This window comes from Sphaerisporangium sp. NPDC088356, from assembly GCF_040685555.1.
GTDB lineage: Bacteria > Actinomycetota > Actinomycetes > Streptosporangiales > Streptosporangiaceae > Sphaerisporangium.
In genome coordinates this window covers 1-55,427 of record NZ_JBFBIK010000045.1, presented here as the reverse complement: position 1 = coordinate 55,427, position 55,427 = coordinate 1, and the positions used below count along the sequence as shown (strand labels likewise).

The 55,427-nt window shown below is 69.7% G+C and carries 46 protein-coding genes and 4 pseudogenes; 24 read left to right on the top strand and 26 right to left on the bottom strand.

What is annotated here, in order from left to right:
* Nucleotides 1-372: 372 nt before the first annotated feature.
* Nucleotides 373-783, bottom strand: coding sequence for a MarR family transcriptional regulator (locus tag AB0O34_RS18680; protein ID WP_363916785.1), 411 nt, complete (start codon nt 781-783; stop codon nt 373-375).
* A 323-nt stretch (nt 784-1,106) separates the two neighbouring features.
* Between AB0O34_RS18680 and AB0O34_RS18675 the strand changes: the two genes are divergently transcribed.
* Complete coding sequence (locus AB0O34_RS18675) at nt 1,107-2,447, top strand: PHB depolymerase family esterase (protein ID WP_363916783.1); 1,341 nt, start codon at nt 1,107-1,109, stop codon at nt 2,445-2,447.
* A gap of 267 nt (nt 2,448-2,714) precedes the next feature.
* On the opposite strand, the gene AB0O34_RS18670 is transcribed toward AB0O34_RS18675, so the two are convergent.
* The 7 genes from AB0O34_RS18670 to AB0O34_RS18640 form a co-directional block, all read right to left on the bottom strand.
* Nucleotides 2,715-3,776 (bottom strand): histone deacetylase family protein, encoded by a 1,062-nt coding sequence (locus AB0O34_RS18670; protein ID WP_363916781.1) that lies wholly within the window; start codon nt 3,774-3,776, stop codon nt 2,715-2,717.
* Between the two features lie 28 nt (nt 3,777-3,804).
* Complete coding sequence (locus tag AB0O34_RS18665; RefSeq protein WP_363916779.1) at nt 3,805-5,136, bottom strand: M20/M25/M40 family metallo-hydrolase; 1,332 nt, start codon at nt 5,134-5,136, stop codon at nt 3,805-3,807.
* The gene (locus AB0O34_RS18660; protein ID WP_363916777.1) at nt 5,137-6,105 is read right to left on the bottom strand and encodes an ABC transporter ATP-binding protein; all 969 of its coding nucleotides are present in this window, start codon (nt 6,103-6,105) and stop codon (nt 5,137-5,139) included.
* A 78-nt stretch (nt 6,106-6,183) separates the two neighbouring features.
* Nucleotides 6,184-7,161 (bottom strand): ABC transporter ATP-binding protein, encoded by a 978-nt coding sequence (locus AB0O34_RS18655; RefSeq protein ID WP_363916775.1) that lies wholly within the window; start codon nt 7,159-7,161, stop codon nt 6,184-6,186.
* Nucleotides 7,158-8,051, bottom strand: a complete 894-nt coding sequence (locus tag AB0O34_RS18650) for an ABC transporter permease (RefSeq protein WP_363916773.1) — start codon at nt 8,049-8,051, stop codon at nt 7,158-7,160. Before AB0O34_RS18650 ends, AB0O34_RS18655 begins: the two co-directional genes overlap by 4 nt.
* On the bottom strand, nt 8,048-9,037 hold the full coding sequence (locus tag AB0O34_RS18645) for an ABC transporter permease (protein WP_363916771.1): 990 nt from the start codon (nt 9,035-9,037) through the stop codon (nt 8,048-8,050). The genes AB0O34_RS18650 and AB0O34_RS18645 overlap by 4 nt, the downstream gene beginning before the upstream one ends.
* Before the next feature lie 2 nt (nt 9,038-9,039).
* The gene (locus tag AB0O34_RS18640; protein ID WP_363916769.1) at nt 9,040-10,899 is read right to left on the bottom strand and encodes an ABC transporter substrate-binding protein; all 1,860 of its coding nucleotides are present in this window, start codon (nt 10,897-10,899) and stop codon (nt 9,040-9,042) included.
* 178 nt (nt 10,900-11,077) lie between these two features.
* Here AB0O34_RS18640 and AB0O34_RS18635 point away from each other — a divergent pair, with 178 nt between their 5' ends.
* On the top strand, nt 11,078-13,102 hold the full coding sequence (locus AB0O34_RS18635) for a prolyl oligopeptidase family serine peptidase (protein ID WP_363916767.1): 2,025 nt from the start codon (nt 11,078-11,080) through the stop codon (nt 13,100-13,102).
* 35 nt (nt 13,103-13,137) lie between these two features.
* Here the strand turns inward: AB0O34_RS18635 and AB0O34_RS18630 are convergent, their stop codons facing one another.
* The gene (locus AB0O34_RS18630; protein WP_363916765.1) at nt 13,138-13,959 is read right to left on the bottom strand and encodes a 3-keto-5-aminohexanoate cleavage protein; all 822 of its coding nucleotides are present in this window, start codon (nt 13,957-13,959) and stop codon (nt 13,138-13,140) included.
* A gap of 186 nt (nt 13,960-14,145) precedes the next feature.
* Here AB0O34_RS18630 and AB0O34_RS18625 point away from each other — a divergent pair, with 186 nt between their 5' ends.
* The 4 genes from AB0O34_RS18625 to AB0O34_RS18610 are packed head-to-tail and all read left to right on the top strand — an operon-like array spanning nt 14,146 to nt 18,011.
* Nucleotides 14,146-15,243 (top strand): L-erythro-3,5-diaminohexanoate dehydrogenase, encoded by a 1,098-nt coding sequence (locus tag AB0O34_RS18625; RefSeq protein ID WP_363916763.1) that lies wholly within the window; start codon nt 14,146-14,148, stop codon nt 15,241-15,243.
* Entirely contained in the window at nt 15,240-16,778 is a 1,539-nt protein-coding gene (locus AB0O34_RS18620) for a lysine 5,6-aminomutase subunit alpha (protein ID WP_363916761.1), read from the top strand. Before AB0O34_RS18625 ends, AB0O34_RS18620 begins: the two co-directional genes overlap by 4 nt.
* A complete protein-coding gene (locus tag AB0O34_RS18615) occupies nt 16,775-17,560 on the top strand; it encodes an OAM dimerization domain-containing protein (protein ID WP_363916759.1) in 786 nt (261 codons plus the stop codon). The genes AB0O34_RS18620 and AB0O34_RS18615 overlap by 4 nt, the downstream gene beginning before the upstream one ends.
* On the top strand, nt 17,553-18,011 hold the full coding sequence (locus AB0O34_RS18610; RefSeq protein ID WP_363916757.1) for a hotdog domain-containing protein: 459 nt from the start codon (nt 17,553-17,555) through the stop codon (nt 18,009-18,011). The genes AB0O34_RS18615 and AB0O34_RS18610 overlap by 8 nt, the downstream gene beginning before the upstream one ends.
* Nucleotides 18,012-18,020: 9 nt before the next feature.
* On the opposite strand, the gene AB0O34_RS18605 is transcribed toward AB0O34_RS18610, so the two are convergent.
* The 6 genes from AB0O34_RS18605 to AB0O34_RS18580 all read right to left on the bottom strand — a co-directional run bounded on the left by AB0O34_RS18605 (nt 18,021) and on the right by AB0O34_RS18580 (nt 24,759).
* Complete coding sequence (locus tag AB0O34_RS18605; protein WP_363916755.1) at nt 18,021-20,057, bottom strand: hypothetical protein; 2,037 nt, start codon at nt 20,055-20,057, stop codon at nt 18,021-18,023.
* Nucleotides 20,058-20,257: 200 nt separating this feature from the next.
* Entirely contained in the window at nt 20,258-21,388 is a 1,131-nt protein-coding gene (locus AB0O34_RS18600; protein ID WP_363916753.1) for a serine hydrolase domain-containing protein, read from the bottom strand.
* Nucleotides 21,389-21,515: 127 nt separating this feature from the next.
* Nucleotides 21,516-21,821, bottom strand: coding sequence for a hypothetical protein (locus tag AB0O34_RS18595; protein ID WP_363916751.1), 306 nt, complete (start codon nt 21,819-21,821; stop codon nt 21,516-21,518).
* Nucleotides 21,821-22,867, bottom strand: coding sequence for an RNA polymerase subunit sigma-70 (locus AB0O34_RS18590; RefSeq protein ID WP_363916749.1), 1,047 nt, complete (start codon nt 22,865-22,867; stop codon nt 21,821-21,823). Before AB0O34_RS18590 ends, AB0O34_RS18595 begins: the two co-directional genes overlap by 1 nt.
* 121 nt (nt 22,868-22,988) lie before the next feature.
* On the bottom strand, nt 22,989-24,035 hold the full coding sequence (locus AB0O34_RS18585) for a nitronate monooxygenase (RefSeq protein WP_363916747.1): 1,047 nt from the start codon (nt 24,033-24,035) through the stop codon (nt 22,989-22,991).
* A gap of 88 nt (nt 24,036-24,123) precedes the next feature.
* A complete protein-coding gene (locus AB0O34_RS18580) occupies nt 24,124-24,759 on the bottom strand; it encodes a DUF305 domain-containing protein (protein ID WP_363916745.1) in 636 nt (211 codons plus the stop codon).
* A gap of 238 nt (nt 24,760-24,997) precedes the next feature.
* On the opposite strand from AB0O34_RS18580, the gene AB0O34_RS18575 reads away from it, so the two are divergent.
* From AB0O34_RS18575 to AB0O34_RS18555, 5 genes are all read left to right on the top strand, one after another.
* Complete coding sequence (locus tag AB0O34_RS18575) at nt 24,998-26,356, top strand: hypothetical protein (RefSeq protein WP_363916791.1); 1,359 nt, start codon at nt 24,998-25,000, stop codon at nt 26,354-26,356.
* Between the two features lie 293 nt (nt 26,357-26,649).
* Entirely contained in the window at nt 26,650-27,876 is a 1,227-nt protein-coding gene (locus AB0O34_RS18570) for an acyl-CoA dehydrogenase family protein (protein WP_363916743.1), read from the top strand.
* A gap of 446 nt (nt 27,877-28,322) precedes the next feature.
* The gene (locus tag AB0O34_RS18565) at nt 28,323-29,723 is read left to right on the top strand and encodes an acyltransferase (RefSeq protein WP_363916741.1); all 1,401 of its coding nucleotides are present in this window, start codon (nt 28,323-28,325) and stop codon (nt 29,721-29,723) included.
* 302 nt (nt 29,724-30,025) lie between these two features.
* Entirely contained in the window at nt 30,026-30,379 is a 354-nt protein-coding gene (locus AB0O34_RS18560) for a helix-turn-helix transcriptional regulator (RefSeq protein WP_363916739.1), read from the top strand.
* Nucleotides 30,380-30,451: 72 nt separating this feature from the next.
* Nucleotides 30,452-30,877, top strand: coding sequence for a hypothetical protein (locus AB0O34_RS18555; protein WP_363916737.1), 426 nt, complete (start codon nt 30,452-30,454; stop codon nt 30,875-30,877).
* A 159-nt stretch (nt 30,878-31,036) separates the two neighbouring features.
* Here the strand turns inward: AB0O34_RS18555 and AB0O34_RS18550 are convergent.
* Nucleotides 31,037-31,144 (bottom strand): annotated as a pseudogene (locus AB0O34_RS18550) (sigma factor); the annotation flags it as partial.
* A 260-nt stretch (nt 31,145-31,404) separates the two neighbouring features.
* Between AB0O34_RS18550 and AB0O34_RS18545 the strand changes: the two are divergent.
* The 3 genes and pseudogenes from AB0O34_RS18545 to AB0O34_RS18535 all read left to right on the top strand — a co-directional run.
* Nucleotides 31,405-31,698: pseudogene (locus AB0O34_RS18545) on the top strand (arsenical-resistance protein); the annotation flags it as partial.
* Entirely contained in the window at nt 31,691-32,089 is a 399-nt protein-coding gene (locus tag AB0O34_RS18540; RefSeq protein WP_363916735.1) for an arsenate reductase ArsC, read from the top strand. The pseudogene AB0O34_RS18545 and the gene AB0O34_RS18540, both read left to right, overlap by 8 nt.
* Before the next feature lie 505 nt (nt 32,090-32,594).
* Complete coding sequence (locus AB0O34_RS18535) at nt 32,595-32,873, top strand: metalloregulator ArsR/SmtB family transcription factor (RefSeq protein ID WP_363916733.1); 279 nt, start codon at nt 32,595-32,597, stop codon at nt 32,871-32,873.
* A gap of 444 nt (nt 32,874-33,317) precedes the next feature.
* On the opposite strand, the gene AB0O34_RS18530 is transcribed toward AB0O34_RS18535, so the two are convergent.
* The gene (locus tag AB0O34_RS18530; protein WP_363916731.1) at nt 33,318-33,893 is read right to left on the bottom strand and encodes a hypothetical protein; all 576 of its coding nucleotides are present in this window, start codon (nt 33,891-33,893) and stop codon (nt 33,318-33,320) included.
* 271 nt (nt 33,894-34,164) lie between these two features.
* A pseudogene (locus AB0O34_RS18525) lies at nt 34,165-34,476 on the bottom strand (aldo/keto reductase); the annotation flags it as partial.
* 114 nt (nt 34,477-34,590) lie between these two features.
* Between AB0O34_RS18525 and AB0O34_RS18520 the strand changes: the two are divergent.
* The gene (locus tag AB0O34_RS18520; protein ID WP_363916729.1) at nt 34,591-35,112 is read left to right on the top strand and encodes a phospholipase; all 522 of its coding nucleotides are present in this window, start codon (nt 34,591-34,593) and stop codon (nt 35,110-35,112) included.
* 177 nt (nt 35,113-35,289) lie between these two features.
* Here the strand turns inward: AB0O34_RS18520 and AB0O34_RS18515 are convergent, their stop codons facing one another.
* A complete protein-coding gene (locus AB0O34_RS18515) occupies nt 35,290-36,057 on the bottom strand; it encodes a polysaccharide deacetylase family protein (protein WP_363916727.1) in 768 nt (255 codons plus the stop codon).
* 744 nt (nt 36,058-36,801) lie between these two features.
* Here AB0O34_RS18515 and AB0O34_RS18510 point away from each other — a divergent pair.
* Together AB0O34_RS18510 and AB0O34_RS18505 are read left to right on the top strand one after the other, a co-directional pair.
* On the top strand, nt 36,802-38,337 hold the full coding sequence (locus tag AB0O34_RS18510; RefSeq protein WP_363916725.1) for a glycosyl hydrolase family 18 protein: 1,536 nt from the start codon (nt 36,802-36,804) through the stop codon (nt 38,335-38,337).
* A gap of 46 nt (nt 38,338-38,383) precedes the next feature.
* Nucleotides 38,384-38,992 (top strand): annotated as a pseudogene (locus tag AB0O34_RS18505) (glycoside hydrolase family 88 protein); the annotation flags it as partial.
* A gap of 192 nt (nt 38,993-39,184) precedes the next feature.
* Here AB0O34_RS18505 and AB0O34_RS18500 read toward each other — a convergent pair.
* The 4 genes from AB0O34_RS18500 to AB0O34_RS18485 all read right to left on the bottom strand — a co-directional run bounded on the left by AB0O34_RS18500 (nt 39,185) and on the right by AB0O34_RS18485 (nt 46,631).
* Complete coding sequence (locus AB0O34_RS18500) at nt 39,185-41,209, bottom strand: beta-1,3-glucanase family protein (RefSeq protein ID WP_363916723.1); 2,025 nt, start codon at nt 41,207-41,209, stop codon at nt 39,185-39,187.
* A gap of 134 nt (nt 41,210-41,343) precedes the next feature.
* Nucleotides 41,344-42,861, bottom strand: coding sequence for a ricin-type beta-trefoil lectin domain protein (locus AB0O34_RS18495; RefSeq protein ID WP_363916721.1), 1,518 nt, complete (start codon nt 42,859-42,861; stop codon nt 41,344-41,346).
* A gap of 292 nt (nt 42,862-43,153) precedes the next feature.
* On the bottom strand, nt 43,154-44,179 hold the full coding sequence (locus tag AB0O34_RS18490) for a substrate-binding domain-containing protein (protein ID WP_363916719.1): 1,026 nt from the start codon (nt 44,177-44,179) through the stop codon (nt 43,154-43,156).
* Nucleotides 44,163-46,631, bottom strand: coding sequence for a glycoside hydrolase family 3 N-terminal domain-containing protein (locus AB0O34_RS18485; protein ID WP_363916717.1), 2,469 nt, complete (start codon nt 46,629-46,631; stop codon nt 44,163-44,165). Before AB0O34_RS18485 ends, AB0O34_RS18490 begins: the two co-directional genes overlap by 17 nt.
* Before the next feature lie 355 nt (nt 46,632-46,986).
* On the opposite strand from AB0O34_RS18485, the gene AB0O34_RS18480 reads away from it, so the two are divergent.
* Genes AB0O34_RS18480 through AB0O34_RS18470 form a run of 3 tightly spaced genes read left to right on the top strand, consistent with a single transcriptional unit; the run spans nt 46,987 to nt 50,154 of the window.
* The gene (locus tag AB0O34_RS18480; RefSeq protein WP_363916715.1) at nt 46,987-48,339 is read left to right on the top strand and encodes an extracellular solute-binding protein; all 1,353 of its coding nucleotides are present in this window, start codon (nt 46,987-46,989) and stop codon (nt 48,337-48,339) included.
* A 2-nt stretch (nt 48,340-48,341) separates the two neighbouring features.
* On the top strand, nt 48,342-49,262 hold the full coding sequence (locus tag AB0O34_RS18475; protein ID WP_363916789.1) for a sugar ABC transporter permease: 921 nt from the start codon (nt 48,342-48,344) through the stop codon (nt 49,260-49,262).
* Nucleotide 49,263: 1 nt separating this feature from the next.
* The gene (locus AB0O34_RS18470) at nt 49,264-50,154 is read left to right on the top strand and encodes a carbohydrate ABC transporter permease (RefSeq protein WP_363916713.1); all 891 of its coding nucleotides are present in this window, start codon (nt 49,264-49,266) and stop codon (nt 50,152-50,154) included.
* Here the strand turns inward: AB0O34_RS18470 and AB0O34_RS18465 are convergent.
* Nucleotides 50,144-50,296 (bottom strand): SDR family oxidoreductase, encoded by a 153-nt coding sequence (locus AB0O34_RS18465; RefSeq protein WP_363916787.1) that lies wholly within the window; start codon nt 50,294-50,296, stop codon nt 50,144-50,146. The genes AB0O34_RS18470 and AB0O34_RS18465 overlap by 11 nt on opposite strands.
* 220 nt (nt 50,297-50,516) lie before the next feature.
* Between AB0O34_RS18465 and AB0O34_RS18460 the strand changes: the two genes are divergently transcribed.
* The 3 genes from AB0O34_RS18460 to AB0O34_RS18450 are packed head-to-tail and all read left to right on the top strand — an operon-like array spanning nt 50,517 to nt 52,607.
* The gene (locus AB0O34_RS18460; protein ID WP_363916711.1) at nt 50,517-51,134 is read left to right on the top strand and encodes a helix-turn-helix domain-containing protein; all 618 of its coding nucleotides are present in this window, start codon (nt 50,517-50,519) and stop codon (nt 51,132-51,134) included.
* Nucleotides 51,131-51,322, top strand: coding sequence for a ferredoxin (locus AB0O34_RS18455; RefSeq protein ID WP_363916709.1), 192 nt, complete (start codon nt 51,131-51,133; stop codon nt 51,320-51,322). Before AB0O34_RS18460 ends, AB0O34_RS18455 begins: the two co-directional genes overlap by 4 nt.
* Nucleotides 51,323-51,332: 10 nt before the next feature.
* The gene (locus tag AB0O34_RS18450) at nt 51,333-52,607 is read left to right on the top strand and encodes a cytochrome P450 (protein WP_363916707.1); all 1,275 of its coding nucleotides are present in this window, start codon (nt 51,333-51,335) and stop codon (nt 52,605-52,607) included.
* A gap of 108 nt (nt 52,608-52,715) precedes the next feature.
* On the opposite strand, the gene AB0O34_RS18445 is transcribed toward AB0O34_RS18450, so the two are convergent.
* Complete coding sequence (locus AB0O34_RS18445) at nt 52,716-53,243, bottom strand: N-acetyltransferase family protein (protein WP_363916705.1); 528 nt, start codon at nt 53,241-53,243, stop codon at nt 52,716-52,718.
* 10 nt (nt 53,244-53,253) lie between these two features.
* Nucleotides 53,254-53,589: a metalloregulator ArsR/SmtB family transcription factor gene (locus tag AB0O34_RS18440; protein ID WP_363916703.1), complete on the bottom strand. Its 336-nt coding sequence runs from the start codon at nt 53,587-53,589 to the stop codon at nt 53,254-53,256.
* 344 nt (nt 53,590-53,933) lie between these two features.
* Here AB0O34_RS18440 and AB0O34_RS18435 point away from each other — a divergent pair, with 344 nt between their 5' ends.
* Nucleotides 53,934-55,343 (top strand): FAD-dependent oxidoreductase, encoded by a 1,410-nt coding sequence (locus tag AB0O34_RS18435; RefSeq protein ID WP_363916701.1) that lies wholly within the window; start codon nt 53,934-53,936, stop codon nt 55,341-55,343.
* The last annotated feature ends 84 nt before the right edge of the window (nt 55,344-55,427 follow it).

The following is a 55,427-nucleotide window of genomic DNA, read 5'->3' as shown; positions in this document are numbered from 1 at the left end:
ACCAAACTCCAGCTCTACTCCTGCACCGGCGGCAACAACCAGAAATGGACCTGGACCCGATGACCCACACCCGGCAGACGCAGTCGCTGCCCATCAGCCACCACCAGTTGCGGTAACTCCCCGGCAAGACCAGAAGGCTCGGTGGCCGGAGGCAGTGGAGACCTCCGGCCACCAGGCCCTATACCGACTGCGCGGGCAATGACCGCCGGTCACCAGCTGCGGACTAAGTCCAGCATCATCGGGCTGCGCGGCGCGGTCGGCGGACACGCGGCCGGGCCGTGGAGAAGCACTAGGGGCGGCGCGTCGTGGATACACGGCTACAGGGGCGCGCCCACAGGGCCGTTCCGGCTACCGCCTGACCTGGAGACCACGTCAGAGGTGCATGTCCGCGTCGGGACGCAGGGCCCGGGCACACGTTGTCAGCCCCTCCACCAGCGTCTTGCCCATCGCGTCGTCGACCTCGGCGAGCATGGCCGTCTCGATGGCGTCGAGCAAGCGATCGCAGTGCTTCAGCAGGGACAGGCCCTTACGGGTGAGGTGGGCGCACAGCACCCGGCCGCCGTCCGGGTGCGGATCGCGACGGATCAGCTCACGCCGCTCCAGGTCGCGTATGACGAGGTGCATCGCCTGCGGCGTGACGAAGGCGATGCGGGCTAGTTCCGCCGATGACAATCCGTCGCGCATCCGCAGTTCGCTGAGCACCATGTAGGTGGGGGTGGTGACGCCGTGGCGGAAGAGCGCCTCGTCCAGGCGGGCCCGGATGCGACGCTCCAGCCGGTACACCAGGTAGCTCAGGCGTGGGGCAGGCGGAGCCGGCTGAGAATTCTGAACAGGTCGGCGGGCGCTCACCGGAAGACCATACCGTGCGGCCACCGAATGTAAGTTTCGCGACCGATATCAAGGCACTTGATAACAAGTGGCTTTATAACCAGCCCAAAGGCGCCGTCTCGGGGCCTGGTCGGCGGTCCGCTTCAGGCGTCACCTTGACGACCGATCACGGGCCACGTCTACTTTCAAGCGCCGAACCCGACCTGCGGCATTCCCCCGGCCCGGCGGCCCCGCGCCACCGCGCGGAGGACAAGCCCATACCCAGCAGAGGAGAGCGGATGAAACGATTGACCGCCTTACTCGCCACTGCCTGCGCAGCGCTGCTGTACGCGGCCGCCGCGCTGGTGTTCCCGCATTACGCCGCCGCGGCCACCATGACCGAGGTGACGAACTTCGGCGCCAACCCGGGCAACCTTCGCATGTACGTGTACGTGCCGAACAACGTGCAGCCGAACCCGGCAATCGTGCTCGCCATGCACCCGTGCGGTGGCTCGGGGCCGGGCTTCTACTCCTCCAGCGAGTTCGCGTCGCTGGCCGACAGGTACGGCTTCGTCGCGATCTTCCCGTCAGCGTCGAAGAAGGCCAACTGTTTCGACAACTGGTCGGACGCCTCGAAGGTGCGCGGCGGCCAGACCGACCCGGTGTCGCTCATGTCCATGGTCACCTACGTCGAGCAGCAGTACCACGGGGACCCGAGCAGGGTGTTCGCGACGGGCAGTTCCTCAGGCGCCATGATGACCAACGCCATGCTCGCCCTGTATCCGGAGGTGTTCAAGGCGGGCGCGGCGTTCATGGGAGTGCCGTTCACGTGCTTCCCCAACGAGGCCGCCTACCAGCCGGGTGGCAACTCCGCCCCGTGCGTCGGCAAGACCGCGCAGCAGTGGGGCGACCTGGTGCGCAACGCGAACCCGAGCTACCGGGGGCCGTGGCCGCGGATGCAACTGTGGCACGGCACCAGCGACACCGTCGTCGCCTATGCCGAACTGGAGGAGGAGGTCAAGCAGTGGACGAACGTGCACGGCCTGAACCAGACACCGACCAGTACCGCCACCCCGCAGGCCGGCTGGAACCTGCGCCGCTTCGCCGACGCGTCGGGATCGGTGAAGGTCGAGGCGTACAGCATCCAGGGTGCCGGCCACAGCCTGCCCACGAGTGGCATGGCGGCGGTCGCCATCCAGTTCTTCGGTCTCACCGGAGCCTCGCCGTCCCCGAGCCCGACCGTTTCCCCCTCTCCCACGCCCACCGTCACTCCATCCCCCACGCCCACCGTCACCCCGTCCCCCACCGTCACGCCGACGGCTTCACCGTGCAGGGTCGTCTACACCGCTAACAGCTGGAACAACGGGTTCACCGCGGACATCACGATCACCAACCGCGGTACGACGGCCATCAACGGCTGGACCGTGACGTGGACCTGGCCGGGCAACCAGCAGGTCGCCAACGCCTGGAACGCCACCGTGACCCAGTCCGGAGCGCAGGTCACCGCACGCAATGTGAGTTACAACGGCACCATCGCCCCCGGGGCCGGCACCAGCTTCGGCTTCCAGGCCTCCTACAGCGGTACGAACACGGCGCCCAGCCAGTTCACCGTCAACGGCAGTATCTGCGCCATCACGTAACGGCGAAACGGTCTCCGGTGACGGCTGCCGACAGCGCCGCCGCGCCCGGTTGGCGCGAGCTCACCTAAGGGGTCAGGGCTTGCGCCACACCGTTTCACGAGCCGTTGAACCCGAAGCTGACGTTGCCTCCCCGTCACGGAGGGACGCGAGTGCGATGGTCGCCGAGGAGGCCACTGCCGCGGACCGCGGGCCGTACCGCCTAGCGGTAGCCGGTCGAAGCAGCAGCCAACAGGTGTGCCTCCGGCTGTAGCGGCCCCGGGTCGTCCTTCAGCGGGTGGTGAGGCCGGTGAGGGTCTGGACGACCAGGGGCCCGAGGGTGGGCAGGTGGTAGCCGCCCTCCTGGACGGCCACCACGGGAAGGCCGAGCCGGCCGATCAGGTACCCCGTCCGGTGGTACCCGTCCGCGCTGACCCGGAGCGGGCTCTCGGGGTCGTCGGCCGCCGCGTCCACGCCGAGCGAGACCACGACCGCCTCCGCCCCGTACGACGCGACCGCCGCGCACAGCCGTTCGACCCCGGCGAACCAGGCCTCGTCGCCGGACCCGGGGGCCAGCGGGACGTTCACGGTCGTGCCCCGGCCCGCTCCCGCGCCCTCCTCGTCCGCGAAGCCGAGGTAGTGGGGGAACCACCCCGCCCCCGGATCGACGTGGACCGACCCGTAGAACACGTCGGGCCGTTCCCAGAACACGGCCTGGGTGCCGTTGCCGTGGTGCGCGTCCACGTCGATGATCGCGACCCGCTCGAACCCGTGGCCGCGCAGCGCCTGGGCCGCCACGGCGGCGTTGTTGAGGTAGCACGACCCGCCGTACCCGGCGGGCGCGGCGTGGTGTCCCGGCGGGCGGCAGAGCGCGTACACCGCCCGCGATGTCCCGGCGGCGACCAGGCCGGCCGCTGTGAGCGCCGCGTCCACCGCCGCCCGCGCGGCGGGCCACGTGCCGGGACCGACGAGGGTCATGGTGTCGTAGCACCACAGCCCCGCGCGGGCGTGCACGGCGGTGGGGGTACGCGAGGGCATCCCGGCGAGCATCGCCGAGGTCGGGAAGACGTACGGCACCACGCGATCCTGTCCCGGGTCCCGCGGGTACCCGGCCGTGGCCCACTGCTCCCACACGTCGCGCAGGTGGTCGATCATCCCGGGATCGTGGACGGCGCGGAGCGGGGCGTCGTCGTGGGGGACCGCCTCCACCAGCTCTGCCCCGGCCTCTGCCAGCGCGGCGGCGATCGACGTCGCGCGCTCGGGCACCTCGGTGCCGGGAGTCCTCACCCCGATCCAGATCTCGGCGCCCGGCACGTGCTCCAGGCAGGCCGGCGACCAGACGGCGGTGATCACTTCGAAGCCCCAGGTGGCCTCACCGCGATCACGCGGAGCCTTCCCCGGACGGCCCGGCCGTCCTGAAGAAGCGGTCGAGGACGCGGACGCCGAACTCCAGGGCGGAGACGGGCACGCGCTCGTCGATGCCGTGGAACATGCCGTAGTAGTCGAGGTCGGGCGGCAGCGCGAGCGGGGCGAAGCCGTAGGAGACGACGCCGAGCTCGTGGAAGGCCTTCGCGTCGGTGCCGCCGCTCATGACGTACGGCACGGGGATGGCGCCGGGGTCCTCGGCGACCAGCGAGGAGCACAGCGCGTCGAACGTCGGGCCGCCGGGGTCGGCCGCGGGGGCGTCCTCGAAGCAGACGAACTCGCGGGTGACCTTGGGGCCGAGCAGGCGGTCGACGGTCTCCAGGAACTCGTCCCGGAAGCCGGGCAGGAACCGGCCGTCCACCTGGGCCTCGGCGGACCCGGGGATCACGTTGACCTTGTAACCCGCGTTCAGCATGGTCGGATTGGCGGAGTTGCGCAGCACCGGCCTGAACAGGTCGCCCACCGCGCCGAGCCGTTCGGCCTCGGCGTCCAGCCGGTCGTGGTCGATGGTCTCGCCGAGGGCTGCGGCCAGGGCGTCGAGCATGCCCCGCACCCCGGGCGTGAGCCGCACCGGCCAGTGGTAGGACGCCAGGCGCGACATGGCGTGGCAGAGCTCGGCCACCGCGTTGTCGACCGGCGGCATCGAGCCGTGCCCGGCCACGCCGCTCGCGGTCAGCCGCATCCAGGCCATGCCCTGCTCGCCGACGGCCACTGGGTAGATCCGCCGGCCCTCGTGGTGCACGGTGTAGCCGCCGTCCTCGCTGATCGCCTCCCGGCAGCCCTCGAACAGCGCGGCGTGCTTCCTGGCCAGGAAGTACGAGCCGTACTCGCCGGTGGCCTCCTCGTCCGCGGTGAACGCCAGCACGACGTCCAGGTCAGGCCTGACCCCGGCGTCGGCCCACGACCGGACCAGCGCCAGCGTCATGGAGCAGGTGCCCTTCATGTCCACCGCGCCCCGGCCCCAGACGACGCCGTCGACGATCTCGCCGGAGAAGGGGTGGACGGCCCAGTCCGCGGCGTTCGCGGGCACGACGTCGAGGTGGCCGTGGACGAGGAACGGGTCGCGCGAGGGGGCCGCGCCCGGGACACGGGCGACGACGTTGGCCCTGCCGGGCGCCGACTCCAGGATCCGCGCCTCGATCCCGGCGCCGGCGAGGAGCCCGGCGACGTACTCGGCCGCGCCACGCTCACCGCGTCCCCGGTTGTCGCCCTCGTTGGTGGTGTCCAGCCGGATCAGGTCGGACAGGATCTGCCCGACTCCGGGCGCGGAGGTGGCGGGGGTGGTCAATCAGGCCTCCGTGAGGTGGCAGGCGGCGTGGTGGCCGCGGTCGGCGGGGAGTACGGCCGGCGGCTCGGTCTCGCAGCGCGCGGCCACCTCCTTGGGAAGCACGGCGGCGTAGGCCGGGCAGCGAGGACGGAAGCGGCAGCCCGCCGGGATGCGGGATGGATCGGGCGTCTCGCCCACCAGGACTACGGGTTCCAGCTTGTTGATCTCCGGCACCACCGACAGCAGGGCCTTGGTGTACGGGTGCCGGGGCGCGAGCAGCACCTCGGCGGTCGGGCCGGTCTCCACGATCCTGCCGAGGTACATCACCGCGACGCGGTCGGCGATGTTCCAGGCCAGGCCGAGGTCGTGGGTGACGACCAGCACGGAAAGCCCGAGCTCGGCGCGCAGTTTGAGCAGCAGCGCGAGGATCTCGCCGCGTACCGAGGCGTCCAGGGACGACACGGGCTCGTCGGCGACCAGCACGTCCGGCTCCAGCACCAGGGCGCCCGCGATCACCACGCGCTGGCGCTGCCCGCCGGACAGCTCGTGCGGGTAGCGCAGGAAGAACCGCTCCGGCGGGCGGAGCCCGGCCTTCGCCAGCGCCTCGGAGACCCGGGTCTCCTCGTCGCCGGAGATCCCGTGGATGCGCAGTCCCTCGGCCACGGCCTCGTACACCGTGTGCCGGGGGTTCAGCGATCCCGTCGGGTCCTGCAGGACGAGCTGGACGTGCCGCCGGAACTCCTTCAGCGCGCCCCTGGCGTAGCTCAGCGGGTGGTCGCCGTGCATGACGGATCCCTCGGCGGGGCGGACCAGGCCGAGCAGGCTCCGGGCGAGAGTGGTCTTGCCGCAGCCGGACTCGCCGACCAGGGCGACGATCTCGCCCGAGCCGATCTCCAGCTCGACGCCGTCCACAGCCCGAGCCGTGCCGAAGCGCACGTGGAGCCCGTGGGCGCCGAGGGCGACGCCGGCGCCTCGCGAGGTCTCGCTCATCGGGCACCTCGCAGGAGCCGGAGAGAAAGGGAGCAGGTCATCGGCCGCCTCCCAGGAGCAGGAGGGGAGGGGGCTGGCTCATCGCGCTCCTCGGAGGTCCAGGTTGGGTTCGGTGGCGCGGAGGCAGGCGGAGGTACGGCCGTCGCCCAGCTCGGCGAGGGCGACCTCGGTGGTGGCGCACTTGTCCAGAGCCACAGGGCACCGCGGGTGGAACTCGCACCCGCCCGGCAGGTCGCCGGGGAAGGGCGGGTCGCCGGGCAGCCCGCGCGGGCTGTACCGGAACCGCTCGTCGCCGATCCTCGGGAACGCTCCGGCGAGCGCGGCGCTGTAGGGATGGCGGGGGTCGTCGAAGACGGCGGTGGCCGGGCCCTGCTCGACCACGCGCCCCGCGTACATGACGGCCACCCGATCGCACGTCGACCCGAGCACCGACAAGTCATGAGATATCAGGACCATGGATAGCCCGAGGTCCCTGACCAGCGACGACAGCAGCGCGAGCACCTGCGCCTGGACCATGACGTCGAGCGCCGTGGTCGGCTCGTCCGCGATGAGCAGGCGCGGCCCGCAGGCCAGGGCGAGCGCGACCATCACCCGCTGCCGCTGGCCGCCCGACAGCTGGTGCGGGTAGTCCCTGGCCCGTCTGGCGGGCAGCCCCACCTGCTCAAGCAGCTCGCCGACCCGCCGGTCGGCCTCCTTCCTCGTCGCCTTGGAGTGCAGAAGGATCGGCTCGGCGATCTGCCTGCCGATGCGCTGCACCGCGTTGAGCGAGTGCAGCGCCCCCTGGAAGACGATCGAGGCCTCCGCCCACCTGACGGCCCGCAGCCGCCCGAACGACATGCCGTACACGTCCTCGCCGTCGAGCAGCACCTGCCCGCCGACCTTGGCCGAGCGGGGGAGCAGCCGCAGCACGGCGTTCGTGATCGTCGACTTGCCGCAGCCGGACTCGCCCGCGATGCCGAGCACCTGTCCCGGGGCGACCGAGAGGTCCACGCCCCGTACGGCCGGCACGTCCCCGGCGTAGGTGACGTTCAGGTCCCTGAGCTCCAGCAGAGTCATCTCGTCTCCTTGAGACGGGGGTTGAGCACGGCCTCCAGCGTGCGGCCGATGAGGGTGAAAGCCAGCACCACCAGCACGACGCAGATGCCCGGCGGCATGACGAACCACCACTCGTTGTTGGTCATGGCCCCGGTGGAGAAGGCGTGGTCGAGGATGTAGCCCCAGGACGGCCGGGTCGGGTCGCCGAGGCCGAGGAAGGACAGCGTGGTCTCCGACAGGATCGCGATCGAGACGGTCAGCACGACGTGCGCCATGACCAGGGGCATGACGTTCGGCAGCACGTGCCGGGTCATCTGGTGCCAGTCGCTCGCCCCGAGCGCCTTGGCCCTTTCCATGTACGGCCGCTCGCGCACCGACAGCGTCTGCGCGCAGACCAGCCGGGCCGTACCCGGCCAGGACGTCACCCCGATCACGATGATGATGTTGAGCAGGGACGCGCCCAGGATGGTGGCCATCACGATGGCGAGCGGCAGGAACGGGATGACCAGGAACCAGTCGGACACCGCGTTCAGGATCGACCGCAACCAACCGGAGTAGAACCCGGCCATGACGCCGATCGCGGTGCCGATGACCATCGCGATCACGGTGGCCGCCAGGCCCACGAGCAGCGACATGCGGGTGCCGTGGATCAGCAGGGTCAGCACCGAGCGGCCGTTCTCGTCGGTCCCGAGCGGGTAGCCGGGCGACGGCGCCATGTGCCCGGGGGCCGTGGCCTTGGTGATGTCGAGCCCGGAGGGATCGGCCAGCAGCGGTGCGAAGATCGCGACCAGGGCGAAGACGCCGAGGATCACCAGCCCGGCGATGCCGGTCCGGTGGGAGCGGTAGTCGCGCCAGAAGCGGGTGAGGGTCGCCCTGCGGCGCGCCCTGACGATGGTGGCGGCGGAGGTCATGAGCTACTCACCCTGGGGTCGATGACCGCGTACAGCAGGTCGGCGATGAGCATGAAGACGACCACCCCGATCGAGAAGAGCAGGAAGACGGCCTGGAGCAGGGGGATGTCCGGGCCGCGGAGCGCCTCGTACGACAGCAGGCCGAGACCGGGCCAGGAGAACACCGTCTCGACCGTGATGGCGCCGCCGATCACGAAGCCCAGGTTCATCAGGATGAGCGTCATGGTCGGCAGCAGCGCGTTCGGCACCGCGTGGCGCCGCCGTACGAGATCGTCCCTGAGCCCCTTGGCCCTGGCCAGCTGGAGGTAGTCCTGGCCCACCTCGTCAAGGAGCGAGGCCCGCATGATCGTGGAGTACTCGGCCAGGTAGACCAGCGTCAGCGAGGCCACCGGCAGCACCATGTGCCAGGCGACGTCCAGGACCCCGCCGTCGTCCGGGGTGGCGATGCCGCCGCTCGGGAAGAACGGGAACGCGATCAGGAACATCATGCCGAGCCAGAACTCCGGCATGGCGTAGAGGACCAGCGTGATCGAGGTGGCGCCCCGGTCGAAGCCGCTTCCCCTGCGCCACCCGCTGCGGATCCCGATCCAGACGCCGGCCACCGACGCGATCAGGATGGCGGTGCCCACCAGCAGCACCGTCGGCCAGATCCGCTCGCCGATGACATCCCAGACGGGGCGGTTGAACCGGGTCGAGTTGATCGTGCTGGCGAAGGGGTTGGCGAGGTAGTCCAGGAACTGCGTGCCGATCGGCTGGTTCAGCTGCGCCCGCAGCTTGGCCATCTGGCCCGCCGGCATGTTGCGGCCGCGGTTGTAGAGGCCGACCGGGTCGCCGGGCAGCAGCCGGAACAGGAAGAAGTTGAACACCAGGACGAAGAACAGCGTCCCGAGCGACCAGCTCACCTTGCGGATGACGTAGCCGCTCGTGCCGGTGAGGAGACGGGCACGGGCACGCGTGGCGGTGCCCGGGACGGTCGTGACCGCCATGCCTACTCCCGCTCGTCCGCGCCGGCGGCCCGGCGCCTGCGGGAGACCAGGAGCACGGCGCCGCCGCCGAGCAGGATCACCGCGGCTCCGACGCCGGCGAGCAGGCCGGTGCCCGACCCTCCGGACGAGGTACCGCTCTTGTGGGCCGCCGCGGTCATGGGCTGGAGGTTGAGGTAGGAGTAGGTGCCGTACTGGAACAGGATCGAGCCGTCGGGGTCGGGCTGGGGCACGAACCCGGTCCAGCGGTCGCTGCGGTAGGCGACGTTGTCGTCGTAGTAGTAGGTCACCGCGTAGGCCGCGTCGTCGTAGACCATCTGCTGCATCTGCTTGACGAGCTCGGCGCGCTTGGCCGCGTCGGTCTCACCGGACTGCGCGTCGTACAGCTTGTCGTACGCCGGGTTGCAGTAGAAGGAGTCCGACAGGTCGGCGTAGACCGCGTTGCCGTCCTTGTAGCTGCGCTTGCCGCAGGTGAACACCGAGAGCTGGTAGTCGGGGTCCGGCTCGACCACCCACCCCCACTCGAACATGTCGAACTCGCCCCGGCCGATGATCTCGGTGAGCGCGTCCTCCGACACCACCTTGACCTTGACGTCGACGCCGACGTCCTTCAGCCAGCCCTTGACGAACTCGCCGGTGTTCTGCGACTCCTGCGACTCCTGCCGGGTGAACAGCCGCAGCGACAGCTTCTTGCCGGCCTTCTCCCGGATGCCGTCGGACCCCTTGGCGTACCCGGCGGCGTCGAGGAGCTGGTTGGCCTTGGCCTGGTCGAAGTCCTGCTTGGCGGGCGGCTCGTAGTGCAGGTTCGCGTAGATCGGGGGGACCACCGAGGTGGCGGGCTCGCCGTTGCCGTCGAGCACCCGGTTGACCAGGGTCTTGCGGTCGAGCGCGTGCGAGATGGCCAGGCGGACGTTCTTGTCCTTCAGCGCGGCGCTGCCGTTGCCGATGGGCGTGCCGTCGGCCAGCGCCGCGCCGGTGTTGAAGGCGATCTCGTTGAAGCCGCTGTACTTGGCGGCGCGGGTGGTGATGCCCGGCCTGTCCTTGAGCGACTTGAAGACGTTGGCCTGGAGGTCGAAGGCGTAGTCGATCTCGCCGCGGGTCAGCGCCTGCGCCTCGGCGTCGGCGTTGGTGAAGACCCGGTAGACGACCTCGTCGATCTTGGGTGCGCCCCGCCAGTAGCCGGGGTTGGCGGCCATCCTGATGTACTGGCCCTTCTTCCGCTCCACCAGCGTGAACGGTCCCGAGCCGACGATGGGGGCGCCCGACGGCTCGTTGCTGTAGGACTTCACCTTCTTGCCGTCGACGTCCTTCCAGATGTGCTCGGGCAGGATCGGCACGGCGAGGCGGGTCATGATCGGCGTGGGCTTCTTGACGTGCAGCACCAGCGTGGTGTCGTCGGGCGCCTCGGCCTTGGTGATGTTGGTGACGTAGTTGCCGTAGTTGGTCTTCTCGTAGTCGCCTTGGATTATCCGGTTGAAGGTGTAGGCGGCGTCCCTGGCGGTGAGGGGCCGGCCGTCCGTCCACTTCACCCCCGAGCGGATCTTGTACGTCCAGCTCTTCTTGTCCGGCGCCTCGGTCCACGACTCGGCGAGCAGCGGTGTGGGGGAGAAGTCCTTCGGGCTGTAGCCGATGAGGGGGTCGTACATCAGCCCCCAGACCTCGTAGGCCTCGACGACGATGCCGGTGAAGGGGTTCACCGAGTCCACGTCGGACAGGATGCCGACGGTGAAGACCTTCTTGCCCTGCGACGCGGCGGGGCTCGGGGGAGCGGCGTACGCGGGTGCGGCCAGGCTGCCCATGGTGACCAGCCCGGTGATGAGGGCGAGGACCACCCGGGGCACGCGTGCGCGGGGAAATATCGGCATATCGTCCTCCGGGGGGCGCGATATTCGGGGGTGTGCAGTCGGGTTCTCGGGGCGGTGCGGTCGGTGCCGGGACGGCGGGGAAGGCCGGGTCGCGGCGGCGGAGCGAGGGGCGGGGTGGTCCGGTCGGGGCTCAGGGAACTCTTGACCGACCGCTCAGTCGGAGTGTTAGCGTCCAGCCATGACCGCACCTCCCACCGCTCCCCGCAGGCCCACGATCCACTCCCTGCACGGCGTCGAGCGGGCCGATGACTACGAATGGATGCGGGACGCGGACGCGGTGCGCGGGCACCTGGTCGCCGAGCGGCGGCACTACGAGGCCCAGATGGCACATACCGCCCACCTCCGACAGGAGCTCGTCAGCAAAATGGCTGTACGGACGCCCGAGACTGAGTCTTCAGTCAGTTGGCGCCGTGGGGCATTTGTCTACTACACCCGCACCGTTTCCGGAAGAGAATTCGGCGAGCTCTGCCGTAAAAAGGATGATAAATCAGTCGAAGCTGCGATTTCCGTACTTGATCTCGACGCTCTCGCGGCGGCCACCGGCTACGTCGAGCTGGGGGTCTGCGAAGTCAGCCCGTGTGACCGCTACCTCGCCTATTCGGTCGACACCACCGGGGACGAGGTCTACGAGCTGCGCTTCCGCGACCTGACCACCGGCGAGGACCTCCCCGACCGGGTTCCCGGCACCTACTACACCGGCGCCTGGTCGGCCGACTCCCGGGAGTTCCTCTACACGGTCGTGGACGCGGTCTACCGCCCGTACGAGGTGCGCCGGCATGTCCTCGGCGCCGCCCCCGGGACCGCCGGTGACGCGCTGGTGATCCGTGAGGACGACCGGCGCTTCGAGCTGACCGTACGCGCCGCCAGGTCCGGCGAGCTGATCACCGTCACCGCCGCGAGCCGCGACACCACCGAGGTCTGGCTGGTCGAGGACGCCGGGCCACGCTCCGTCGCCGGCCGCCGCCCCGGCCGCGAGTACCGCGTCGACCACGACGCCACCTCCGGCCGCCTGGTCATCGTGACCGACGACGGGCACCCCGAGTTCCGTACCGTCACCGCCTCCCTGGCCACGCCGGGGCGGCTCGGCGAGTGGACCGAGCTGGGCCGGCCCGGCCAGGCGGAGCGAATCCACGCGGCCGACTGCTTCGCCCACCACATCGTGCTCAGCCTGCGCAGGGGCGGCGAACCGCTGCTCCGGGTCATCCCGCTCGACGGCGGCGAGCCGTACGAGGTCCGCTCCGAGCTGCCCACCGGCCGGATCGCCCACGTGCGCAACGAGGTCTACGACACCCGGTCGATCACCATCGAGACCGGCTCGTACACCGAGCCGACGCGCTGGTTCTCGCTCGACCTGGACACCGGCGAGCGCATGCTCGTCAAGACGGCCGAGGTCCCCGGCTACGACCCGTCGGCGTACGTCAGCGAGCTGCACTGGGTCCCGGCCCGCGACGGCGTCCCGGTCCCGGTGACGATCGCCCGCCGGGCCGATGTGCCGCTGGACGGGTCGGCCCCGTGCCTGCTCCACGGGTACGGCGCCTACGAGGCGACGGACGACCCAGCCTTCGAGACGGCCCTTTCTGTGCTGCTCGACGAGGGCGTGGTGTTCGCCGAGGCGCACATCCGTGGCGGCGGGCAGATGGGCCGCGACTGGTGGCTCCAGGGGCGGTACGGCAACAAGATCAACAGCTTCCAGGACTACATCGACGTCGCCGACTGGCTCGCCGACGGCCGCGTCTCACGGATCGCCACGCGGGGAAGGTCGGCCGGCGGCCTCCTCCAGGCGGCCGTGTACACGCTGCGCCCGGACCGCTGGGCGGCGGTCGTCGCCGAGGTGCCCTTCGTGGACGTCGTCACCACCATGCTGGACGACTCCATCCCGCTGACGGTCAACGAATGGGAGGAGTGGGGCGACCCGCGCCGCAAGGAGGACTTCGACTGGCTGCTGGCCTACTCCCCGTACGACAACCTCCCCGAGGGGAGGCGCCCGTCGCTGCTGGCCACCGGAGCCGTCCACGACCCGCGCGTGCTGGTCCACGAGCCGGCCAAATGGGTCGCCAAGCTGCGCGCCACCGGCGACTCGCCCGTACTGCTCCGCGTCGAGGTCGACGAGGGCGCCCACAGCGGCCCCACCGGCCGCTACGCCCACCTCGCCTACGAGGCCGAGATCTTCGCCTTCATCCTGGACGCCTTCGGCAAGGGGTGACGCGTTCACCGGCCCAGGAAAACGCGCTCACGGTCCTAGATGACGCCGAGGAAGGCGCGGGCCTGCCCGATCGGCATCGGGGGACGCTGGGCGAGCTCCGCGGCCCGCGCGGCCCGCTCGACCAGCTCGGCGTTGTCCCGCACAGGGCGGCCCTTGGCGTAGGTCAGCGTGTCCTCCATGCCTACGCGCAGGTGGCCGCCTCCGGCGAGCGCGCCGAACAGCACCGGCAGTGACGCGCGCCCGACGCCGGTCGCCGACCAGGTGGCCCCCTCCGGCAGCGCCCGCACGGCCGAGGCCATCGTGGCGAGGTCGCCACCGAACCCTCCGGGAACCCCCATCACCAGGTCACAGTGCACGCGACCGCCGTGGGGCGGGCCGTACCGGTCGAGCAGGCGGTGCAGCGAGATGATGTGGCCGAGGTCGAACAGCTCGAACTCCGGGACGATCCCGAGGCCCTGCGTCGCCTGGTACAGCTCCGCCATGAACGGCCACGGGTTCAGGAACACCTCGTCGCCGAAGTTGACGGTTCCGCAGGTCAGCGAGCACGCGTCCGGAGCGGCGTCCAGCACCCTGAGCCGGTCGGCGTACGAGTCGGTCACCGCGCCGCCGGTGGAGAGCTGGACCACCAGCGAGGTCGCGGCCCGCAGCCCGGCCACGGTGTCCTTCAGCCGGGGCAGGTCGAGTGTCGGACGGGCGTCGTCGTCGCGGATGTGCACGTGGACCACGGCCGCCCCGGCGTCCTCGCACCGCTTCGCGGTCGTCACCAGCTCGTCCAGCGTCACCGGGAGCGCGGGCGCCGCGTCCTTGCCGGTCTCGGCTCCCGTGGGGGCGACCGTGATGAGCGTCGAGGTTGTCATGGCCGAGATATTGCCTGGACGGGGGTGCTTGATACAAGATGTTCGCCTGAGTGACCAGTCAGGAAGAGACGCGAGAGGACGGTGAACGATGCGAGAGTTGTCTTTCCGTGAAGAGGGCGGCTGGACCGCGTCCGCGTTCGCCGTCGACCGCGCTGCTTCCACTGGCCTCAGCGCCGCGCAAGCTCCATGACCGATATCTCTCCCGTCGGCCTGCACCGCGTGCTGGAGCCGCGAGGCGTGCTGCCCCAGGCCGCTCTGCGCCTCGACGCATCGCCCGACCCGCAGCCCGGCGAGGTACGCGTCCGCGTCGAACGGTTGAACCTCGACGCCGCCTCCTACCGGCAGCTCTCCTCCAAGCACGGCGGTGACGGCGACGCCATCAGGGCCGAGGTCTTGAAGATCATCGGTGACCGGGGCAAGATGCACAACCCGGTGACCGGGTCCGGGGGCATGCTGGTCGGCGTCGTGGACGAGGTCACCCCCGAGTCCCCGCTCGGCCTGAAGCCGGGCGACCGGGTCGCCACCCTGGTCTCCCTCACGCTCACCCCGCTCGTGGTCACCGGCGGGCTGGCGGGCTGGGACGGCCTGTCCGAGCAGGTCCCCGCCTCGGGCCACGCGATCCTGTTCGCCCGCTCGATCGCCGCCGTGCTCCCCGGCGACCTGCCGATCCCGCTCGCGCTGGCGGTCATGGACGTGTGCGGGGCCCCGGCCCTCACCGAGCGCGTGGTCCGCCAGTACGCCTCACGCTTCGTCCTGCGAACCGGCAACGGGCATGGCTCCCGGAGGGGGGCCGAAAGCGGTCTCGGCCCGGTGGTCGCCGTCATCGGCGCGGCCGGGAAGAGCGGCTCGCTCTCCCTCGCCGCGGCCCGCGGGGCCGGAGCGGCCCGCCTGATCGGGATCGTTCCCCACGCGGCCGAGGCCGCCCTGCTGGAGGAATCCGGGCTGGCCGACGTGGTCGTGATCGCCGACGCCCGCGACCCCGTCGCGCTCTCCGAGGCCGTACGAGGGGCCGGGGGACCGGCGGACGTGACGGTCGTCTGCGTGGACGTGCCGGGGTGCGAGGGCGGGGCGATCCTCGCCACCCGCGACGCCGGCACGGTGATCTTCTTCTCCATGGCCACGTCCTTCAGCGCCGCCGCCCTCGGAGCGGAAGGGCTGGCGGCCGACGTGACCATGCTGGTGGGCAACGGCTACGTCCCCGGCCACGCCGCCCTGGCCCTTGACCTCCTGCGTGCCGAACCCGGCGTCAGGCGGCTGTTCGAACGCCGGCTGGAGGAAGCGTGAAGCTCGGACTCGACCCTGCCGTCATCGCGAAGGCCAGGACGCTGGCGGCCCGCGCAGCCGAGCCCGTCATCGAGCTGGCGCGCACCCACACCACGGTCTCGGTCGAGCGGGCGGTGCTCCGCCTGGCCGGGGTCACCGGCGCCGACGCCGACGGCACTCCCTGGGTGAACCGGATCACCGACGCCGTGCGCGAGCAGGCCGGGCTGGACCACGGCGTCGCCCTCCCGGTCTTCCACGCGCTGAACGAGCACGGCCTCTCGCTCGACGATCCGCTGTCCCTGCTCGCCGCCAGGTTCACCGTTCCGAATGGAGGGCAAGCCGTACGGGCGCGCACGCGGGCACGGGCGGCGGTCGCGCGCGGGATCGCCACGATCGACCACAACCGGGCGGAGCGGCAGCGGCTCCTCGGCAAGCACGGTGATCCGGAGATGCCCTGGATCTACCTGATCGTCGCGACCGGCGACATCTACGAGGACATCCCGCAGGCCCAGGCGGCGGCGCGCGAGGGCGCCGACGTCATCGCGGTGATCAGGTCCACCGGCCAGTCGCTGCTGGACTACGTGCCCGAGGGCGCGACCAGGCAGGGGTACGCCGGGACGTACGCCACCCAGGAGAACTTCCGCCTGATGCGCGCCGCGCTGGACGACGTGTCGGGCGAGCTGGGCCGGTATGTGCGGCTGACGAACTACGCGAGCGGCCTGTGCATGCCGGAGATCGCCACGCTGGCGGGGCTCGAACGGCTCGACATGATGCTCAACGACTGCATGTACGGCATCATCTTCCGCGACATCAATCCGATCCGTACGTTCGTGGACCAGCGGTTCTCCCGTCAGGTCCACGCCCGCGCCGGCATCGTCATCAACACGGGCGAGGACAACTACCTCACCACGGCCGACGCGGTGGACGCGGCGCACACGGTCATCGCGTCGCAGCTCCTCAACGAGCGGTTCGGGCACGAGGCGGGGCTGGCGGACTGGCAGCTCGGTCTGGGGCATGCTTTCGAGATAAATCCCGAAATTCCGGATTCGTTCAGGATGGAGCTGGCGCACGCGCAGCTCGTCCGGGAGCTGTTCCCCGACGCGCCGCTGAAGTACATGCCGCCCACCAAGCACATGACCGGCAACATCTTCGCCGGCTACCTGCTGGACGCCTTCTTCAACCTCGCCGGGGTCCTGACCGGGCAGTCCATCCTGCTCATCGGCATGATGACCGAGGGCATCCACACGCCGTGGCTGTCGGACCGCGACCTGGCCCTTGCGAACGTCCGGTACGTGCGCCGGGCCGTCGGCGCCCTGCACGAGGACTTCGTGCCGGCTCCGGGCGGCTTCACGGTCGAACGGGCCCGCCAGGTCCTCTCCGAGACCGTCGACCTCCTCGACCGCGTCTGCGACAGCTCCCTCCTCACCGCCATAGCCGAAGGCACCTTCGGCGTGACCCGCCGCCCCCCAGACCGAGGCAAAGGCCTCGACGGCGTCATACGGCACGCCGACGCCTACTACAACCCGGCCACCCAGATCCTCGAGGAGGACGCGTGACGACGGAGCTGGACACGATCAAGCAGATCATCCGGCCCTATGGCGACACCACGGGTGACGGGATGGTGCAGGTGTCCTTCACGCTGCCCGTGCCGCATGGTCCTCGTGCCGAGGCGGCGGCGTCGCAGCTAGCAAGGGGGATGGGACTGGACCCCGCCAGCGTCGTACACGCCAAGGCGATGGGCCCTGATTTCACCTTCTTCATCGTCTACGGGCGTGTCGGCCACCTCATCGACTACGCGGGCATCGATGTCCCCGAAGGCCGTGAATACCCCCTGCTGACGCCGAGCCAGGTCAACCTCGCCATCAAGACCGTCCTCCAGCGCAGGCTCGTGGTCGTCGGCGCCTGCATCGGCACGGACGCCCACACGGTGGGCATCGACGCCATCCTGAACGTCAAGGGCTTCGCCGGTGAGAAGGGTCTTGAGTACTACCGGGAGATCGAGGTGCACAACCTCGGAGCACAAGTAGAGGTCGACGCGCTCGTCACCCACGCCAAGGCGGTCAACGCGGACGCCGTGCTCGTCTCCCAGGTCGTGACCCAGAAGGGCGCCCACGTCCACAACACCAAGCAGATGGCCGGAGCGTTCACCGACGCGTACCCGACGGCCGTCGGCGGGGGACTGGGACGTCCGCTCCTCGTGGTCGGCGGCCCGCGCTTCGACACCGTGAGCCCCTCCGACCTCGGCGTCGACCGCATCTTCGGCAGGGGCACCACCCCCGCCGAGGTGGCGAGCTTCATCGTCCACGCCCTGATCCCCGAATGGCAGCCCGATGAGTGACCTTGCCGCATCCTCGAACAGCCGGCAGACCGGCGACCTCGTCGGGTCCCCCCACGGCGGGCAGACGCGAGAGTTTGTCGGGCTGACCGTCGTCCACCGCCGATACGTCCCCTACTCGCACGCCCACTACGGCGGCAACCTGGTCGACGGGGCGTACGCGCTCGGCCTGTTCGGCGACGTGGCCACCGAGATGTGCATCCGTACCGACGGCGACGAGGGTCTGTTCGCCTCGTACGCGGATGTGCGGTTCCTCGCGCCGATCCGCGCCGGGGACGTCATCGAGGTGTCGGCCACGGTGACGCGCGTCGGCAACCGTAGCCGGACCCTCGCCTTCGAGGCCCGGGTGGTGTGCCGGGCCACGCCGTCCGTCTCACCCTCGGCCGCCGAGGTCCTCGCCGAACCGATCACGGCGGTCACCGCCTCGGGCACCGTCGTGGTCCCGCACCACTGAGCGTCTCTTTCAGCCGGCGTGCTGGGCCGTGCAGGGGCGCCCGTCACAGACGTCGGCCACCACGCCGTACTTCAGGAAGTACGCCTTCTGCCGCCGTGCCGTCGCGTCGGCACGTGGATCCTCGTGGGAGTCGGTGCCGTACTGCTCCCCGAGCGGGGGCGTGTTGGTCACCGGGGGAGCGGGCGTGCCGCTGTCCCAGACCACCATCGCCGAACCGGAGTACGGCCGGCGCGGCAGCGCCGGGATGCCCCAGTAAGCGACCACGTCGGGGTTGCGGCCAGCCGCGATCGCGGGCTGATGGACGCGGGCGCCGATCGTCCGCGCCTCGACCTCGGCGGCGACGGTCGACACCTGGTGGTCACCGAACGCCACCTGCATCAGGACGCGGTGGCGCGGCGAGCCGGGCAGCGGGTCGTGACCCAGGTGCTGGGCGTACCCGTTGGTCTCTGCCCGGTCCCACAGGATCTGGATCAGCGCGAAGCACAGCTGCTGGTCCAGCTTGTCGGGGTAGTACCCGTTCATGACCTGCTGGAAGGGCTGGAAGTCGACGCTCCGGTTGAGCAGCGTGCTGTAGTTCATCCCGGGGACCCCGAGCACGCCGTTGCGCACGTCGGGTGAGACGGCGACGAGCGCGCCGCCCGCGATGGAACCCTGGCTGTTCCCGTCGTAGGCCAGGTCGGTGCGCCAGTCGATCAGCGAGCGCCCCTTGACGTCCTGGAACGCCTTGTCGCTCGCCAGCCCATCCCTGGTGATCATCGTGCGGCCGAGGAACACGAAGTTGAGGAAGCTCTGCTGGAGCCGGTCGGTCACGCTGTCGAAGCGGGAGAAGTCGGCGAACACCCCGCCCACGTTCGGGATGTCCTCGTCGGCCATGCCGATCCACTTGGTGGCACAGAACAGGAAACCGTGCTCGCCCGCCATGGCCCTGACGTTGGAGGCCCGGACTTCGGTGATCCTGCCGAGCAGTCCGTGACCGTACAGGGACGGGCGCGCGGGCTTGGTGAACGCGGAACGCGGGATCTCGCACTGGAACTGGGCGCGCACGTCGTCGCCGAGCTGCTGCGGCCTGCCGTACGCGTCGCGGTTCAGCACCGCACCGGGCGGGGCACCCGCCTGGTCGAGGTAGTTGGGCACCAGGAACTCGCCCTTGACTTCACGCGCGATGTTCGCGTCCTGCTCGGGGGTGAAATCGGTGACCGTCGTGACCGTGAACTTCGGCGACCCGCCGCGCAACCGGCCGAGTGCCTGGTCCCGCATCCGCAGCACGGGCCCGGCGAGACCCTGCTCGCTCGCGATGGTGAAGTCCCAGGCCAGGTAGAGGTTCTTGCTGTTCACCCCCGTGCGGGAGAGGTCCTGGAGCGTACGGCGGAGCGCGGTCTGCCGTACGGCCAGCGGGTCCCCGCCGGGAACCGCGGCTCCGGCGAGGCGGGTGAACGTCTCAGGCGCGGCGACCAGGGATCCGGAGGCATCCTTGAGGTTCCGGAGCGCGACGGCGTAGCGATGGCCTTCCAGGAAGTTCCTGGCCGGACGGATGATCAGGGCCTGCCGCGCGGGGTCGGTGGCGTTGGCGTCGAGCTCAGCCCAGTACGGCCAGCGCTCCCCGGTCCGGGTGTCCACGATGACGATCGGGGCGTCCCGCTTCAGCGAGCTCCCGACGTCGGTCACCGGAGCCGCGCCGGTCGCGGCGGGGTCGACGCCCGGAACGTGGGCGAGCAGCATGGAGCCGGGTGAGAATCCGTCGGAAAGGTTCCACGCCGCCGGGTCGACGGCCTTGCCCGCGGCGTTCTTGGGCGTCATCGCGCTGGTCAGGTTGAGCCTGAGCCCGGTGGGCGTGCGGGCGCTCGTCGTGAACCAGTTGTTCGGGAAAGGCAGCAGGCAGTCGGTTCCGGCGATCGGGTCGCATCCGGGGGCGGGCGGGGACCCGGTCGGGGCAGATGTGGCCGAGGCCGGTGTGGCCGGCGCGGAGGCGGCGAGTGCGGGCGCGGGCGAGCCCGCGATCATCGAGGCGGCCAGGGTCACGATCGAGAACGGTCGATGCCAGCGCACATGCCCTCCAAGTCCGTATTTCTCCGTTGAAGGTGGCATCCGCGTGGAGGTTTTTAGGGGGAAATGACCAAATTGCAATGAACCATGCGGAAGGTGTCGGCGTGACGTGCCCAACTGCGACCACGGAAGCGGAGAACCCGCGGGCGGGAATGGGGCCCCTGTGAACAGCTCATTCCCGCCCGCGGGGTGTTCGCCGTGCGTCAGTCGGTGAGGGAGTTCTTGACGATCTCGCCGATCTGCTCGACGGTGGTGAACTCTCCGGCGGAGACCCTGTTCTTGGTCAGGGCGAAGGCCACTCCCGTGGCGGTGTCGGCGTACGCGGCCGTGCCGCCGCTGCCCGCCATCCCGAACACCGTCGGGGCCGGGGACGCGTTCAGCGAGGGGAAGCCGATGTTGTACCCCAGCGCCTTCGTGCCCGGGAACCCGGCGACCTCGTCCAACCCGGTCATCGCCACCGAGGTGATCTCGCGCAGCCGTTCCGGCGAGACCAGCCGGACCCCGTCGACCTCGCCGAGCAGCGCGGCGTACATGCGCGCCACGGCGCGGGCGGACATGGTGCCCCCGGCGGGGATGTCGGACATCAGCACGTCGGCACGGTTGCCGTAGGCCGCGTCGGGGAGTGCCGCCATCGGCGCCGCCGTGTAACCGTGCACGACCTTGAAGAAGGGGATGCCTTCGAGCATGTCCGCGGTCATCTCGAAGTCGCTCGCCGGCTCGTCCAGCCGGGCCAGCCTGCCGAGCTCGGACTCCGGTACGCCGAAGAACAGCTCGTCGGCGACCCCCAGCGGACCGGCGACCTCCTCCCGCAGGACCTGCGAGATCGGCAGCCCGGTCGCGCGGCGGACGATCTCACCGATGATGTAGCCGAACGACTGGGCGTGGTACCCCGTCTTGGTGCCCGGCTCCCACCACGGCTCGGCGTCGGCGATCGCCGCGCACATCTTCTCCCAGTCGCACAGGTCCTCCGGGGTGGTGTCGACCGGCAGGCCGGGCACGCCGGTCGAGTGGGTCAGCGCGTGCCGTACGGTCGCGGCCTGCTTGCCGTGGGCGCCGAACTCCGGCCACAGATCCACGATCGGGGTGTCGTACCCGAGGACGCCGCGCTCGGCGAGCACGTGCACCACGGTCGAGGTCACGCCCTTGCCGGTCGAGGTGGAGAAGACCGGGGTGCTGGAGGTGATAGGGCGCCCGGTCTCCGCGTCGGCGGCACCGGCGACGGCGTCCACCACGAGCCGGCCCTCGCGGTACACGGCGACCTGCACGCCCGTCTCGGCGCCGGACTCGACCAGCTGGTCGATAGCGATCTGAACCTGCTTCTGGACATCGCTCATGGTCGTTTCCTTTTCATCGGTTGCGGCACATCTGGTTGTTGAGACGGTGGGAGGGCCAGGAAGGAATCGCGGCGGGTTCTCAGCCTTCGAAGCCGTCAGCGTTCGAAGCCGTCAGCTTTCGGTTTCGTCAGCTTTCGGAGGTGGCGCCGCGCCGTGAGACGGCGATCAGCACAGCGGGCTCCGTCACCGGGTTGTACAAGACGTGGACGGGAAGCCCGTGCAGCCACAGGACCTCGCCGTGCTCGAAGACATGGCGGTGGCCGTTGGAGCAGAGGAGCTCGATACGCCCGCGCTCGACCGCGACGATCGCGTCCCGCCATTCGGCCTCGTCGTAGACCCGCGCGCGGCCGGGGGAGACCACGACCGTACGGAGGGCGAAGGCAGGCGGGAGCCGCCTGCCGAGGAAGGACGGCAGGCGGGGGGCGTCGTCCATCACAGAGCCGGCGGCAGGCCGAACAGCGGGAAGTACTGGTCGCCGAACGTCGTGATCTCGGCGATCAGGCCGTCCTCCACCCGCAGGACGCCGAGCCATGACGGCCGGTACGCGCTGTCGCCCGCCTTGCGGAGGTACGCCGCGGCTACCGGCTGCCGGTTCGCCCACGTGGGCAGGACACGCCAGTCGCCCCACGCCTCTGGGCCTACCATGGCGGGCGTCCACGCCTCCACGATGGCCTTGCCGCCCCTGATCCAGATCGGCTGCGGCGGCATCGTCTGCCACGCGTCGTCGCGCAGCACCCCGGCCAGGATGGCGGGGTCGGCCTGCTCCACGGCGTCGATGTAGCGCTGCAGCACCGCGCGCTCTTCGCGCGTCGGATCCTTGGACGGCGTCCACTCCGACCGCCGCGGGGGCAGATGCTCCTTCAGCGCCGGCCTTGCCCGCTGCAGCGCGCTCTTCACCGCGGTGATGCTGGTGTCCAGGAGTTCGGCGGTCTCCTTGGCCGGCCAGCCGAGCACGTCGCGGAGGATCAGCACCGCCCGTTGCCGGGCCGGCAGGTGCTGGATCGCGGCGAGGAACGCCAGCTCGATCGTCTCCTTGGCGACGACGGTGGATTCCGGCTCGGCGTCCCTGCCCGCCACCGTCTCCAGCAGCCGGTCGGGGTACGGCTGGAGCCACATGATCTCGGTGGGGGGCGGGGCCGGCGCGCCGGGATCCGCCAGGACCGGTTCCTGCCGGGCCCGTGGCACTCGCGGGTTGCGGTCGAGGAAGTCCAGGCACGCGTTCGTCGCGATCCGGTACAGCCACGCCCGGAACGTGGAACGGCCCTCGAAGGTCTCCCGCCCGCGCCACGCGCGCAGGAATGTCTCCTGGACCAGGTCCTCGGAGTCCTCGAACGAGCCGAGCACCCGGTAACAGTGGATCTGCAGCTCCCGCCGGTAACCATCGGCGAGCACCCCGAACGCCGCCTCGTCACCGGCTCGCGCCGCGGCGACGACCTCGGTCTCCTCGATCCGGTCCCGCCCGGATCCGACCTTCTCCACGATTCACCCCTCCGCCCTCATTGGGCGCCCCGCCGGACGCACCTGACGGACGTATGACGATGGGCGGCAGGAAAAGGAATCGGTCGTACGAACTGCTCTGAGCGATCTCATTTTTTCCTCCTCACCGGCCGAAGCGGCGGCGGGCGGCACGGGTGAGCGCCTCCTCGGCCTCGGCTCCGAGCCGGCGCACCAGCTCGCCGGCGGGCATCTGCTCCGTGAACCGGAATCCCTGACCCGCCCACAGGTTGATCGCGCCGGCGTCACCCGCCTTCCTGGCCGCCGCCCGCAGCGGGGCGGTCAGGTGGTGGACGTGCGGGTAGGCCAGGGGAGCCTCGTCGGTGTGCTCTTCGAGGAAGCGGTTGACCAGCCCCCTGGCCCGCCGGCCGGTGAACGCGCGGGTGACCGCCGTACGGTCGTACGAGCTCAGCGCCTCGCGGTGCGCGACGCTCGTACCGGCCTCGGGCGTGCGCAAGAACGCGGTGCCGAGCTGCGCGGCGACGGCCCCGGCCGCCAGCACCCCCGCGATCCCCGCCCCGTCGATGACGCCACCTGCCGCCACCACGGGCAGCGGTGTGAGTCGCAGTGCCAGCCGGAGCAGGACCAGCAGCCCGAAATCGCCCGCGTCGTCGGTGAACCCGCCTCGATGCCCGCCCGCCTCGATGCCCTGGGCCACCAGAGCGTCCACTTCGGCCTCGTGCGCGGCCACCGCCTCGTCAGGGGTGGTGACCGTCACCATGACGTACGCCCCGGCCCGGCGCATCTCCTCGATGACCTCCCGCGAGGGGAGCCCGAAGGTGAACGACACCACCGGAACCCGCTCCTCGGCCACGACGGCCAGCCTGCCCCGCCACCCGCCGTCGTCATCCGCCGGCACGCCCAGCGCCACGCCGTACCGCTCCGCCTCCCCGCGCAGCCGCGCCGCGTACGCGTCCACGGCGGCCTGGTCGACCTGCTCGGAGGACGGCACGAACAGGTTCACCCCGAACGGCGCGTCGGTCCGCGCCCGTACGGTCCGGATACCGGCGCGCAGATCCTCGGCCGAGTCGTAACCGGCGGCCAGGAACCCGAGCCCACCCGCGGCCGACACCCCCGCGGCCAGCTCCGGAGTCGACGGGCCACCCGCCATCGGCGCCTGGACGATGGGGTAGGGCAACGCCGCGAGTTCCATTTCCTCACCCTAGGGGAACCCGAAGAAGCCCTTGCGATTCACGGTCATGGCCGGGACGTAGGCCTTGTCGAAGGGGGCGGATGGGGCGTCAGCCTTCTGATCGCTGCATGCGGCGCATGCGGTTCACCTCGGCCGTCTGCGAGACCGACACGTCCTGCGCCAGCTCTTGGACCATGACGTGGGAGCCCTTCTCCAGCTCGTCGGCGGCCATGGTGATGGCGCCCAGGTGATGGGCGATCATCAGCTGGAGGTAGAGGCGGTCGAAGCCCGCACCGCCGGCCGCCCGCAGGGCCGCCATCTGCTCCGGAGTCGCCATGCCCGGCATGGCGTGATGCTCGGCATGGTGCTCGGGAACGCGCTGCCCCTGCTGGCGGAGCCACCGGATCATCGCGTTGATCTCGGGCCCCTGCGTGCCGGCGATGCGTGACGCCATGCGCTTCACGTCGTCGGAGGCCGCACGGGTCGAGGCGCCCGCGCTCATGTCGAGCGCCTGACGGTGGTGAACGATCATATCCTGCATGAAGACCACGTCCGCCGCGTTGGCCGTGGGGGAGGGCACCGCGGTGACCGCCTCGGTGGGGCTGAGCGTCTTCGCCGCCTCGCCCGGCCTGCCTGGGGCGATGACGGGAGCGGTTGACTGGGCCGACGGGGCGGCGGGCTCGCTCGCGCAACCTGCCAGGGCGAGCGCGGCCGTACCGATGACGATGAGGAGCGCGGCGCGCACCCGACCTCCCTGAGGATCACTTGCCGTGCGCGTGCACCCTAACTCAGTCGCGATATGTCGGTAAAGGGATCATGTCGGAAGGTTTTGCTGACAACCTGCACTATGGCTAACTCATCCTGTCTGGGAGAAAATCTGCCCGTATATGTTCTCCTGTGGCATTAAGTACCAAGGAGGGTCCTGAGTGTCGTCCACCCCCCGCAGAGGCGGCCTGACCGGCCGGTTCCTCGTCCTGGTGGGTATGGCCGCGGCGATGGTGCTGTCGGCGATACCCGCCCAGGCAGCGGACATCCCGGGCACCGACCAGATCGTGATGAGCCCGAACGTCCAGCATGTGACGAACGTGCCCAAGCCCGCGAGCATCGCGGCCACCATCAACACCGACATCGCCTTCCAGGGCAACTATGCCTATGTCGGTAACTATGGCGGCTTCTCCATCTATGACATCAAAAACCCGAAGAAGACCTCCGTCGTGAGCTCGGTGGTCTGTCCCGGTTCGCAGATGGACCTGTCCGTCTACGGTGACCTGTTGTTCGCCTCCGTCGACTCCTCCAGGAACAACGACTCCTGCAGCAGCACGACGCAGTCCGCGTCGGTGAAGGAGTCCTGGGAAGGCATCCGCATCTTCGACGTGAGCGACAAGGCGAACCCCAAGTACATCAAGTCGGTCGAGACCAACTGTGGTTCCCATACCCACACCCTGGTCCCGGACAAGAAACGCGGCAACGTCTACCTGTACGTCTCCTCGTACAACCCGGCGGCGAACTTCCCCGACTGCCTGCCCCCGCACGACAAGATCTCGATCGTCAAGGTGCCGCTCCGCAACCCGACTTCGGCCTCGGTGGTCGCCACTCCCGTCGTGTTCCCCGACGGCGGCAACGAGAGCCAGCCGGGCCTCCTGGCCCCGACCAGCGGCTGCCACGACATCACCGCGTACGTGGAGAAGGGCGTCGCGGCCGGCGCCTGCATGGGTGACGGCGTGCTGTTCGACATCAGGAACCCGGAGAGCCCCAAGGTGACGGCCAGGGTCACCGACCCGAACTTCGCCTTCTGGCACTCGGCCACGTTCAACAACGCCGGCACGAAGGTCGTCTTCACCGACGAACTGGGCGGCGGCGGCGCGGCCACCTGCAACGAGGCCACCGGCCCGAACCGGGGCGCCGACGCGATCTACGACATCGTGAACGGCCAGCTCGTGTTCAAGAACTACTACAAGATCCCCCGCTACCAGGCGGACTCCGAGAACTGTGTCGCCCACAACGGCTCGCTCATCCCGGTGAAGGGCCGCGACATCATGGTGCAGGCCTGGTACCAGGGTGGCGCGTCGATCTGGGACTTCACCGACTCCGCCCACCCGGCGGAGATCGGCTACTTCGAGCGCGGTCCGGCCGCTGAGGGCTCCGGCGGCTTCTGGTCCGCGTACTACTACAACGGCTACATCTACGCGAGCGACTTCAACAGGGGCTTCGACGTCATCAAGATCAACGACAGGCGTACCGACTCGGCCGGCAAGGTCCGCGTCGACCGTCTGAACACGCAGACCCAGGGCTCGTACCGCGACCGCGGCCACGGCGACTGGATCTGGAGCGACGAGGAGTGACAGCGGCCTGACCGGGGGGCGCGTCCTCCCGCTCGCTGCCTGATCGACGGCCGGGGCGGCCCTCTCGCCGCCCCGGCCGTCTTCGCTTTCTCGGACTCTCGCCCCGGATGCGTGGGGTTCCGCCTGCCGGGTAGCGTCGCCAGACGGTGTTTCCGCCGCGTAAACGTTGCCGGGGGCCGTTGCGCGAGGACGGCTACCTCCCGGTAAGGTTTCATGGAGCCGGTGTTACCGTTGGTAACGCCACGCTGGCGTGGGACTTTTTCAGGCTCCGGACCCTTTGAGGAGTGATCGAGATGGCGGAGAACTCTGGCGGCTTCTGTCCGGAGATCGGCGACGACGTCCGCGAGGTACGCGACTGGGTGCACGAGTTCGCCGCGACGGTGATCCGCCCGGCCGGCGCCGAATGGGACGAGCGCGAGGAGACCCCGTGGCCGGTCATCCAGGAGGCCGCCAAGATCGGGCTGTACTCACTGGACTTCTTCGCCCAGCAGTGGTTCGAGGACAGCGGCCTCGGCATCCCGGTGGCGTTCGAGGAGATCTTCTGGGGTGACGCCGGCATCGGCCTGTCCATCGTGGGCACCGGCCTGGCCGCCGCCGCGCTGTCGTCCAACGGCACGCCCGAGCAGATGGGCGAGTGGCTCCCGCAGATGTTCGGAAGCGTCGACGACGTCAAGCTCGGCGCCTTCTGCGCCTCGGAGCCCGACGCGGGCTCCGACATCGGCTCCATCCGCACCAGGGCCGAGTACGACGCGGTGAAGGACGAGTGGGTGCTCAACGGCGTCAAGACGTGGGCCACCAACGGAGGCATCGCCAACGTGCACGTCGTGGTCGCGTCGGTCGACCCCGCGCTGCGTTCACGGGGGCAGGCGTCGTTCGTCGTCCCGCCGGGCACGCCGGGGCTCTCGCAGGGGCAGAAGTTCAAGAAGCACGGCATCCGCGCCTCCCACACCGCCGAGGTCGTCCTCGACAACGTCAGGGTGCCGGGCCACTGCCTGCTCGGCGGCAAGGAGAAGCTGGACGCCCGCCTCGCCCGCGTTCGCGAGGGCGGCAAGAGCGGCGAGCAGGCCGCCATGCGCACGTTCGAGACCACGCGGCCGACCGTCGCCGCCATGGCCGTCGGTATCGCCCGCGCGGCCTACGAGTACGCCCGCGACTACGCCCGCGAGCGGGAACAGTTCGGCCGCAAGATCGGCGAGAACCAGGCCGTCGCGTTCCTGCTGGCGGACATGGCCACCAGGGTCGACATCGCCCGGCTGATGACCTGGCGGGCGGCCTGGATGGCCCGCAAGGGCCGGGCGTTCCACCAGGCCGAAGGCTCGATGTCGAAGCTGGTGGCGGGGGAGACGGCGGTGTGGGTGACCGAGCAGGCCATCCAGATCCTCGGCGGCGCCGGCTACACCCGCGAACACCCCGTCGAACGCTTCCACCGCGACGCCAAGATCTACACCATCTTCGAGGGCACCAGCGAAATCCAGCGTCTCCTGATAAGCCGCGCCGTCACTGGCCTGCCCGTACAGTGACGTTTCCACACGTCAGCTCCCTAGCGCAGTGATCGTACGGCGGCACTCAACGGACCAGTCATATCGGGGCACCGTTGAACCGCGGCGGCCAGTGCCGAGCCGGGGCCACGTCATCGATGACCACCATCCCCCCAGACCTGAGCAGCGGGTGCGGATCGGCCGGTTGCCCACCGCCGGTCCTCACCGGCGGAGACGTTGACGGCGAGCGAGGCCGGCGTGGATGATCCCGCCGAGGCGCTGGTGCCGGGCGCGTGCCCGGCGCAGCTCTCGCCGCTGCGATCGTGCTCGGCGAGGTTTTGCGGGTCTTTGACCACGGTGTGGTGCCCGGGCTCTTCGGCAAGTCGTGTCGCCGCCTTTCGCCGGCAGAGCCACAAGGACGACGACCGTATCGATTGTCGTGGACGGGAGGCCGCTTGATATGACGTAAGGGGAGGGGTGGTCGCAACATGTCACACCTCGGCGACACGGCCGCGCGCCCTCTTCGGGTCGTCCAGGCGATGGCGCGCGAGGTGCGGCGGCTGGCCGAGCGGACACCGCCTCAGCGAGAACGCCATGTCGACTTCCTGCGCGCCATCGCGATCGTGGCGGTCGTCCTCGGCCACTGGCTGGCCGTCTATGTGACCCACGACAAGGCATTTCAGGGCGGAAGCATCCTGGATGTCGTCTCGTGGACGCGTTGGCTGACGTGGCTGTTCCAGGTCATGCCGCTGTTCTTCCTGGTAGGCGGCTTCGCGAACGCCGCGTCGTTCACCTCCCATCGAAGGCGGGGCGGCAACGCCACGGGCTGGGTGCTGGGCCGGACCGCTCGGCTGCTGCGCCCGACGACGATCTTGCTAGGCGGCCTGGCGGTGGCGGCGGCGGTGGCCAGGATCTTTGGTGCCGAGCCCGCCCTGATCGGCGTGGCGGTCTGGGTGGCCTCGATCCCGCTGTGGTTTCTGGTCGCCTACATCGCCGTGGTGGTGCTGACCCCTCCGATGCATGCCCTGCACCGGCGTACGGGGCTGGCCGTGCCGGTCGTCCTGGCCGCCTTGGTCGGCGGGGGCGACCTGGCCCGTCTGGTGCTGGCTGTTCCCTATGTGGGCGAGGCGAATTTCCTGCTGGCCTGGCTGGCGGTTCATCAACTCGGCTTCGCCTGGCAGGACGGGCGCCTGCCCTCGCGTCGGAGCGTGCCTGTCGCGATGGCGGCGGCCGGGCTGATCGCCCTTGTGCTTCTAACCGTGGTCGGCCCTTATCCGGTCAGCATGGTCGAGTTGGCGGGAGGGAAGGTGCAGAACACCTCCCCGCCCACGCTGGCCCTGCTGGCTCTGGCCCTCACCCAGGTGGGAATCGCCTTGTGGGCGCGTGATCGGGCGAACCGGTGGCTGCGAGGGCCGGGTCCGTGGACCGTCGTCGTCGCGGTCAACTCGGTGATCATGACGCTCTTCCTGTGGCACATGGCCGCTGTGGTGATCGGCGTCGGGGCGTTCTACGGCCCGAACGTGATGCCCGCCGCCGCGCCGGGGTCGGCCTTGTGGTTGCTGCTGCGCATTCCCTGGCTCGTCTTCCTGGCGCTGATCCTGGCGCTACTTGTCGTGGTGTTCGGGCCTTTCGAGCAACGTAGGGGGCCCCGGGCCGATCCTGTGGGCGCGGTGCGGGGCAAGGCAGCCGCCGCGTTGACGATCGCCGGGGTCGGCGCCGTGCTCGCCGGGCTTTTCGGCCTCACCCAGGCCGGCCCGAGGTACCACGGGCCGGTGGGCCTGCCCGTGGGGGTTCTGATCGCCTACTTCAGCGGCGTCGCGGTCCTGGGGTATGTCCGGTGGAGGCATTCGCGTCCCACGCACGAGGGCGACCGGGCCGACATCTCCTAGCGCCGCCGGGAGCACCAGGTCTGCTCGACGGCGTCGCCGCGCGGGGGCGCCAAGGGGTGTCCTGTCCGGGCGTCGGAGGCCCGGCTTGGGCCACGTAGGGGTGCACGGGCGTCTCTGCGGCGCCGTGCTCGAGGGGGAGGGCGCCCGTTCCACGATCCCGGCGACGAACTCCTGTCGTCGTCGCGGAGCGTGCCGTGAACGATTTGCCTCATCCAGGGGGTGGCTGCCGGTCCGACACATCTTTGCTGGCTGTTGCATGTCAGCTTGTTCGCGATTGCAAGCAGGGCGGATGAGGATGGGATATGGCACTACGCAGGGGCAGCTTGATCGGTGAGTACATTCGCCGGCGGCGACAGCAGACGAGGATGCCTCCGCGCCGGCTCGCCGTTCAGGCGGGCGTCTCCAACTCCTATCTGAGCCAGGTCGAGCGTGGCCTTCGTCAGCCGAGCGCCGCGATCCTCAACCAGAATCGCCCGGGAGATGTGCAGGCGGGCCTGCTGGAGGATCGCAGTCCCTACAGTGACGCGCTGGCCGCGATCAGGGGCGACAGCACCATCACCGGGCGGCAACGCCAGGTGCTGATCGATATCTACGAATCGTTTCCGAAGGGAGAAACCGGACCAAGATTCCGCGGACCGACTCGGCTCCTCCGATGAGCCGCGATCGCCTACGCGGCTCGTTCGCTGATGGCAATGCCGTACCGGATGTCGCAGAGGGAGCAAGCGCCTATGATGCTCGCCGACCAGGTCAAGATGATCGCTAAGTCCAAGCCGTTCTATGCGGCCGCGGGCGCCGGCGACTACGCCGCTGAGAACCTGCGTAAGCTGCGCAGGCGGCTGCAGAAGCAGCTGCGGGCCCGCCAGGGTGAGGTCCGCGAGACCGCCAAGGATCTGCCAGGGAAGGCGCGCGAGACCGTTGCCAAAACCCTGCCGGGGCAGGCCCGCGAGTACGCCGACACCACGACCGCCAAGGTCAACGAGTTCTACGACGATCTGGCCGCCCGCGGGCGCAAGATCGTCAGCAGTATGAGCCGCGAGGCCGCGAAGGAGCTTGAGGATGTCTCCAAGAGGGCCACGACGGCGACCGCTATAGAGAAGGATAAGGCGGCGGGCAAAAACCCCACGCCAAGCGGAAAGACCGCAACCAGGGCTTAACTCGCCACCATCCCGGCCCGTACCCGTTCTCCGGAGAGGGAGGCTTCTCCTGTCTCGCCCTCGCCCCTTAACGCGATCACGATCACGGGCATGAGCGCCCAGAGCAAGGGCCGCAGTCGGCCCCGGGCATCAGCCAGGCACTCGCGTGGACGCGAGGCTGGTCCGCGCCTGGTCGGCCAGGGCCCGGGTGACCGCCTGTTTGATCCACCAGGTCGCGTAGGCGGAGAACTTGTAACCCTTGGTGTAGTCGAATTTCTCCACCGCGCGTATCTACGTGCCGGACAAGGTGCCTCCCGTTCACATCTGGCGCCGCAGCTGATGTGGAACCGCGCTTGCCGGTCGGCTTGGGCGAGTCAGGGCTCCCGTCAAGGTGCGCGGCGTTCCACGTCATGACCCTGCAAGGGAGAAGTGGCCGGCCCGCATCGTGCCCCCACGTCGCTGTTAGTTCACCTGCTCGACCAGAAGCGTCGCCTCTTAGTGATTGACGCGGAGGTTAACTCAGTAAATATTGATTTAATGAACGCTGCTGGTTCTACCTTGAGGCTTTGCCCGGGTGGCTCGGGCAGTCCCAGACCGCCCTTGAGGTCTCGACCTGGGACATCGCGCGCAGCGTGCTGATCTTCCTGGGCATCCCGCTGGCCGCCGGCTACCTGTCACGCAGGCTCAGCGAGCGCGCCAAGGGCCGCGACTGGTACGAGGGCCGCTTTCTGCCGAAGATCGGCCCGCTCATCGAAGTGCCCGTACTCGTGGCGCTGGTCTACGTCAGTCTGTGGGGCCGCCGCCTGTTCGCCAACCCGCCAAAGGGGTCGATCCATGCCTGACAAGTCCAGTGTCCTTTTCGTCTGTGTCCACAACGCCGGACGCTCACAAATGGCCGCGGGTTGGCTCAGCCACCTGGCGGGGGACCGCATCGAGGTGCGCTCCGCAGGGTCCGAGCCCGCCGGACAGGTGAACCCGGTCGCCGTCGAGGCCATGGCCGAGGTCGGCATCGACATCACCGCCGCTCGCCCCAAGGTCCTTACCGTGGAGGCCGTGCGGACCTCGACCATGGTGATCACGATGGGCTGCGGGGACGTCTGCCCGATCTTCCCTGGCAAGCGTTATGAGGACTGGCCGGTGGAGGACCCCGCGGCCCAGGACCTCCAGGTCGTGCGGCGCATCCGCGACGAGCTCCGCGACCGCATCCTGAAATTGATCGCAGACCTGGGCTGACTCCACGACGGCTGCCGCGGTTGACGACCGCACCCGAGAGGGTCGCCACTCCCGGGTCCGGGGGCGGCGACCCTTCCCTGTCCGCTCAGGCATCGGCCTTGTGGGCTACGAAAGGACGCGATCCTCGTCCTCGGGGTGTTCGGCCGAGATGAGCGGGTGGTCGGGCGTTCCGACGTGGACGTCGGTCCAGCCGGCATCCTCCACCAGCGGTGTCAATGACCGCGAGTAAAGGGCGGCCGGTTCGCCTTCGAGGCGTCCGAAGGTAGCGCTTGGGCCGGCCAGGTGCCGGGGTCACGGATGTGCGGGTCGATCTGGAGGGCAAGGTCGCTCGCTTGCGCCATGCGACAGAACCGGCGCAGGTCAGGTTGCCCAATAGTTAGACGGATGTGAATATAGAGCTATGTCAAAGACGGGAGTGACACCGGAACCCGCAGGTGTCTCGCCATCCAAGGGTTGCTGCGCTCCGATCGAGTCCGTTCCACTGGATCCCGCTCACGCGGTCGACATGGCCAAGGTGTTCAAGGCCCTGGGTGATCCGGTCCGGCTGCGGCTGCTGTCTTTGATCGCGGCGCATCCTGACGGGGAGGTCTGCGTATGCGAACTGACTGATCTGTTCGACGTCGCGGCCCCCACCATCTCCTATCACTTGAAGCTACTGCGTGAGGCCGGCCTGGTGGATCATGACCGCCGGGGGACCTGGGTGTACTACCGGCCGATCCGTGAACGCCTTCGCCAGCTCTCCGCCCTGCTGGCCGCATCCGACCTGGCGGGAGCCGCCAGGTAGCCACGGTCGGGATATACGCTCAAGCTCTCTTGGCGGGCACGGTCAGTACTTCACTCAATCGCTCCAAAGCCGTGGGCACCACCCAGTGGAACACCCAGGTGCCCCGTCGCTCCCTCGCTCGCTCAACCAGCGTGCGTAGGCGAGCGTTGGAGCGTCATTGCAGGCGCCGTCCAGATACACCCGTGCGCACGCGTAGCCCGAGGCGCCGGCTGGGACGCTCTGGACCCCCGGAGCCGGTTGGGACGTCCTGGTCTCGCATTGAGCCGACGAGCCCGCCGGTCGTGCATGTCAGTGGCCGGGAAGCCTTACCGCATCGGACAGGCGCGCCACCCGGCCGGCGAGCTCTGGCGACGGGTACGCGGCCCGGGACGTCCCTGAGCGCGACGGCCGCGGGCGCCACCAGCACGCTCCGGCTGGCCGGCCACCCAGCGGGGCGCCCGGTCGTCAGGGGGTGAAGATCTCCCGGAACTTCACGATCTTGCCCTTGTACACGGTGATGAGCCCCGGGTGCCGACCGGCCTTCAGGCGCGAGATGGCCACCTTGCTGGAACAACGCTTGTCGCCCAAGCCCTGGCGGTCCACGGTCGTCTCCGTGTCCTTGCACCCGGTGGCACCGTAGTACGCGAGCTTCGCCGAGACGGGGGAGGCGTAGGCGGTGACGTCGCCCTCGGACGGCCCGGTGAACCATCCTTCCGTGTGGCCGCTCTTGTCCTTCACCCACTTGATCGGTGTGTACTCCGCCTTCCCGGCCTTGTAGTACGTGACCCAACCGCGCAGGATGCCGTCGTGCCGCGTGCTGATCCGCTTGGTGAAGTCGTGGTGCGGGTCGGTCTGGAAGGACGTACCGAATATCTTGGGCTGCTTGAACTTCGGGATGGTGGTGGCGCCGGCGGCGACCGCTCCGGCGACAAGCGTCGCGGCGACCGTGGCGGCGACCGTCGTGGTCCGGAAGAGGATGCTGAGAGACGCGGAGGGCTTCGCATAGGGCTTCATGGGAGGTGAGAGTGTCAGAGTCGGCATTTGGTTCGCGCATCCAATGTGATCTTTCGCAATCCGCGTACGGGAGGCGAGCGTAGACCTCCGCGAGCGGTGGAGGAAACGGGCACCGTAGGACGATGTGATCATCGCCTGGCCTCACGCACCGGATCCACCATCCGCCGACAGAACTCCGGCGGGTAGTTGTCCGGCACAGGTGAACTCCTTCCAGGAACCAGGGTTCCGCCGAGGTCGGGTGTCCACCAAACCGGGGCAAGTCCACCAGGACCGGCGTCCGGCATGCCCGGTCGGTGCGCCGCCGCCGCAGGCTGCCCTCGGCCTGCTCAGGGATGTGCCGGGCCGACAGGCCGGCGTCACCGGGGCCTGCGCCCACCCGGTTGCCGGCCTTCGTGGTCACCAGGACCCTCTCCCGCACCCGCCTGGCGGCCAGCCACTCCTCCGACCGGCCACCGCCGTAGGAGTTGGCGGTGTCGAACATGGTGATGCCCGCGCCGAGCGCGTGGTCGAGCGTCGCGTGAACCGTTGGTTCGTCGTCGCCCTGCCCTAACAAGGAATCACACTCTGACAGGCCGTTGTCACTATGTAAAGAGTGATTGTTTGGGAACATCGTTCTAATCTTGATCAAAATCTGTTCCGGCGTTCCAGGGTGTTGCGCCGCATTCTTGTGCCGTGGCAGACCCCTGCCGTGAGAGATGCCCCCCAAACAAAGGCAGAGCCCCCCATGGTCAAGCGATCCCTCGCAATCGTCGCCCTCTCCCTGGCCGCATTACTCGGATTAACGCTACCCGCATACGCGGTGACGCAGGAGCAAAAGCTCGCCACACTTTCCGGTTTCACGCAGCCGACGACGGTCAGCGCATCCAACTGGCTCGCTGCCTGGCAGAACCAGTCCGCCTGGGCGGACTACGGCTTCGACTGGTCGACCGACCTGTGCTCGAGCAGCCCTGACCAGCCGCTTGGCTTCGACTTCAGAATGCCGTGCCGGCGTCACGACTTCGGCTACCGCAACTACAAGGCGGTGAGCCAGTTCCCGGCTAACAAGGCGCGCATCGACGACTCGTTCTATTTCGACATGCGGCAGGTCTGCGCGGGATATTCCAGCGCCGCCAAAGCCACCTGCAACAGCCTCGCCTGGACCTACTACCAGGCGGTCAAGCAGTTCGGCGCGCTCAACGTCACCCAGACGCAGATCGAACGGATCCGCCAGGACGCCGAACAAGCCACTCAGAACGCCGGAGCCTGACCGATCTCGCTCCAACTTACGGTAACCGGGCGCCGGGCAGCCGCACAGTGGCCGCTCGGCGCCCCGCCCGGCCGGCATTGATCAGTGCCTGGTCCTGGGGACACCTCAAGGTCCGCCAGGGCGCCGGAGCGCACAGACCAACGGCTACGCCATCGTCGCGCACGCCCCTCCATCGGGTCAGTGTGCCAGCAACTCGCTCACCGTGACCGCGTGCAGGCCGCGCCGGTGCAGGCCCTCCAGGATGCGCGGCAGCGCGGTCAGGGTGCCGGGATGGCCAAGATGCAGGCTCACGATCGACCCCGGCCGTGCGGCGCGCAGGACGTTGCCGCTGATCGCCGCGGCGCCGGGATCGGTGTAGTCGAGGGAGTCGACGTCGTACGACAGGCAGGTCCGGTAGCCCGCCCGTGCCGCGAGGTCGCGGACGACGGGAGTCGCGTGCCGGCTGGCGGACTGCCGGAACCAGGACCCGATGGACCCCGTCAGCCGGTGCAGCCGGTCCGCGCACTCCTCGATCTCCCTGCGGGCCTGGCCGGTGCTCATCGAGGAGATGTCCAGGTGGTGCATCGTGTGGTTTCCCAGGTCGTGGCCGGCGCCGGTGATCCGGTCCGCGATCGCTCTGTCCAGCCAGGTGCCGACGGCCAGGATCGTCGCGTGCGCTCGCTCCCGCTCGATCACCGCAAGGATCTTCTCGGCGAGCGCCGGTGACCCCTCGCCGTGGAAGGTCAGCGCCACCAGCGGGCGGTTCCGCGGCCCGTGCACGACTTCCCCTGGCAGGTGCACCGGCGCAGGTGTCGCCGCCGGTGTCGATGTCGATGTCGCCGCGAGCGTCGCCGCCGTGGGCGTGGCGGAGTCCTTCGCGGCTCCCCGGGCCCCCGGCGGCTCGGGAGAGCAGGCGGCGGCCGTCAGCGTCGCCGCGGCGGCCAGGAAGCGACGTCGTCCGATCATCGGAACACCCCCGTGTGTCCCAGCGAGCACCATCCCGGCTGGGGATAGACGCACAGGCCGTACGGCCCGGCGCCCACCTTGATCTTGTGGAGCAACCGCATCGGGCCAGCGTAGGGAGGCCATGATGAGCGGCCGGACAAGGCCGGGTTAGCGAGGCGATGACCTGGCTTTCACTGCTATCCGCCCCGAGGACGCGACCGTGGCCATCAGGGAGGACGACGGCCGGCTCCGGACCAGACACTCCAGTCCCACCTTCGCGAATCAGAGAGCGGCGGCGTTCGCTACGAAAGCTCCGACAGGTGGATACCCCCTTTCCCGCATGAGCGCACGTGCGCATGAATGTCGTCCACGCCGACGGTCTCCCACCAACAGCGGCCAGCGGTGCGCTGCGGCACTTTCGACTTCGAGCAGGGCCACAAGCGTTCCGTGCACTACGTGGACGTCCTGTTTTGGGTCTTGTACGGCATTGAAGGCGAGGCTACGATCGCGAGAACTCTTAGGAAACTTTCCTATAAGAACTCCCCTGAGGACGAGGCCCTCATGCGCCCAGCGAACCCCGTCGTCCCCTCCTCATCCTCTTGCCCGCCGCGACCGCCATGGCACCCGAGGCCGCCAGGACGGCATTCCGACCGCGACCCTCGTCAAGGCCTCCGGGTGGAGTCGGCGTTCCAGGGGAGCCGAACCTTCCGCCCGCCGTCGATGCCCGGTGACCCCTGCCATCCGGGCGCTAGAAGGGCTTAACCCATGAAACGGACCCCCCGCCTGCTCGCGCTGGCAGCTTCGTTGTTGCTTGCGGTCCTAGGCGTCCTCGTCACGCAGACGTCGGCTCAGGCCGCCAACCTCCTCGCGAATCCGGGCTTCGAGACCGGATCCCTCTCGCCCTGGTCCTGCACCGGTGGGCTGGGTTCGGCGGTCAGTTCCCCGGTCCGCACCGGCACGAAAGCACTCGCCGGCGCGGCGAGCGTCTCCGACAACGCCCAGTGCACCCAGTCGGTGAGCGTCAAGCCGAGCACCGCTTACACGTTGACCGCCTGGGTGCGCGGTAATTACGTCTACCTCGGGGTGAACGGCGGGGGGTCCACCTGGACCTCGTCGGCGACGTACACGCAGCTCTCGGTCGCCTTCACCACCGCGGCCGGTCAGACCACCGCCGTGGTCTACCTGCACGGGTGGTACGGGCAGGGCACCTACTATGCCGATGACGTCAGCTTCGACGGGCCCGGAGCCCCCCCGTCGAGCACCCCCACCCCGACGCCCACGCCGACACCCACGCCCACGCCCACCCCGACTCCGACTCCGACGCCCACTCCTACACCGACGGGTGGCACGTGCGCGGTGAAGTCCAGGCCGACGGGCAAGGTCCTCCAGGGGTACTGGGAGAACTGGGACGGCGCGTCGAATGGTGTGCACCCGCCGCTCGGCTGGATTCCGATCACCGACTCCCGCATCAAGGCCCACGGCTACAACGTGATCAACGCGGCGTTCCCGGTCATCCGCTCCGACGGAACCGTCCTGTGGGAAGACGGCATGGACTCCACCGTCAAGGTCGCCACCCCGGCCGAAATGTGCCAGGCCAAGGCTGCCGGTCTGACGATCCTGATGTCCATCGGCGGAGCGACCGCCGGCATCGACCTCAGCTCCAGCACCGTCGCCGACCGCTTCGTCGCCACGGTCGTGCCGATCCTCAAGCGGTACAACTTCGATGGGATCGACATCGACATCGAGACCGGCCTCAGCGGCAGCGGCAACATCAGCCAGCTGTCCGCGTCCCAGGCCAATCTCATCCGCATCATCGACGGCGTGCTCGCCCAGATGCCGTCCAACTTCGGCCTGACCATGGCACCCGAGACGGCGTATGTCACCGGGGGCAGCGTCACCTACGGCTCGATCTGGGGAGCGTACCTGCCGATCATCAAGAAGTACGCCGACAACGGCCGCCTCTGGTGGCTGAACATGCAGTACTACAACGGAAGCATGTACGGCTGCTCCGGTGACTCCTATTCCGCGGGCACGGTTCAGGGGTTCACCGCCCAGACCACCTGCTTGAACAACGGCCTGGTCATTCAGGGTACGACGATCAGGGTCCCCTATGACAAGCAGGTCCCCGGTCTGCCCGCCCAGAGCGGAGCCGGAGGCGGCTACATGGCGCCCTCTCTGGTGTCCCAGAGCTGGAACAGCTTCAGCGGCAACCTCAAGGGTCTGATGACCTGGTCCATCAACTGGGATGGGTCGAAGGGCTGGACCTTCGGCGACAACGTGAAGGCACTGCAAGGCCGCTAGCGGCCACGTCAGAGTAGTTCCCCGGACGGGAGGGGGCGCCCACCAGGTGGGCGCCCCCGATCGCCGGCGGGTGCGGTCCGTCACGGGCACGCCACGTCTAGGAGCTGGGCGCGGCCTCCCAGGTGGACATCGACACATACGCCGACGCCCTACTCCCGGACCTGCTGGAATTCGCGGGCCGGCCTCGCACCGCGGCCGAGGTCGAGGGATTCGGCCCCGCATCGGTCGCGGACGTGGCGCAGTTCGCCCTGGTCCAGCGTTCCAGGGCCCGGGACGGCCTGGCCCGTTTTGCGGTGCGTATGACGAACCCGGAGGACTCACCGCGAGCTGGGTGCACCCGGAGCCCGGCGACACCAACGGCATCTCCTGGTGCCGGGCCATCGGCTGGTACGGCATGGCCGTGAGCGATGTGCTGGAGATCCTCCCGGCGTCCCACCCGCAGCGGGCCACGCTGATCGGCATCGTGCGCGACCTGGTCGCCGCGTTCGCCCGCTACCAGGACCCGGCCACCGGGCGCTGGTTCCAGGTCGTCGACAAGGGGAGCGACTCCGGCAACTGGACCGAGACCTCGTGCTCGGCCATGTACACGTTTACGATCTCGCGGGCGGTCGAGCGCGGCTACGTGGACACGAGTTACAAGGCGAACGCCACCCGCGGCTTTGATGCGAACGGGCACATGACAGCACCGCACCAGGACCTGTACGGACTTCGGATCTTCAAACGGGTTGGGCCCTCGAATGGCGCGGCCACATCACCGTGCGCGCCCTCGGCCTGCTGCGACGCAACGCCAGGATCTGATCACCGCACGTCCGGCGGTGCGGGCGCACCGCCGGACCGGTGGGGCTGGTTACTGGACGAGGAAGCGCTGTGCGGCGCTGCCGTTGCAGTCGTAGATCGTCAGGCGGGTGCCGTTCGCGGTGTTGCCGCCGGGGGCGTCGACGCACCGGCCGGACTGCGGGTTCTGGATCGACCCGTTGGACAGTTGCACCCAGTTCTGCGCGCCGCTGGTGTTGCAGTCGTAGAGCTGCAGCGCGGTGCCGTTCGCGGTGCCGCCGGACTGCACGTCCAGGCAGCGGCCGAGGGTGCGCAGCGTCTGCCCGTTCCAGGTCCAGAACTGGTCCTTGGCCGAGGACTGGCAGTCCCACAGCTGGACCGCGGTGTTGTTGACGCCGGTGTCGTCGCCCGCGACGTCGACGCACTTGCCGCCGGGGCCGGCGATGTTGGCTCCGCCGGGGAACGACCAGCGTTGCGCGGAGCCGCCGTTGCAGTCCCAGATCTGCAACCGTGTGCCGTTGCCGGTGGCGCCGCCGGGGGAGTCGAGGCACCGGCCGGAGCCGGCGTTCTTGATGGACCCGTCGGACTGCAGCAGCCACTGCTGGTTCCCCGCGCCGAAGCAGTCCCAGATCTGGACCTTCGCCCCGTTCCCGGTGGCGCTGTCCACGACGTCGAGGCACTTGCCGCCGTTGAACGTGCGCAGGGTGTTCCCGACCATCGTGTAGCGCTGGTCGACGGCGTTGGCCTGGCAGTCCCACAGCTGGACCGGCGCGCCGTTGCCGCCGGTGTCGTCGCCCGCGACGTCGACGCACTTGCCTCCCGGACCCGTGATCGGCTGGCCGCCGACCGGGCCGGGGCCACCGCCGCCTCCCGTGCCGAAGCTGCCGATCGTCATCCCGGCCGACGACGGGTTCGGCTGGTCGATCACGGGAGCGAAACCGCCCACGTCGTCGTACGAGAAGCCGTACGCCAGGCCGTTCAGCGAGTAGTCGTGGATCGTCTTGCTGAAGAGGTTCGACGCGGACTGCCCGTAGAACCTCGCCGGGTCCGTCGTCGGCTGGGTGTCGAACATGACCCGGCCCGCCGTCGACAGCGTCGCCCGGTTCAGCGCCGCGCACACGCGCGCGCCGACCGCGAGGATCGCCGTCTGGTCCGGCTGGCCCTGCGGTTGCGTGCCACCGGCGCACGCGAAGACGTCACTGGTCGCCGGCCGGGTGAGCGTGCCGATGACATTGCCTGACGCGCCCCTGAAGGTCCAGTTCGCGCCGCTGGTCGTGCCGGTGAAGTTGCCCAGCGACGTCTGCACGGTCAACGTGTGCGTCGCGTAGTACGACCACACGGCGTTCACGTAGGAGTCGAGGTACGTCCCGGGGAACGCCCCCTTCGCGATGGCGTGCACGGGCGCGAGCACGCGCAGCGGGAGGCCGTCGGAGGCGCGCGTCGTGGTCAGGCCCGACCACGGTGACCCCAGCCCGCTGAACCCGTTCAGGATGCCGGTGCGGTTTCCGGCGATGCCCTGTGTCTGGGTGTTGCCGGAGGTGTCGGTGACGCTGACGGTCAGCGGGATGCTGAACATGTCGACCGTCGTGGAGTTGATGAAGATGCCCGTTCCGCCGCTGCTCGCCCGCGCGAACTCCGTCCAGTCGTAGAGCACGTTGGCGTTCGCGTCACTCGCGACCCAGGGCGCGGGCTCGACGAGCCCGTTCGTCGTGAGGAAGAACTGCAGCTTCGCCCCCATCGAAAGGTAGACGCGGCCGCCCGACAAGCTTGGCGGCAACAAGATGGTCGTCCTCGCGCCGTTGCCCGGCCCGGGGATCGAGACGTCCGGCGCCGGGACAGGCCCGTTGGGGGTCGACGGGGGGAAGCTGTACGCGCGCCACGTTCCCGAGGCGTCCACGTAGCCCTGCTGGCCGGCCGAGTTGCGCGCGATGACGTAGATGTACGTCGCGTCGCCGCGGCCGGAGTTATTCGTGACGGTGAACGGCAACTGCGATACGGCGGCGCTCGCCGCCTGCTGACCGGCGGCGAAGACGACCGCCTGGGCCAGTAGGACGGCGGCGACCAGACCTCGTCGCCACCGCTTGGACAACACGTGCATACCGGACTCCTCTGGGGGGACCACGCCGGACCGGCGTCCTCGCCGTTCGACGTGATGGGACTGCGTGGAGCGTGGTCAGGACGGGGCGGTGCCTGCGCACCGCCCCGGTCATCGGAGGGACGGAAGGATGCGGATCAGCCGCGGCGCCACTTCTGGTTGGCCCCGCCGGTGCACTCCCACTGGATCAGGCGGGCGCCGTCGTTGGCGTTCCAGGCGTCGATGTCGACGCACTTGTTGGACTGGGGATTGACCAGGTCCCCTGCGCCGGACAGGACGAACTGCTGCGCGGGGTTGCCGCTGCAGGTCGCGATCTGGATCACGGCGCCGTTGTCCCGCGATCCCCAGGCCACGTCCATGCACTTGTTGTTCTGCGTGCGGAGTGTGCCCCCGGTGAACGTCCATCGCTGTGCGTTGGTGTTGTTGCAGGTGTACATCTGCAGCGGCACTCCGTCGCCGAAGTTGGAGCCGGGGACGTCGATGCACTTGTTGTTGTAGTTGCTCACCAGCGCGCTGGTGTCACCGCCGGTGGTGGTCAGGCTCAGGCCGTACGCGCCGAGGATCTCGTTGACCGGCTGGTAGAAGGTGTTGCCGCCGCTTGAGCAGTTGCCCGAGGCGCCGGAGGTGACGCCCTGGGCCTGGTCGCCGGACATCCAGGCGCCGCCCGAGTCGCCGCCTTCGGCACAGGCGGTGGTCTGGGTCAGCCCGTAGACCAGCGACCCGGAGTAGTTCACGGTCACGTCCTTGGCCTGGATGACACCGCAGCGCCAGCCGGTGGTGCGCCCGGACCGGCAGATGGAGGCGCCGGTGGGGGCCTCCTGCGAACCGGCCACGGAGACGACGCCGCCGCCGTAGTTGTTGACCCAGGGGCGCGGCGTCCAGTCGCCGTTGGTACGCACCCAGGCGTAGTCGTTGCCGGGGAAGGACGAATCGACGAAGGTGCCCTGGTTGACGTTGTTGTACCCGAGGGTGGGGTTCCCGGCGCGCCCGCAGTGCCCGGCGGTGACGAAGCCGCCGTTGTTGACCGAGAACCCGACCGAGCACAGGGTGTTGCCGTTGATGACGTACTGGTCGCCGCCCCGGATGTCGTACACCGGGTGGGGGGCCTGGCCGACGGAGATCCGCACCGCCGCGGCGTCCACGGACCCGGCCCGCACGAGCCGTTCGGCGGCGGCGGTGTCGGCCGCCGACACCACGACGGTGTTGGCGGCCGGGTCGACGTACCAGCCGTAGACGTCCTTGCCGGCCGCGTCGGCGGCGCGGTCGAGTGTCGCCTTCGTGGCGGTCAGTTGCTTCTCGCTGTGCCGCACCTCTACGGGCAGTGCGCCGGCCGCTTTGACGAGGTCGGCGTCGCGGGCGTCCAGTACGCCGACTTTCAGCCGCTGCTGGGCGGGGTCGTACCAGGCGCCGGCGAACCGGCCGCCCAGGCGCGCGCGCAGCCCGCGTTCGACGACCGCCGCCGCGGCCTCGTGGGTCTGGCGGACGCGCGCTTCGGGGGCGGTCAGATGCAGGTCGCGTTGCAGCGCCTGCTGCATGGTCTCGGCGGGGGTGGCGGCCGGGCGGGGATCGGGCGACGGGGTGGCCTGAGCGGCCGAGGAAGGGAAGACGAGCGCAACGGCGAACACCGCCGCGCCGGTCAGCACGGTGAGTCTCACGGCAATCTTTCGAGGGGGGGTGGATGAGACGTGAGAGCGCTCTCAGAAAAGAACCTTTACAGTTTACTCACCGTTAGTCAAGCCCTAACAAAATTGTGTGGACCCCACCGGACGAAGTGCCGGCTCCGCTGTCTCCTCCACGAAAGGCAGGCAGGATGCCATGAAGGGGGAGAACGGGTCCGCGTCGTCGAGAGCGGGTTCGCGGCGCTGTCCGGGTCCGAGGAGCTGCGCCGCCAGGCGGTGCAGGCATGCGCATCGCACGCTCCGTCGGTGAGCGGCCAACCGTGGCGGCTCAGCCAGCGGGAAGGACGGGCGCGGTCGATCCCCGTACGACCAGCTCGGTGGCCAGCTCGACGTGATGTGAGTCGATCTTCTCCCCGTCGGCCAGGCGCAGCGCCGTGCGCAGGGCGGCCCTGCCCATCTCCCGCAGCGGCTGGCGGACGGTGGTCAGCGGCGGCGAGACCATCGTGGCGATCTGGGTGTCGTCGAAGCCCACGATGCTGAGGTCCTCGGGTACGCGCAGACCACGGGACCGGGCGGCCTCCATCACCCCGAACGCGGTCTCGTCGCTGCCGGCGAAGACCGCGGTCGGAGCCTGTGGCAGGTCGAGCACGACCGCGCCGAACTCGAGGCCGTCCTGGTAGAGGAAGTGCCCCGACTGCACGTAGCCGGGCAGCACGGGGGCCCCTTCGGCCTCCATGGCGGCGCGGTATCCGTGCAGCCGCGCCTGACTGCAGGCCGCGGTCGCCGGGCCGCCGATGTAGGCGACGCGCCGGTGCCCGAGGCGGAGCAGGTGCTGGGTCGCGGTGAAGCCGCCGGCGAAGTTGGTCGACCCGACGCTGGTCACGCTGGTGCGCGGCAGGTTCAGCGGATCGATCACGACCAGCGGCAGGCGGGCGCGTGACAGGACGCCGAGCTGCCCGGAGGTCAGCTCGCTGGTCACCGCGATCAGCGCCCGGCGCCCGGCGGAGACCAGGTCGAGGACCCGCGCGGAGGTGTGCTCCGCGCCGGGCCTGATGCTGACCACGACCGCGACGCCGGCCTCGGCCCCCGCCTCGACCGCACCCTGGATGATCTCGGTGGAGTAGGCGTTGAGATCGGCGTCGAACTGCACTTCGATCGTGGCAGGCCTCGCCCCCGCGGCATGGCGCGGCGACGGGGCCACGTACTGGTGCTGCCGCAGCAGCGACTGCACCAGCGAGCGCGTGGCCGGCGCGACGTCGCTGCGGCCGTTGAGCACCTTGGACACGGTCGCCACGGACACGCCGGCCGAGGCCGCGACGACGGCCAGCGTGGCACGCCTAGGACTGGTCGGCATCTCTTCCTCCCTGCCGCCCGGCGGCCGTTCCCCGCGCCGGGCCGACCTCCACCGGAGTGACGAGCCGCCTGCCGGGGCCGACGACCCGCAGCGGTCCGGTCAGCCGCACGCCGCCACGGCACGGCAGGTCGGTCGCCGACGTGCCGACGAACACCTCGATGTCCCCGGGCTCGACGACGCGCCGCAGGTCGCGCCCGGTGAACGCGGTGCGGTCGGCGTGCACCTGGAAGCGCACCTCGGTGCTCTCTCCGGGCTCCAGGCTGACCCTCGCGAAGCCGGTCAGCTGCTTCACCGGCCGGGTGACCTGGGCGAGGACGTCGTGCAGATAGAGCTGGACGACCTCGTCGCCCGCTCGGGAGCCGGTGTTGCCGACGCGGACCGACACGCTGAACTCGCCGTCGGTCGGGATTTCAGCGTCGCTGATGCGCAGGTCGCCGACCTCGAAGGTGGAGTAGGAGCCGCCGTGCCCGAAGGGGAACAGCGGGGTGGGGTCGAGGTTGCTGATGCCCTGGCTGTCGGCCCCCAGGGGCGGCTGCAGGTATGTGCCCGGCTGCCCGCCCGGCAGGCGGGGGATCTGCACGGGAAGCTTGCCACCAGGCTGGACGCGACCGGAGAGTATACCGGCGATGGCCGCCCCACCCTCCTCGCCGGGCATGAAGGCCTGGACGAGCGCGGCGGCGCGGTCGTGCACCTCGCCCAGAGCGTACGGGCGGCCGGAGACCACGACCACGACGACCGGCGTGCCCGTGCCGGCGAGGGCGTCAAGCAGGTCGGCCTGGACGCCGGGCAGCCGGAGGTCCTCGGCGTCGCAGCCCTCGCCCGAGGTCCCCTGCCCGAACAGGCCGGCGAGGTCGCCGACGACGGCGACGCACAGGTCCGCCTCGCGGGCCGCCGCCGTCGCGGCGGCGAAGCCCGAGCGGTCCTCGCCCTGCACGTCGCAGCCCCGTTCGTGGACGATCTCGGCGTCGGGCAGCTCGGCGCGCAGGGCGTGGAGGAGGCTGGGCGCGTCGACGCCGAGCCCGAGCCCGGGGTGGCGGGGCAGGACGTGGTTGGGGAAGGCGTAGCACCCCATGAACGTACGCGGGTCGTCCGCGCAGGGTCCGACGACGGCGACGCGGGACAGCTCCTGCCGCCCCTCTCCCAGCAGCGGCAGCGCGGTGCCCGCGTCGAGCAGAACGACGGACCTTTCGGCCATCTCGCGGGCCAGCGCGCGATTGGACGGGGAGTCCAGATCCGCGGCGCCGGCCGCGGACACCGAGCCCTCGGGCGTCCAGTCCTGGTCGAGCAGCCCGAGCTCCGCCTTCTGGCTGAGCAGGCGGCGCGCCGCCCGGTCGATCAGGGCCTCGGGCAGCTCGCCTCGGCGCACCCGCTCGACCAGGTGCTGCCCGAAGCCGAGGGTGTCGGGGAGCTCGACGTCGACGCCCGCGGCGAGCGCCTGGACACCGGCCTCGCCGGTGTCGGCGGCGACCCGGTGCATGGTGGCCAGGAACGGAACGGCCCAGTAGTCCGAGACGACGGTCCCGGTGAAGCCCCATTCCTCGCGCAGCAGGTCGGTCAGCAGCCAGGAGTCGGCCACGGCGGGTACGCCGTCCACGTCGGCGTAGGAGTTCATCACCGAGCGGGCGCCGCCGAGGACGATGGCCGCCTCGAAGGGGGGCAGGATCATGTCCATCAGCTCGCGGCGGCCCATGGGTACGGGGCCGTGGTTGCGTGCCGCCCGCGAGGCGGAGTATCCGGCGAAGTGCTTGAGGGTGGCGATCACGCCGGCGCTCTCCAGGCCGCGGACGTAGGCGGTGCCGAGCATGGAGACGAGGTACGGGTCCTCGCCCATCGTCTCCTCGACCCGGCCCCAGCGGTAGTCGCGCACGACGTCGAGCACGGGTGAAAGACCCTGGTGCGCGCCCACGGCCCGCATGTCCCGGCCGATGGCGGCGGCCATCCGTTCCACCAGTTCGGGGTCGAACGTGGCTGCCCAGGCGATGGCCGCGGGGTAGACGGTCGCGCCGTAGGTCGTGAAACCGGTGAGGCACTCCTCGTGGACGAGCGCCGGGACGCCGAGCCTGGAACGCTCGACGACCACGCGCTGTTGTCGTACCACCTCGGCGGCGCCCTCCGCCGCGGTCACCGGCCCGCTGCCGAACACGCGGGTCAGATGGCCGAGCCCGTGGCGGGCCGCCTCCTCAAGGGGGATCGTGCCGGAGGCCGCGAACACGTCCTGCATCGGCGCGACGTTCAGCGTCCCGGTGCCGTCGGGGTCGGGGTCGGGGTCGGGGGTGGGAGCCTCATCGGCCGCCATGTCGTTGCCGGCCCACCGGCTGCCGAGCTGGGCGACCTTCTCTTCCAGGGTCATCTCCTCAAGGAGGGCGCCGACGCGGTCCGCCATGGGGAGCGCGGGGTCCTGCCAGGGGCGGAGCGCCCGGTTCGCCGCAGGGGTGCGATCTAGAGCCGTCATCTGCTGCTCTCCTTAGAGGGTATTTCTGCCGCAATTTTTTCGAAATGTTTCGACGTCTTTGAGCGATCCGCACGCCGCCTGCCTCGGATATCAGATGGCCAGCTGAGCGCCCGCGCGAGATTACTACACCCGCTTCCTCCTGCCGAGAGCAGGCCGTGCCCCGAGGGGTCTTGACACGCCAATCACCGAAATCTAGATTGACGGGCCGTGCGGTTATGTCGCAAATGTTTCGACGAGTTCACTCGAAGGGGAGTGGATGAGCGGACATCGGGGTGCCGATCCACGACCGCCGGCCAACGCGTCCGATGAACAACGAGCCGCGGCCAGCCCTCGGCGCTCGAGTACGGAGATCAGCGTGGAACCCAGGACAACGTCTCGCCGCACCTTCCTCAGCCTCTCCATGGGCTTGCCTCTCGGAGCAGCGTTAGCCGCCTGCGGCACCTCGGGCCCGGCAAGCCCCGGTGGTGGCAGCAGCAGTGGTGGAGGCGGCGGCGGTGGCAAGGCCAGCTATTGGTACATCACCGGACAGCCGGGGGAAGGCGTCCGCACCTCCACCGTGGAGCGGTTCAACAAGGCCAATCCCAGTACCCAGATCGCGGCGACGACCTTCCAGAACGACGCCTACAAGACCAAGATCAAGACAGCGATCGGCGCGGGCCAGGCTCCCACCGTCATCTGGGGCTGGGGCGGCGGTACGCTGCGCAGCTACGTGCAGGCCGGCCAGGTCGAGGACCTCACCTCGTGGTTCTCGGAGAACGCCGCGGTCAAGGACCGGCTGTTCCCCTCCTCGTTCGGCGCCGCGACGATCGACGGCAAGATCTACGCGATGCCGTGCGAGACGGTGCAGCCGATCGTCCTGTTCTACAACAAGAAGCTCTTCGAGCGGGTCGGCGCGCAACCGCCGCAGAGCTGGGGCGACATCATGGACCTGGTGCCCAAGTTCAACGCCAAGGGCATCGCGCCGTTCTCGCTCGGCGGCCAGTCACGCTGGACGAACATGATGTGGCTGGAGTTCCTCTTCGACCGCATCGGCGGCTCGGAGGTGTTCCAGGCCGTCTTCGACGCGGAGAAGGACGCCTGGTCCAACCCGGCCGCCATCGAGGGCCTGACCAAGATGCAGGAGCTGATCAAGGCGAACGGCTTCATCAAGGGCTTCTCCTCGATCACGGCGGACTCCAACGCCGACCAGGCGCTGCTGTACACAGGCAAGGCCGCGATGATGCTGCACGGCAGCTGGACGTACGGCAGCATGTCCACCGACGGCGGCGACTTCGTCTCCGGCGGCCACCTCGGCTACATGAACTTCCCGCCCGTCGACGGCGGCAAGGGCGACCCCAGCGACACCGTCGGCAACCCCGGCCAGTACCTGTCGATCTCCTCCAAGGCGACCGCCGAGGAGAAGGAGATCGCCAAGAAGTACTTCTCCACAGCGATCCTCGACGACGAGGAGATCAAGCAGTGGATCGGCACCGGCGGCGTGCCGATCGTCAAGGGGTCCGACGCCCTGCTGACCTCCTCCAAGGACGCCGATTACCTCAAGTTCGTCTACAGCGTCGCGAGCGGGGCCAAGACGTTCGCCCAGTCCTGGGACCAGGCCCTCAGCCCCACCGCGGCCGAGACGCTGCTGGACAACATCTCCAAGCTGTTCCAGCTGTCGGTCTCGCCTCAGCAGTTCGCCACGAACATGAACGCGGTCATCGGCAAGTGACCATGCCCCCGACCTCCGCCACGCGGGGGAGGCCGCCGACCGGCACGGGAGCCGGCCGCAGCGGTCCCGTCGCGTGGCTGGCCGTGCCGGCGCTGGTGTTCTTCGTCGGGTTCGGCGTGATCCCGCTGATCGGGGTCCTCGTGCTCAGCTTCACCACCTGGGACGGGATCGGCGACATCCACGCCTCGGGCCTGACGAGCTGGAAGGCCGTGCTCGCCGATCCCGGCCTGCCGCACGCGCTGTGGGTGACGTTCCTGGTGATGGCCATATCGTGGGCGGTGCAGACGCCGGCGAGCATCCTGCTCGGGGTGTTCCTCGCCGGCGCCCAGCGCTACCGCGCGGTGCTGTCGGTGGTGTACTTCGTGCCGCTGCTGCTCAGCTCGGCGGCCATCGCCATCACCTACAAGGCGCTGCTCGACCCGAACTTCGGGCTCGGCGCCGGGCTCGGCGTCGACCTGCTCAGCCAGGACTGGCTCGGCGAGCCCCGCCTCGCCTTCAGCGTCGTGATCTTCGTGGTGTCCTGGCAGTTCATCCCGTTCCACTCGCTCATCTACCAGGGCGGCGTGCGGCAGATCCCGCGCTCGATGTACGAGGCCGCCGAGATGGACGGCGCGGGGCGTGTCCGCAAGTTCTTCAGCATCACCCTGCCGCAGCTCAAGTACACCATCATCACCTCCTCGACCCTGATGGTCGTCGGATCGCTGACCTTCTTCGACCTGATCTTCGTGCTGACCGCGGGCGGCCCGGCGGACGCCACCCGGGTCCTCGCCCTGGACATGTACAAGAGGGGGTTCCAGGCCAACCTCATGGGCCCGGCCAGCGTGATCGCCGTCATCCTCGTCCTCGTGGGCTTGGCCCTCGCGCTGCTGCTTCGCCGGGTCGGCGGCAACGACGGCTCCGCCAGCCAGCTGGAAGGGGCCTGACATGAGCACGACACTGACGAAGCGCCCCGAGCGGGCGGCCACCAGGCAGCCCGCTCAGCGCGACGGCACGGTGGCCGGCCGCCGTAACTGGCTCGGTGGCGCGGCCGGCTGGCTCTGGCTGGCGGTCGTGGTCGTCCCTATCTACTGGATCATCATCACCAGCTTCAAGGCGCAGAGCAGCTACTACGCGACCAACCCACTGGCGCCACCGGCCGAGCCGACCCTGCAGAACTACCGGCTGGTCATCGAGTCGGACTTCGTCCAGTACTTCCTCAACAGCATCATCGTCGCCGTCGGCGCGGTGGTGCCCGCGGTGGCGGTCTCCTTCATGGCAGCCTTCGCGATCGTGCGCGGCGGCTCCGGCAGGTTCCTGCGCTGGACCAACTCGCTCTTCCTCATGGGCCTGGCCATCCCGCTCCAGGCGACGATCATCCCGATCTACCTGATCATCATCCGGCTGCGCCTGTACGACACGCTGCTGGCGCTGATCCTGCCGTCGATCGCCTTCGCCATCCCGCTGTCGGTGCTGATCCTTTCCAACTTCATCAGGGACGTGCCCAAGGAGCTGTTCGAGTCCATGCGGCTCGATGGCGCCGGCGAGCCGATGATGCTCTGGCGCCTGGCCTTCCCGCTGACCAGGCCGGCCGTGGTGACGGTGACGGTCTACAACGCGCTGACGATCTGGAACGGCTTCCTGCTGCCACTGATCCTCACCCAGGACCCGACCAAGCGGACCCTGCCGCTGGCGTTGTGGACCTTCCAGGGGCAGTACAGCGTGAACGTGCCCGCGGTGCTGGCCTCCGTGGTGCTCACCACCCTCCCCATCCTGGTCCTCTACGTGCTCGGGCGGCGCCAGCTCCTCAGCGGCCTGACCGCGGGGTTCAGCAAGTGAGGCGCCGGCGGCGGGGGCCGGGACCGGTGGTGACCGGGCCGGGGCCGATGGTGTTGACCCGGATGCCGTGGGCCCCGGCCTCTGTCGACAGGGCTTTGGAGAAGTTCGTCAGGGCCGCCTTGGCGGCGCCGTAGTCGATCACCGTCCGCAACGTGACACTCGGTGACGCCGTCAGGCGACGCTCACGGGACGCCGGAGCCGATTTCTACGGTGTGCGCCAAGGCCACCAGCCGGACGCGATCGAGCGGGCAGCGGCTGCATCCGATCACGTGACACGTGTCGAGACGATCTTCGACTACGTCGAGTGATCGATGCGGCTGCCGCCCGTTGACATATCAAATGAACACTCTTTTAATTCTTGTATGGGGCGGATCGCAGGCGTCACCGCCGCCGAGACCCGCGATCGGTTGCTGCGGGCGGCAGCCGAGGTCTTCGCCGAGCGTGGCTACGACGGCACCCGCGTCGCCGATATCGCCGCGGCGGCAGGGGTGAGCAACGGCGCGCTGTACGCGCACTTCGGCTCGAAGGCCGAGCTGCTGGTGGCCGCGCTGCGCGAGCACGGGCCGAAGCTGCTGGCCAAGTTGTTCGCCGCCGACCCTAACCGGTCGATCGCCGATCTGCTGCTCGTCGTCGGCCGCCGGCTCCCGCGCCGGCACGACGCCCGCGGCTACCTCATCGTCGAGTCGCTCGTGGCGGCACGTCGCGACGAAGACCTCGCCAGGCCGATGCGCGACTACGTGGGCGAACGCGCCGGCTGGCTCGCCGGGCTCGTCCGCGCGGCCCAGAACGGCGGCGAGCTGGACGACGCGCTGTCGCCGGACGCGCTGGCGCATTTCTGCCTGCTGCTCGCGATGGGCAGCGTGCTCGTCACACCAGACCTGCACGCGGTCGGCGACGAGGAGTGGACCGCGTTGCTGGCCCGTGTCGTCGCCGCCTTCGCCCCTGCCGACACCACAGCACAGAGGGGAGTGCCGAAGTGAAAGTAAAGATCAACTCCGAGCGATGCCAGGGACACGGTCGCTGCTACGACCTCGCCCCCGGCCTGTTCGGCGAGGACGACGAGGGCTACGGGCAGGTCGCCGGTGACGGCGTCGTGCCGCCGGGCGAGGAGCACACAGCGCGCCTGGCCGTGTCGAACTGTCCGGAAAGAGCGATCGAGATCCTCTAGGAGGCGTGACATGACCGTCGATGACCGCTTCGACCAGGAGAACTTAGACCAGAGGCTGCGAGACCGGTCTCTCATCATGCACAGTGAGGTGATCACCGGGCCGGTCTCGGACTGGGCGACCGACTTCTCCCACGCGGAGCCTGAGTGGGCGGCCGACCCGTATCCCATCCAAGATGATCTGCGGCAGCGTTGCCCGATCGCGCACACCGACCGGTTCGGCGGCGCATGGCTGCCGACCCGCTACGAGGACGTCGCGGCGATCGCCTACGACACCGAGCGCTTCTCATCTCGTTCGATCATCGTGAGCAATGTCCGGCCGCCACTCGACTTCGCACCGGTGGGCGGCGCGCCGCCGATCTCCTCCGACCCGCCCTTCCACCACGACGCGCGCAAGCTGCTGCTCCCGGTTTTCACCAAGGCCGCCGTCGCCAGGCAGGAGCAGGCGACGCGAGCGTACTGCCATTCGCTCATCGACGCGCTGGAGGGGCAGGACGTCGTCGATGTCGCCCGCGACTACGCCCAGCACATCCCGATGCGGGTCATCGCCGACATGCTGGGCTTCCCGCCCGAGGACGGCCCGCGGTTCCGTGAATTCGTCGAGAACGTGCTGGAGAGCGTCAACCTGCCGCCCGAGGAGCGCATCCCCAGGGCCGAGAAGCTGTTCGACTACCTTTTCGCGCAGATCCGCGACCACGTCGACAACCCCCGCGACGACCTCACCACCTACCTCGTCAACGCGGAGCTCTACGGTCAGAAGCTGCAGCCGGCTCACGTGGCGGGCACGATGTCGCTGCTGCTCATCGCCGGCATCGACACCAGCTGGAGCGCGATCGGCGCGTCGCTGTGGCACCTGGCCAAGACCCCGGCCGACCGCGAGCGCCTGGTGGCCGAGCCCGCCCTGCTGCCGACCGCGATGGAGGAGTTCCTCCGGGCCTACGCGCCGGTCACGATGGCGCGGCTGGTCAAGGAGGACATGCACTGGAACGGCGTCGACATGAAGGCCGACGACTGGATCCTGCTGTCGTTCCCGGCGGCCAACCGTGACCCGGCCCAGTTCGACGCGGCGGGCGAGGTCGTCATCGACCGCGAGGTCAACCGGCACGCCGCGTTCGGCCTGGGCATCCACCGCTGCGTGGGCTCGCACCTGGCGCGCATGGAGCTGCGGGTCGCGCTCGAGGTCTGGCTGGAGCGGATCCCGAACTTCAGCCTCGACGACCCGGCGGCGGTGACCTGGGCCACCGGCCAGGTCCGCGGCCCGCGCACGCTCCCGCTCCGCATCGGCTGACCGTCCCACGAACACGAAGGAGGCCCGGGACGACTTCCTGCGCCCGGGTCCGGACCGCTGCGAGCCGTGACGCCGGGCGGTCCCGTCTGAGGACAACGCCCGCGGCCTTCAGATCTTCGGGCTCCGCCGTTCCAGGAACAGCACGTCACGCCATCTGCCGTGATGCAGTCCGATGCGCTGCCGGGTGCCGACGATCCGGAAGCCGCAGGCCTGGTGCAGCCGCAGGCTGGGCTCGTTCTCGGGGAAGACGCCGGTCTGGATGGTCCAGATCCCGGCCGCTTCGCCGGCGTTCACCAGGGTGGTGAGCAGGTCGTGGCCGATGCCGCGCCCCTGGCAGGCGGGATCGACGTAGACGCTGTGCTCGACCACCCCGGCGTAGACCGGCCTGCTGGAGACCGGCGAGGCGGCGACCCAGCCGGCGACGCGGCCGGTTTCGCTGTCCGTGGCGACATAGCGAAGCCGCGGGTGCTTGCCCTGGTCGAAGTGTTCCCAGGCAGGGGTGGTCGTCTCGAAGCTGGCGTTCCCGGTGTCGAGTCCGGCCTGGTAGATGGCCAGCACCTGCGCGGCGTCCGCCGCGCGCATCGGGCGGATGGTGATGCCGCGTTCGGCGAGAGGGATGATGGCTTCGTGGTCCATGGCGGGCTCCTCAGTCGCAGGCGGGTGCCACGGGAACGGGATTGCCCATGACCACGTCGGCGGCGCTGGGGAAGCAGCCGACGCAGGCCTGGTTGATCCGGTACAGGCTGGAGGTGCCGCGATGCTCCACCAGCACGAACCGGACCTCCGACAAGATCTTCAAGTGATGGGACACGGTCGACTGGCCGATCCGGACGGCCGCGACGATCTGCCCGACGGTCATCGGCTCGCGATGCCTGGCCAGCAGCGACACGATCTGGATGCGAGTGGCGTCGGCCAGGGCCTTGAACCAGCTCGCGTACTCCTCGGCTGAGTCCCGTTCGAGCGGGACGGCGTCATGCTTCATTGACTATCGACGATAGTCGATCAAGCATGATCTGGGGAGCCTTCGGGGCCGCAGCCTGAGGAGAGCCGGCCCTTCCGGCCGCTTGATTAGATGACCACCTAACTTGACATTCATCTAATCAAGAGGGCAAGCTACTTGCTCGGACAGTCTTCGAAGCCTGAGGTGTGATGCGCGCACCGCTCCGCCGCGTTCGCCGGGTCGTTTCCGTCACGTTCGACGAGGCCGGCTCGCAGGTGTGCGACGCGGCCTGCCGTGGTACGGCCTGGTGTGCCGCGCCCGCACCGGCAGCCTGATGTCCCGCCAGGCCCTTGATGATCAACACGCGACTTCCAGAAGAGGCGATCATGAGTGATGGATGCTGTGGCCCGGCCGCCCTTGAGATCGAGCCCTTCACTGATCGCGCGGACGTCGGCGCGCTGCCCATCGTGGTGATCGGCGCAGGCCCGGTCGGCCTGGCCGCCGCCGCGCACCTGGCCGAGCGCGGCCTGGACTTCCAGGTGATCGAGGCCGGGCCGCGGGCCGGCGCGTCGATCGCGCAGTGGGGGCACGTGCGGGTGTTCAGCCCCTGGCGCTACAACATCGATGCCGCCGCCCGCCGCCTGCTGGCGGCCCAGGGGTGGACGGCACCCGACCCCGAACGGCTTCCCACGGGCGCGGAACTGATCGAGGACTACCTCGCCCCGCTCGCCGCACTGTTCGGTGAGCGGATTCGGCTGGGCGTGAAGGTGAACGCGATCAGCCGGCTGGGTTATGACCGGGTTCGCACGACCGGCCGCGAGCAGGCCCCCTTCGTGCTTCGTCTGTCCGATGGTGAGGAGCTGCGGGCTCGGGCGGTCGTCGACGCATCCGGCACTTACACGACCCCGAACGTCCTGGGCGCGAGCGGCCTGCCCGCCTACGGCGAGGCGGAGGCGGTGCGGTTCGTCGACCATGCGCTGCCCGACGTGCTGGGCGCCGATCGCGACGCCTACACCGGCAAGCACACCCTCGTCGTGGGCGCCGGTCACTCGGCGGCCACCACTCTGCTGGCCCTTGCCCAGGTGGAGGACACCCGGATCACCTGGGCGATCCGCGCGGGAAGCGCCGGCCGTACGTACGGCGGCGGCGAGGCCGACGCGCTGCCGGCCCGTGGGGCGCTCGGCACCCGGCTGCGGGCGCACGTGGAGTCCGGCCGCATCACGCTGGTCACGGGCTTCTACATCCACTCCCTCACCGTGATCGGGTCAGGAACCGGCGAGCGGGTGAGGGTGGTCAGCCGCGACCCATCCGGCGCCGAGCGGTCGGTCACCGTCGACCGGATCATCTCAGCGACCGGCTATCGGCCCGACCACTCCATCGCCGGCGAACTGCGTCTGGACACCGACCCGATCCTCGGCTCCACCCGCGCGCTGGCCCCGCTGATCGACCCCAACGCGCATTCCTGCGGCACCGTCCCCGCCCACGGCGTCGACGAGCTCACCCACCCTGAGAACGGCTACTACGCCGTCGGCGTCAAAAGCTACGGCCGCGCCCCGACGTTCCTGATGGCCACCGGGTATGAGCAGGTCCGCTCCGTGGTGGCCGCGCTGGCCGGCGATTGGGAGGCCGCCCGCGACGTCCAGCTCGACCTGCCGGAGACCGGGGTCTGCTCCTCGGATCTGGCCGAGGCACAAGAGCAGAGGGTCGGCCTGGCCGCCGGGGTCAGCGGCGGCCTGCTCGCCACGCGCCCGCCACTGGCGGCCGTCAACGCCGATGGCGGCGGCTGCTGCGGCTGAGCGGCCAAGGTGAGCTCGGCCGCCGCTTGCCGTACGTCGTCTCCGTATCTCCCGGCGCCGCCCGGCTTCCCCGCCGGTGCGGCG

What these genes read in the sequence shown, in the direction of transcription:
- AB0O34_RS18475 (WP_363916789.1), top strand. Translation starts at nt 48,342, where the DNA reads ATGCCCCCGACCTCCGCCACGCGGGGGAGGCCGCCGACCGGCACGGGA.
- AB0O34_RS18625 (WP_363916763.1), top strand. Translation starts at nt 14,146, where the DNA reads ATGACCGATATCTCTCCCGTCGGCCTGCACCGCGTGCTGGAGCCGCGA.
- AB0O34_RS18440 (WP_363916703.1), bottom strand. Translation starts at nt 53,589, where the DNA reads ATGAAGCATGACGCCGTCCCGCTCGAACGGGACTCAGCCGAGGAGTAC.
- AB0O34_RS18650 (WP_363916773.1), bottom strand. Translation starts at nt 8,051, where the DNA reads ATGACCTCCGCCGCCACCATCGTCAGGGCGCGCCGCAGGGCGACCCTC.
- AB0O34_RS18490 (WP_363916719.1), bottom strand. Translation starts at nt 44,179, where the DNA reads ATGCCGACCAGTCCTAGGCGTGCCACGCTGGCCGTCGTCGCGGCCTCG.
- AB0O34_RS18460 (WP_363916711.1), top strand. Translation starts at nt 50,517, where the DNA reads ATGGGGCGGATCGCAGGCGTCACCGCCGCCGAGACCCGCGATCGGTTG.
- AB0O34_RS18645 (WP_363916771.1), bottom strand. Translation starts at nt 9,037, where the DNA reads ATGGCGGTCACGACCGTCCCGGGCACCGCCACGCGTGCCCGTGCCCGT.
- AB0O34_RS18595 (WP_363916751.1), bottom strand. Translation starts at nt 21,821, where the DNA reads ATGGACGACGCCCCCCGCCTGCCGTCCTTCCTCGGCAGGCGGCTCCCG.
- AB0O34_RS18600 (WP_363916753.1), bottom strand. Translation starts at nt 21,388, where the DNA reads ATGAGCGATGTCCAGAAGCAGGTTCAGATCGCTATCGACCAGCTGGTC.
- AB0O34_RS18575 (WP_363916791.1), top strand. Translation starts at nt 24,998, where the DNA reads ATGGCCGCGGCGATGGTGCTGTCGGCGATACCCGCCCAGGCAGCGGAC.
- AB0O34_RS18630 (WP_363916765.1), bottom strand. Translation starts at nt 13,959, where the DNA reads ATGACAACCTCGACGCTCATCACGGTCGCCCCCACGGGAGCCGAGACC.
- AB0O34_RS18560 (WP_363916739.1), top strand. Translation starts at nt 30,026, where the DNA reads ATGGCACTACGCAGGGGCAGCTTGATCGGTGAGTACATTCGCCGGCGG.
- AB0O34_RS18510 (WP_363916725.1), top strand. Translation starts at nt 36,802, where the DNA reads ATGAAACGGACCCCCCGCCTGCTCGCGCTGGCAGCTTCGTTGTTGCTT.
- AB0O34_RS18635 (WP_363916767.1), top strand. Translation starts at nt 11,078, where the DNA reads ATGACCGCACCTCCCACCGCTCCCCGCAGGCCCACGATCCACTCCCTG.
- AB0O34_RS18500 (WP_363916723.1), bottom strand. Translation starts at nt 41,209, where the DNA reads ATGCACGTGTTGTCCAAGCGGTGGCGACGAGGTCTGGTCGCCGCCGTC.
- AB0O34_RS18570 (WP_363916743.1), top strand. Translation starts at nt 26,650, where the DNA reads ATGGCGGAGAACTCTGGCGGCTTCTGTCCGGAGATCGGCGACGACGTC.
- AB0O34_RS18655 (WP_363916775.1), bottom strand. Translation starts at nt 7,161, where the DNA reads ATGACTCTGCTGGAGCTCAGGGACCTGAACGTCACCTACGCCGGGGAC.
- AB0O34_RS18515 (WP_363916727.1), bottom strand. Translation starts at nt 36,057, where the DNA reads ATGATCGGACGACGTCGCTTCCTGGCCGCCGCGGCGACGCTGACGGCC.
- AB0O34_RS18660 (WP_363916777.1), bottom strand. Translation starts at nt 6,105, where the DNA reads ATGAGCGAGACCTCGCGAGGCGCCGGCGTCGCCCTCGGCGCCCACGGG.
- AB0O34_RS18675 (WP_363916783.1), top strand. Translation starts at nt 1,107, where the DNA reads ATGAAACGATTGACCGCCTTACTCGCCACTGCCTGCGCAGCGCTGCTG.
- AB0O34_RS18540 (WP_363916735.1), top strand. Translation starts at nt 31,691, where the DNA reads ATGCCTGACAAGTCCAGTGTCCTTTTCGTCTGTGTCCACAACGCCGGA.
- AB0O34_RS18485 (WP_363916717.1), bottom strand. Translation starts at nt 46,631, where the DNA reads ATGACGGCTCTAGATCGCACCCCTGCGGCGAACCGGGCGCTCCGCCCC.
- AB0O34_RS18530 (WP_363916731.1), bottom strand. Translation starts at nt 33,893, where the DNA reads ATGCCGACTCTGACACTCTCACCTCCCATGAAGCCCTATGCGAAGCCC.
- AB0O34_RS18520 (WP_363916729.1), top strand. Translation starts at nt 34,591, where the DNA reads ATGGTCAAGCGATCCCTCGCAATCGTCGCCCTCTCCCTGGCCGCATTA.
- AB0O34_RS18470 (WP_363916713.1), top strand. Translation starts at nt 49,264, where the DNA reads ATGAGCACGACACTGACGAAGCGCCCCGAGCGGGCGGCCACCAGGCAG.
- AB0O34_RS18535 (WP_363916733.1), top strand. Translation starts at nt 32,595, where the DNA reads ATGGCCAAGGTGTTCAAGGCCCTGGGTGATCCGGTCCGGCTGCGGCTG.
- AB0O34_RS18555 (WP_363916737.1), top strand. Translation starts at nt 30,452, where the DNA reads ATGATGCTCGCCGACCAGGTCAAGATGATCGCTAAGTCCAAGCCGTTC.
- AB0O34_RS18450 (WP_363916707.1), top strand. Translation starts at nt 51,333, where the DNA reads ATGACCGTCGATGACCGCTTCGACCAGGAGAACTTAGACCAGAGGCTG.
- AB0O34_RS18445 (WP_363916705.1), bottom strand. Translation starts at nt 53,243, where the DNA reads ATGGACCACGAAGCCATCATCCCTCTCGCCGAACGCGGCATCACCATC.
- AB0O34_RS18585 (WP_363916747.1), bottom strand. Translation starts at nt 24,035, where the DNA reads ATGGAACTCGCGGCGTTGCCCTACCCCATCGTCCAGGCGCCGATGGCG.
- AB0O34_RS18435 (WP_363916701.1), top strand. Translation starts at nt 53,934, where the DNA reads ATGAGTGATGGATGCTGTGGCCCGGCCGCCCTTGAGATCGAGCCCTTC.
- AB0O34_RS18565 (WP_363916741.1), top strand. Translation starts at nt 28,323, where the DNA reads ATGTCACACCTCGGCGACACGGCCGCGCGCCCTCTTCGGGTCGTCCAG.
- AB0O34_RS18610 (WP_363916757.1), top strand. Translation starts at nt 17,553, where the DNA reads ATGAGTGACCTTGCCGCATCCTCGAACAGCCGGCAGACCGGCGACCTC.
- AB0O34_RS18640 (WP_363916769.1), bottom strand. Translation starts at nt 10,899, where the DNA reads ATGCCGATATTTCCCCGCGCACGCGTGCCCCGGGTGGTCCTCGCCCTC.